This is a genomic window from Streptomyces sp. PL-25, assembly GCF_058344915.1.
Genome location: NZ_CP136997.1, coordinates 741445 through 798072, shown reverse-complemented (window position 1 = coordinate 798072; position 56628 = coordinate 741445). Strand labels below are relative to the sequence as shown.

The window sequence follows — 56628 nt, the reverse complement described above, 5'->3', positions numbered from 1 at the left end:
CGTCGCCCGCTTCGACAGCACCGGTGCCAGTGTCGAGACCGCCTTCGTGCTGGGCGAGTTCTACCGCCGCCAGGGCGCCTGGAAGTTCCGGGCCGTGGGCCAGGGATACAGCAGCGGACTGGAGGGGCTGGCCACGGACTTCGGCATCACCGTCGACGAACCGCAGCACGCCGCGCCGCCGCCCCCGGCGGGCCGTGCTGCGGCACCGCCCGCGTTCCCGCCCCCGGCCCCGGCGACGGCCGCCCCCCTCGCGCCGCCGCCCCCGACCGGCCCCCCGGTGCCCCTGCCGCCGCCCGTCGGCGCCACCGGTGCCGTGCCCCCGCCGCCTCCGCCGCCGGCTCCCGCCGCGGCCCCCGTGCGCCTCACCAAGGTCACGCTCACCAAGGCGGCGCCCTCCGTCTCGCTGGCCAAGCAGGGCGGCACGTCGGGCACCATGCGCGTCAACCTCAACTGGCAGATGCGCAAGCAGTTCTCCGGCTGGACGGGCAAGCGCGGGCGGGCCACCGCCATGCACTCCGACCTCGACCTCGACCTGTGCGCCCTCTACGAACTCAGCGACGGCCGCAAGGGAGTCGTCCAGGCCCTCGGCAACGCCTTCGGGGCACTGCACCGGCCTCCGTACATCCACCTCGACGGCGACGACCGCACGGGCGCCGTGACCGACGGCGAGAACCTCACCCTCAACCTCGACCACACGCACGACTTCCGGCGTGTCCTCGTCTTCGTGACCATCTACGAAGGAGCCCGGTCCTTCGCCGACCTGCACGCCACGGTCACCCTCCAGCCGCAGCACGGCGCCCCGGTCGACTTCTCCCTGGACGAGTGCACGGTCCCCTCGACCGTCTGCGCCCTCGCCCTGATCACCAACACCGGCGGCGACCTCGTCGTCCAGCGCGAGGCCCGCTACCTGGTCCCCGCGCGCGGGGTGAGCCCCCAGCGCACCGTCGACCACGCCTACGGCTGGGGCATGAACTGGACCCCCGGCCGCAAGTGAGCCCGGTCCCTCCCGCAGCCCTCCTCAGCCCTCCTCGGGCACGGCGTCCGGACGCGCGTAGGTGCGGCCCTTCCAGGCCGCACCCCGCCCCCGGTAGTGCTGCACGGCCGAGTCCACCGTCATCAGCAGATAGAGGAACGCCGTGAACGGCAGCAGCGGCGCGAGCCACAGCGGCTGGCGGTAGTACCGCAGCATCGGCGCATACGTCGCCGCCATCACCAGCCACGCCCCGCCCCCGGCCGCGGCCGTCGCCGCGCCGCCCCACCACAGCCCCGCGACCAGCGCCACCGGCGGCACCAGATACACCAGCGCCAGCCCCGCCACCGTGCCGGCCAGCACCAGCGGGTTGTGCCGCAACTGCGCGTACGCGCTGCGCGAGACCATCCGCCACAGATCGCGCAGCCGCGGATACGGGCGCACGCTGTCCACCCGCTCGGCCAGCCCCAGCCAGATGTGCCCGCCGCCGCCCTTCACCGCGCGGGCCAGGGCCACGTCGTCGATCACCGCGTGCCGGATCGCGTCCGGGATCCGCGCCCGCTCGGCCGCCTCGGCGCGCAGCAGCACACAACCGCCCGCTGCCGCCGCCGTCCGCCCGCCCCGCCGCCCGATCCACCGGAACGGATACAGCTGCGCGAAGAAGTAGACGAACGCCGGTACGACCAGCCGCTCCCACAGGCTCTCCACCCGCAGCCGGGCCATCTGCGAGACGACGTCGAAACCCCCGGCGCGCGCGGCGGCCACCAGCCGGCGCAGGCTGTCCGGGGCGTGCGCGATGTCCGCGTCCGTCAGCAGCAGGTACTCCGGCGCACGCGCGCGTGCCAGCGCGATGCCGTGCCGCACGGCCCACAGCTTGCCGGTCCACCCGGCCGGCGGCTCACCCGGCGAGTCCACCGTCAGGGGCAGCCCGCCGCCGCGCCGCGCCAGCTCGCGGGCCAGCTCCCCGGTGCCGTCGGAGCTGCCGTCGTCGATCAGGAACACCTCCGCCCGCCCCGGATAGTCCTGCGCGAGCAGCGACGGCAGGCTCTCGCCCAGCACGGCCGCCTCGTCCCGCGCGGGGACCACCACGCAGACGGCCGGCCAGTCCTCGGGGCCCGGCTCCCGCCCCGCGGGCAGTCTCACGTCCGTACGCCAGAAGAACCCCTGGCCGAGCAGCAGCCACAGCCAGGCGGCGAGGGATCCCAGGGCGGTCCACATGATCACGCTCACCCCCGCAGTCTGCCCCACCCGGACGGCCGGTTCGAGGGGATCGTCTATCGTGGCCGGGTGAAGATCGCGCTCATGGACTCCGGAATCGGGCTGCTGGCGGCCACCGCCGCGGTACGGCGCCTGCGCCCCGACGCGGATCTCGTCCTGTCCCTGGACCCGGCCGGCATGCCCTGGGGCCCGCGCACCCCGCAGGACCTCACCGCACGCGCCGTCGCCGTCGCCGAGGCCGCCGCCGCACACGCTCCGGACGCCCTGATCGTCGGCTGCAACACCGCCACCGTGCACGCGCTCACCGCGCTGCGGGAACTCCTGGAGCCGGACCTCCCGGTCATCGGCACCGTCCCCGCGATCAAGCCGGCCGCGGCCGGCGGCGGACCGGTCGCCATCTGGGCCACACCCGCCACCACCGGCAGCCCCTACCAGCAGGGCCTCATCCGCGACTTCGCCGGCGGTGTGCCGGTCACCGAGGTGCCCTGCTGGGGCCTGGCCGAGGCCGTCGAGCACGCCGACGAGGCGGCGATCGACGAAGCCGTCACCGCCGCCGCCGCACTCACCCCCGACCAGGTGACGACCGTCGTCCTGGGCTGCACCCATTACGAACTGGTCGCCGAGCGCATCCGGCACGCCGTGCAGCGCCCCGGGCACCCCCCGCTGGTCCTGCACGGATCCGCCGGTGCCGTCGCCGCCCAGGCGCTGCGCCGGATCGGCGGCCGCCCCGCGCCCACAGCCCCGGCCGAGGGCACCGTGACGGTGCTGCTCAACGGCTCCGAGGGCGCCCTGCCCGCACCGGCCCTCGCCTACGCCGAAGGGCGCCTCCTGCGGGCCGCCACGCCCGCCCGCTGACGCACCGCCCCATCGCCGCCCGGGGCCGGTCGCGCCCCCGCGCGGCGAGCGCCCGGGACACTCCCCGTGTGCGACGCGCTACCCAGGCGGCGAAACCTGGGTAACCTCGAAGGCATGAGGGACCCTTCCCGTGTCGAGAACGGCCCGCATCCCGAGGTGTGGACAGGGCGGGCCACCAACCGGTTCCAGTGGCTGCTGGCGCTCGTCGGCGCCGCCTGCCTGGCGCTCGGCATCGAGCTCGCCGTCGACTCCGCCTGGAGTTCCGGCGTCCTCGCCCTGGTGATGTCCGTCGTGGGCTGCATCGCGGCCGGACTGCTGGTCCTCTTCGGCACCCTCGCCTTCGTCCACGTCGCCCTCAAGGTCGACAAGGAGTCCCTGGAGGTGCGCTGCGGCCACATCGGCCTGCCGCGCCGCCGCATCCCGCTGGCCCATGTGGCGGGCGCCGATTTCGCCCCCCATGTCACCCCGCGCCACTGGGGCGGCTGGGGATACCGCTGGCGGCCCGAGAAGGGCACCGCGGTGGTCGTACGGCGCGGCGAGGGCGTCGTGCTGCGGCTGTGGGACGGCCACACCTTCACGATCACCGTCGACAACGCCGAGTCGGCGGTCCGGGTGATCAGGGCCCGGCTGCGCCCGCCCGCACCCGGCCCGGCCTGAGTCCGAAGCCCACCACCGCGCGGGCCTCCGGAGCCACGGCCGGGGCGGTCTCCTGGAAGCCCCAGGTCCGGAGCCCGCCATTCCGCGCCCCGCCGCTCCCGTCCACTCTGCGCGCGCCGGTGACGGCCCGGACACCGGTTCACGCCCGTACACCGTGCTGCCAAGGGGCAGGAAAGCCGCCGTACACTCCCGGGGTGACCGTCACCGCAACCTCCGCCGACGAGTCGGACCGGGTGAGCCCGCCCTCCGCCCGCGCACCCTGGCCCGCGCGACTCGTCCGGCTCGTACCCGCCGTCGTGGCGGCACTGTCCGGCCTCCTCCTCTACGTCAGCTTCCCGCCGCGGACCCTGTGGTGGCTGGCCCTGCCGGCCTTCGCCGCCTTCGGCTGGGTACTGCGCGGGCGCACCTGGAAGGCGGCACTCGGCCTGGGCTACCTCTTCGGCCTCGGCTTCCTGCTGCCCCTGCTGGTGTGGACCGGCGTAGAGGTCGGCCCCGGCCCCTGGCTGGCGCTGGCCGCCGTGGAGGCACTCTTCGTCGCCCTGGTGGGCGTCGGTGTCGCGGCGGTCTCCAAGCTGCCCGCCTGGCCGGTGTGGGCGGCGGCCCTGTGGATCACCGGCGAGGCGGCACGCGCGCGCGTACCCTTCCATGGCTTCCCCTGGGGCAAGGTCGCCTTCGGCCAGGCGGACGGCGTGTTCCTGCCGCTGGCCGCGGTCGGCGGCACCCCCGTCCTCGGCTTCGCGGTCGTCCTGTGCGGCTTCGGCCTGTGCGAGGCCGTACGCCTGGCGGTCCAGGGGCGGCGCACCGGGACCCTGCGGCGCCCGGCCGCCGCCGTCGCGCTGCTGAGCGTGGCCGTGCCGGTGGGCGGTGCGCTGGCGGCCCGCACCCTGGTCAGCGACAAGGCCGAGAACGGCACCGCCACCGTCGCGCTGATCCAGGGCAACGTGCCGCGCGCGGGCCTGGAGTTCAACGCCCAGCGACGGGCCGTGCTCGACTACCACGCGCGGGAGACCGAGCGGCTGGCGGCCGAGGTCGAGGAGGGCAAGGCACCCCGGCCCGACGTGGTGCTCTGGCCGGAGAACTCCTCCGACATCGACCCGCTGGAGTTCCCGGACGCGCGCCTGGTCGTCGACCAGGCCGCCAAGGCGATCGGGGCGCCCGTCTCGATCGGCAGCGTCGTGGAGCGCGACGGCAGGCTGTACAACGAACAGATCCTGTGGGACCCGGTCAAGGGCCCCCTCCAGACGTACGACAAGCGGCAGATCCAGCCCTTCGGCGAGTACCTGCCGCTGCGCTCGCTGCTCGGCGCGATCAACGGCGACTGGACCTCCATGGTCCGCCAGGATTTCAGCCGGGGCACCGCGCCGGGCGTGTTCACCGTCGGCGGCACCCGGATCGGCCTGGCCACCTGCTACGAGGCCGCCTTCGACTGGGCCGTGCGCGACACGGTCACCCACGGCGCGCAGATGATCTCCGTGCCGAGCAACAACGCGACCTTCGACCGCAGCGAGATGACCTACCAGCAGCTCGCGATGTCCCGCGTCCGCGCGGTCGAGCACAGCCGCACCGTCACCGTCCCGGTGACCAGCGGCGTCAGCGCGGTCATCATGCCCGACGGGCGCATCACGCAGAAGACCGGCATGTTCGTTGCGGCCCACCTCGTCCAGAAGGTGCCCCTGCGCTCCTCGCGCACGCCCGCCACCGACCTGGGCGCCCTGCCGGAACTCGCCCTCGTGCTGGTCGCCGCTGGCGGCCTGGGCTGGGCGATCGGAGCCGGTGTGCGCGGGCGGCGCGCCCGGGACGTGTGACCGTACGCCGGTCGGACGCGCCCGGCCGCCCCGCGGACCGGGCGGTGACCTGGGACGTCCGCCCGTTAGGGTCGGCCCCATGGCTACTCCTGACTTCATCCGCACGATCCGGGCCTCGGCGGGCAACCAGCTGCTGTGGCTGCCCGGGGTCACCGCCGTGGTCTTCGACGACGAGGGCAGGGTCCTGCTGGGCCGCCGCTCCGACACCGGCAAGTGGTCGGTGATCGGCGGGATCCCCGAGCCCGGGGAGCAGCCCGCCGCCTGCGCCGTGCGCGAGGTGCACGAGGAGACCGCGGTGCACTGCGTCACCGAACGGCTGGTCCTGGTCCAGGCGCTGTCCCCCGTCACCTACGCCAACGGCGACGTCTGCCAGTACATGGACATCACCTTCCGCTGCCGTGCCGTGGGCGGCGAGGCCCGGGTCAACGACGACGAATCACTCGAGGTCGGCTGGTTCACGGTGGACGCGCTGCCCGAGCTCAACGAATTCGCCCTGTTCCGGATCAAGCAGGCCCTGTCCGACGCCCCCACGTGGTTCGACACTACGGACCTTGGCTGAAGTGTGGGCCGCGCCCACATGTAGCGGGGCGGGGGGCCTGCCTAAGGTCGACACATGACCTCGCCCAGCCCGCACCCTGCCCCTCAAGGCCCTCCGCTCGACCTCGACGGCCGCACCGCGCTCGTCACGGGCGCCGCCGGCGGGATCGGCCGCGCCTGCGCGCTCCGGCTGGCCGCCGCGGGAGCAAAGGTCAGAGCCGTCGACCGGGACGCGGAGGGCCTGGCCGCACTCGCCGGACACTCCGCCCACCTCCCGGGCGTCCTCGAGCCCCGCGTCCTCGACCTCACCGACCTCGACGCCGCCGAACACGCGGCGGCGGGCACCGACGTGCTCGTCAACAACGCCGGGATCCAGCTGGTACGGCCCATCGAGGAGTTCCCGCCCGACGTCTTCCACACCGTGCTGACCGTGATGCTCGAAGCACCCTTCCGGCTCATCCGCGGCGCCCTGCCGCACATGTACGGACAGGCATGGGGCCGGATCGTCAACATCTCCTCGGTGCACGGCCTGCGCGCCTCCGCCTACAAATCGGCGTACGTCGCCGCCAAGCACGGCCTGGAGGGCCTGTCCAAGACGGCCGCCCTCGAAGGCGCCCCGCACGGAGTCACCTCCAACTGCGTCAACCCCGCCTATGTGCGCACCCCCCTGGTCGAACGGCAGCTCGCCGACCAGGCCGAGGCCCACGGCGTACCCGAGGACCGAGTCCTCTCCGACGTCCTGCTGAAGGACAGCGCCGTCAAACGCCTGATCGAACCGGAGGAGGTCGCCGAGGCCGTGGCCTACCTGTGCGGCCCGCACGGCTCCTTCGTCACCGGCAGCTCGCTGGTCCTCGACGGCGGCTGGACCGCCCACTGACCTGCACCGTCGTCACCGGGAGCGGAGTTTTCCACAGGGCCCGGCGGACCACGGGCCGATGGGGAATCCTGTGAGCATGTCCAGCGATCACGCGCAGTCCGCCGGGCGCCCCGCCGCCGACGCGGGCCCGCCGACCGGCACCGCCGCCCCGCCCGGCGGCGCCGCACCCCCGCCCGACGGCAGCGCGGGCACCCCGTTCCTCGAACTGCTGGCCCGCGGCGCACCCGCCACCGCCTACGAACAGCCGGTGCTGCTCGCCCGCGCCGAAGGCCGGCCCGCCGAGTGGATCGCCGCCCTCGACCACGCCAAGCTGCTCGCCCTGCGCGTACGCGCCGAACTGGAAGGACGCAGACGCCGCGAGGCCGAACTGTCGGCCCTGTTCGAGACCGCCCACGACCTGGCCGGTCTCAGAGACCTCGACGCGGTGCTCCAGGCCATCGTGCAGCGCGCCCGGTCGCTCCTCGGCACCGACGTCGCCTACCTCACGCTCAACGACCCCGCCCGCAAGGACACCTACATGCGGGTCACCGAGGGCTCGGTGGCGGCACGCTTCCAGCAACTGCGCCTGGGCATGGGGGAGGGACTGGGCGGCCTGGTCGCCCAGACGGCCCGCCCGTACGTCACCGACGACTACTTCAAGGACGCCCGGTTCCAGCACACCGGCACCATCGACGCCGGCGTGCAGGACGAAGGACTGGTCGCCATCCTCGGCGTCCCGCTCATGCTCGGCCCGCACGTCATCGGCGTACTGTTCGCCGCCGACCGCCGGGCCCGGGTCTTCGAACGGGAGCAGATCGCCCTGCTCGGCTCCTTCGCCGCCCTCGCCGCGGCCGCCATCGACAGCGCCAACCTGCTCACCGAGACCCGCGCCGCCCTCGCCGGCCTGGAACGCGCCAACGAGATCATCCGCGACCGCAGCGCCGTCATCGAACGCGCCTCCGACGTCCACGACCGCCTCGCCGAACTGGTCCTGCGCGGCGGCGGAGTCCACGACGTGGCAGCCGCCGTCTCCCAGGTCCTGGAAGACGGCACCGTCGAGTTCAGCGAAGCCGCCGCGGCACCCGCCGACGCCCTGGAAGCGTCCCGGGCCGAAGGACACGCGGTCCGCCACGGCGACGACTGGGTCGCCGCCGTCACCGCGGGCGGCGAACTGCTCGGCGCACTCGTGCTCCGCGGCCACCACGGTCTCGACCCCGTCGACCAGCGCACCCTGGAGCGCGCCGCGATGGTCACCTCCCTGCTCCTGCTCGCCCGCCGCTCCGCCGCCGAGGCCGAGCAGCGCGTCCGCGGCGAACTCCTCGACGATCTCCTGGACGCCCGTGACCGCGACCCCCGCCTGCTGCGCGAGCGCGCCACCCGGCTCCACGCCGACCTGGACGCCACCTACGTCGTCCTCGCCGCCCGCCTCGACACACCCGCCGCCGACGCGGACCAGGAGGCCGACGCCCGCCGCCGGCTGTGGTCGGCCGCCTCCCACCTGGCCGCCACCCGGCACGGCCTCGCCGCCGCCCGCGACGGCGGCACGGTCCTCCTGCTGCCCCTCCAGCGCGGCGCCACCGCGACGGAACTGGCCCGCCGCACCGCCCGCCACCTGGGCACCGCCGTCCACGAGGCGGTCACGGTGGGCGCCTCCGCGCCCGTCGACGACCTGGCCGCCCACCCCGGTACGGCCACGGCCGCCTACGCCGAGGCCCAGCGCAGCCTGGAGGCCCTGCGCCTGCTCGGCCGCACCGGCGACGGCGCCGCCGCCGAGGACTTCGGCTTCCTCGGCCTGCTCCTGGCCGGCGAGCGTGACGTCGCCGGGTTCGTGGACCGCACCATAGGCCGGGTCACCGCCTACGACGACCGCCGGGGCACGGACCTCGTACGCACCCTGGAGGCGTACTTCGCCTGCGGCATGAGCCCCGTCCGCACCAAGGACAAGCTCCACGTCCACGTCAACACCGTCGCCCAGCGCCTGGAACGCGTCGGCCGCCTGCTCGGCGAGGACTGGCAGACACCCGCCCGCGTGCTGGAGATCCAACTCGCCCTGCGGCTGCACCGCCTGTCCTCGCCTGCACGGGGCTGATCGGGGGGAGAGAGGAGGGAAGGGGAGGAGGGGGAGGGGGGAGGGGCCCCGGGGGGAGTGAGAGCGGTGGAATCAGACAGCGCGGGCGGTGTCGGCGTCGCCCGCCGCAGGCTCACCGTCCTCCACGGCACCGGCACCGGCACCGGCACTGGCACTGGCACTGGCACCGTCGCCGACGGCATCGAAGGAGGCGTCGGCGCCTTCGGCAGCGGCGAGATCACGGTGCCGGGTCTCCTTGGCCACGCCCACGGCGATCAGCGTCAGCACCGACGCGGCGATGACGTACAGGGAGATCGGGGTGGAGCTGTCGTAGTCGGAGAGCAGCGCCGTGGCGATCAGCGGGGCGGGCGCGCCCGCGGCGACCGAGGCGAACTGGGCGCCGATGGACGCTCCCGAGTACCGCATCCGCGTCGCGAACATCTCGGAGAAGAAGGCGGCCTGCGGGGCGTACATGGCGCCGTGCAGGACGAGTCCCACGGTCACCGCGAGGATGAGGTTGCCGAAGCCTCCGGTGTCGATCAACGAGAAGAACGGGAACATCCACAGCCCGACACCGGCCGCGCCCAGCAGGTAGACCGGGCGGCGCCCGATCCGGTCCGAGAGGGCGCCCCAGGCGGGGATCACCGCGAAGTGCACGGCGGAGGCGATCAGTACGGCGTTGAGCGCGGTCTGCTTGGACACCCCGGCGGACGTGGTGGCGTAGACGAGGATGAAGGCGGTGATGACGTAGTAGCTGATGTTCTCCGCCATACGGGCGCCCATCGCGATCAGGACGTCACGCCAGTGGTGCCGGAGCACGGAGACGAGCGGCAGCATCTCCGCCTGGGCCCCGGGGGCGTCCGCCCGTGCCGCCTTGCGGGCCTCGGCCTGTGCCAGGGCCTGACGGAACACGGGTGATTCGTCGACGGACAGACGGATCCAGAGACCGACCATGACGAGTACCCCGGACAGCAGGAACGGGATCCGCCAGCCCCAACTTCCGAAGGCGTCGTCGGACAGCAAGGCGGTCAGCAGCGACAGCACACCTGTGGCGAGCAGTTGCCCCGCCGGCGCGCCGGTCTGCGGCCAGGAGGCCCAGAAGCCCCGCCGCCGCGCGTCCCCGTGCTCCGACACCAGCAGCACGGCCCCGCCCCATTCACCGCCGAGCGCGAACCCCTGGACGAGCCGCAAGGTGGTGAGCAGCACCGGAGCCGCTGAGCCCACGCTCGCGTGCGTGGGGAGCAGCCCGATGGCGAACGTCGCCCCGCCCATCATGAGCAGGCTGAGCACCAGCAGCTTCTTGCGTCCCAGCCGGTCGCCGTAGTGCCCGAACACCAGCGCGCCCAACGGCCGCGCCGCGAACCCGACCGCGTACGTCAGGAACGACAGCAGCGTCCCCACCAGCGGATCCGAGTCCGGGAAGAACAGCTTGTTGAACACCAGCGCGGCGGCGGACCCGTACAGGAAGAAGTCGTACCACTCGATGGTGGTCCCGATCAGGCTGGCGGCGACGATGCGCTTGAGGCTGGTGGGGGCTGGTGGAGCGGCTGCGGGCGACGACATCGGCACCACTTCCTGGGGCGTGACGGGGACGTTTGCGTGTCGCCACACCGTAGGAATCCTCAGGTCAAGCGCACATGTGGCGGGGCAACATAGTTCGAGGGTTCGCTATGCGTGCGGCCACTATGACGACTCGTGGAAAGACGGATCGCTCGTTGAGTGGTTACTGCAGGAGTTCCGCCAACTCAGTTGCGCGGGGCGGCATCCGCAACTGGAGATGGTGTCCGGCCCGCCTGGAGAGTACCGCGACGCGGCTTCACCCCGCGCTCTCTGAGCCGATGTGGACGAGCAGCGGTGCGGTGCCGTCCTCTGCGGCGATCCCGCGGGCGAGTTCGGCCGCGCGGCGACGATGCGACGGCTCGGACAGGCAGGTCGTGATCGCGTCGCTGAGGGCCTTTGCGGTGAGCTCCCGGAACGGCACAGGCCGCGAGGCAACTCCCAGCGCGTAGAGCCGAGACGCCCAGAACGGCTGGTCGGCCATGACGGGAACAGGCACTGCGGGCACGCCGGCCCGCAGTCCGGCTGCGGTGGTACCTGCCCCCGCATGGTGGACGACAGCGGCGGTGCGAGGGAACAGCCAGTCGTGCGGGACGTCGCCGATGGCCAGGACGTCGGCGCCGCAGCCGTTCAAATCGGCCCACCCCGCCTGGACCACCGCACGCATGCCTGTCCGCTTCACCGCCGCTGCCACCAGCTCACTGAGCCGTTCCCCCTGCCCCGCCGCCATACTGCCGAAGCCGATGAACACCGGGGGCGGACCAGCCTGGAGGAAGTCGACCAGTTCGGCCGGGGGGTGCCAGCCGTCCGGGCGTGCGGGCCACCAGTAGCCCGCCACTTCGACCCACGACGGCCAGTCCTCGGGGCGCGGCACTACCAGCGGGCTGAAGCCGTGGAAGACCGGCCGGACGTCCACCGGCGCCGAGGACGCGTCTGCGGGCAGGCCGAGGCGAGCACGCAGGCGGGTCACGGCGCCCGTGAAGACCCCTTCCGCGCGCTTCAGCACATCCCGGCCGGCGGCGAGGTTGCCCTCCGGCCCCAGGTCATCGATGCTCCGGGCGTTGGGCAGCGGGAACTGTCCGGTGGCGAAGGACGGTGCGAGATAGGTACCGATGACAGGGACGCCGAATGCTTCGCCGGCCGTCCGGCTGAGCGGCGCCGGTCCGAAAGCAGTGAGCAGTAGATCGGCTCCGCCGGCCACGGCCTCAGCCACCCCATCGGCGAGCCCGTCCGCGTACGCCTTCGTCAGCGCCTGAGCCTCCTTCCGCGACGCCGCCCGGGCCAAGTCCCGGATCAGCCCCTGCGGGTCTCCCGGCACAGGCCGGTGGTCGAGACCGCACCCGCCGACGAGTGCGGCGAAGGACGGGTGAGCGGCCACGGCGACCTGATGGCCCGCACCCAACAGACGCCGCCCCAGTCCCGTGAAGGGCGCGATGTCTCCGCGTGAACCGGCGGTGATGATCAGAATTCGCATGGAGCGATTCTCCTCGGCGAGCGCCGTCCGGCCACCGTCGCCAGCCACCTTGCTACCGCAACCGAGAGTCGATGTGTGCTGTCGATACTGACTTCGGCTCGTCAGGGCGAGCTGTCCCGGATCGCGACGAGCTCGGACGGAAGCTTCGTCCGGGCACGGTGGCGACCGGTTGCCGTCCTCCGTCGCCCTTTCGGGGGCATGTCGGCTTCGGCCTGCCCCCGACTCGGTCGACTACCAGCCCGCGCGCCGGTGGACGGACCGGCCGTCCTGACCCGGCCCGCTCATGCTGCCTACCGGCTACGCGACTTGGAGCGAGGTGGCCACGCGCACGAGGTCGGCCACCGGCCGTGACCGGCACTCCGGCAGCCAGGCGAGTACCGTCGTCACGGGCGGCGCGTCCGTCACCGGCACGGCGACCAGGTCCCGCCGCAGGTCGACAGCGGCCGAGGCGGGCAGGACCACGGTGGCCCGGCCGAGCGCGATCAGCTGGAAGAGCTGGGTCAGGTTCCGCACCGCGACCCCGGGGCCCTCGGGGCAGCTGCCGTCGGGGGCGGGCCAGCGCGCCGGGGGAGGGCCGGGCGCGGCCGTCACCTCGGCCTGCCGCACCGCCGTCCGGCCGGCCAGCATGTGGTCGCCGGGCAGGACCGCCACCTGCCCCTCGGTCAGCAACGCCTCCGTGTCGAGTCCGGTGACGGCGTCGAACGGCAGATGCAGCAGCGCCACGTCCGCCCGCCCCGCGCGCAGCAGCTCCCGCTGTTGGTGCGCCTCGCACAGCAGCAGGTCGACCGGGCACGCGCCGGGATGCGCACCGTACGCGTCGAGCACCTTGGCCAGCAGCTCACCCGCCGTACCGGCCTTGACCGCCAGGGCGATACGCGGCCTTCGCTCGGCCGCTTCCCGGGTGCGGCGCTCGGCGGCCTCCGCTGCCGCGAGGATCGCCCGCGCCTCCGTCAGCAGAACCGCTCCCGCATCGGTCAGTCCGACCCGGCGGCTGGACCGCTCCAGCAGCACCACTCCGAGCCGTCCCTCCAGGCCGGCGAGCGCGCGCGACAGCGCCGGCTGGGCGATCCCCAGCCGCTCGGCCGCTCTGCCGAAGTGCAGTTCCTCCGCGACCGCGACGAAGTACCGCAGCTCACGCATCTCCATGTCGGCACCGTAACCCGTCCGGAGCGCGACCGATGCCGCGAAGGCATCGCTGCCAGACCCGTACGGTGTTGGTCCCCGGCCCTCGGCCGCCGATGCTGGCGGACATGAGCGGACAGACGATCGCGCTGGTCACCGGCGCGAACAAGGGAATCGGATACGAGATCGCGGCGGGCCTGGGCGCGCTCGGCTGGAGCGTGGGTATCGGCACCAGGGACCCGGGGCGCGGTGCCCGGGCCGCAGCGGCACTGTGTGCGAAGGGGATCGACGCCTTCGCCGTCCCGCTCGACGTCACCGACGACGCCGGCGTGAGCGCCGCCGCCCGGCTAGTGGAGGAGCGCGCGGGCCGGCTCGACGTACTCGTCAACAACGCCGGTGCGGCGAGCGGTTGGCCCGACGAGCCGACGTCGCTCGATCCCGCCGCCCTCCTGCGGCTGGTCGACACCAACGTGGTCGGGGTCATCCGGGTCACCAACGCGATGCTGCCCCTGCTGCGCCGCTCCGCGCATCCGCGGATCGTCAACCAGTCCAGCCACGTCGGCTCCCTGACCCTGCAGACCGATCCCGGCACCGACCTCGGGGGCATCAGCGGGGGCTACGCGCCGACGAAGACCTTCCTCAACGCGGTCACCGTCCAGTACGCCGCCGAACTCCGCGGCACCCCGGTCCTCGTCAACAACGCCTGCCCCGGCTATGTGGCCACCGACCTGAACGGCTTCAGCGGCACCCGCACCCCCGAGGAGGGCGCACGGGTCGCGATCAGGCTCGCTACCCTCCCCGACGACGGGCCGACCGGGGGCCTCTTCGACGACGAGGGCCCCGTGCCCTGGTGAACCGGCGCACGGGCCGCCGCACGTTCGGCGGGCCGTCGCACAGGAAGCCGATCGTGCTCAGGACGGGGCGCCGTCACAGCGGCGGGCCGTGCCGTCGGCGCGGGGAGCGGGGCCTCGCCGGGTGATACGGCCGGACCATCCCGTACGCCCGGGGAGGGTGCCCGGACCCGGCCTGCCGGACCGTGCGTTTCGCGCGGTCGGGGCGAACTTCCGGCAGGTCGCCAGCTCGCCGCCCCACCCGGCGAGCAGCGCCTTGACCTCCGGCCCGGACGGTGGAATCCGCAGCGCCGCGTCCTTCGACCCGCGCGGCCGGTCCATCTCGTCGATCGGGCACTCGCTCACCCGACCGGTCACCCGCTCGGCGAAGCCCGCCGCACCTTCCCGAAGCACGCGTCGGCATCGGGCCGCTCCATCTCCCACTGCGGGCGGCCGAACCAGGACCGCATCTGCTCCGGTGCCCGACGTCCCTGCGGATCGTGTCGTCCGCCGGCCCCGCCGAGGCCCGCACCAGCACGAACCCCCGCCATCACGTCGTCGGTCTCGAACTGCTCCAGCTCCTCCGCCGTGACTGGCGGCCGGACATCACGCAGGTCCTGTACGGCAGCCGGCGCCGGCCCGAGCCCCCTCACCTTCAGTCAGTTCGCGTACCGACCGGACACGGTGAGGACGTTTCAGGAATCCCGAAGTCGCGGTCGGTCCGCGAACCCCTGCCCGAGAGAGGACGAACCCCCAGGCCACGAGGTCGAAGTCGCAGAGAGGTTCAGAGCAACCCACGGGATATCGCACAGTCGTCGCGGGGCCGGAAACAGCTGGACGACCGCACCTTGCTCAACGGGACCGTGTGGAGATTCCGTACCGAGACCGTTTGGGGGGACGTAGCGAGCCCTCGCCTCCCGCGACGATCCCCATGACCGACCGGCAGGCGGGCAGGCCTTCCGGTCCGCCGTCCTCGGTGCGGTGGGGGAGCAACGGCTGGCCCCGTGCAGGGCGCGGGTCGGCCGCACGGACCGGCTCCCGAGTTGAGCCGGGGGTCAGCCACAGATGCGGGCGGTCGTTACGGCGCCGCCCGCATTCTCGTCGTCCGTGCCAAGGACCGCGACGCCGGAGCCGGACACGCAGTCCACTGCCTCGACCTTGTGGCCCTTGAACTTCCGCAGCACCTCCGGGGACTTGGCCATCGTGAGCCGCACCCGGCCCGAGCGGTCGAGCGACACCGAGCCCGCGTCGCTCACCGCTGAGTCGAACGGCCCGTCGTCACCCTCGTCCGACGCCGAAGCGATCAGCAGCCGACCCGAGTCCGTGACGGAGAGGTCGGAGACGTGTCGGACGTCCCCCGTGGGATACGGAGCACGGTAGACGGCCTTCGTCACGGCGCCGAACACCGACTCCCCGTACTTGTTGAACGACAGTGGTGCCGCGTAGAGCGTCGCCGCTCGGTCATCGCCCTCGCCCCTGTCGGCCCAGACCGCCACCAGCTTGCCATGGCGCGAAACCAGCGTGAGGCTCTCGAAGTCGTCGCCCTGACCGATCGCCGGGAGCGGCGAGAGGTCGCGGACCTCGGCCGCGGTTCCGTCGTCGGTGACCTCGAGGTGGTAGACGAGTCCCCGGCTCGCCACGGCCAGGTACTCGTCGGAGGTGCCGGGCACCGCTTCGAGCGCCTCCAGGTCGATCGGCTCGGCATCGCCCCTCCAATCGAGCGGCTGCACGGCGGTTGCGCGCCCGGGCCCACCGGGGCGGTAGGTGAGTCGGGCGATGCGGCTCTCTCCGGGCAGCTTGTTGTCCCGGGCGACCAGAGTTCGGTAGGTGCTGCCCGAGCGTGAGACGACGGCGAGCCCGCTGATGCCGCTTCGCATGTCGTGTCCGGCCGGTTCCCATCGGTGGGCCGTGGTCGTCGGCGCGTCACTTGTCCGGGCCGCAGTCACTCCCGTGGTGGCGACCACGGCAACCACCGCACCGAGCAGGGCGATGGTGGGCAGGACAGCCTTACGCATGCTCATGAACTTCTCCTGGTGACGTGACGCGCGTAGACAATCGGGTTGGCCGGGAACGTACTGGCCCGGGCAGTCTCCCGGCAAGAGGCGTGACCACATGACCGGTGGGCGGTCCGGAGAGCCGCCGAGCCTGTCGAGTAACGGATGCGCAAAGAGCCTTGCTGTCACTGGGTGACGCGCGTAGATATAGAGCGACCTGGCGCGCGGGCCGTCTCCCTGCCGCTTGGTCCACCTTGCCCCGGGATCATGCCCACGCTCACCGTATGACAGGCTCTGCGCGCGGCAACCCGCGCACGCTCCAGGCTCTCGCGCATGCTCGCGTGGATCGGCAGCAGATCGTCGCGCAACTGATGGCCCACGGTCGTGAGCCGTACGTCTCGCCCGTTCCCCCGGTCGAAGAGCACGGCGTTCAACTGCCGCTTCTGTTTGGCGATCGCCTGGCTGACCCGTGCCTGCGACACGTACAGCCGCTCGGCGGCCCGCCCGAAGTGCAACTCCTCCGCCAGCACCAATAAGAAGATCTCGATGTCCCGCAGTTCCATCGCCGACGCCCCCGTCGTCATTCTCCCCATGTCGAGCCGGGAGCCCCGTCCCCACCTGGCACCGCCCGTCGCGATCGGCGACGCGCACCGTACACGGGCCCGCCAACAGCGGTGACCTGCGGGCCGGAAGCCGGAAGCCGGAAGCCGAAGGCCGGGGAGGCGGATGTGGCTTGCTGGAGGGTTCTCGCCCGTCGGGACGCGCTCTAGACTTCGACCGCTCCGCAATCCGGCGATCTTCTGGAGGGTGTGCAGGATGGGCCGAACTCTCATGACCGCGTTGGCGGCAGCAGCGCTGGTCGTGTCCGGGGGCGGTGTCGCCTCTGCTTCCGATGCCCCGCCGCGGATCACGCACGGTCCTTGCCAGTACACCCAGACGCCGGACGACCCGGCGGCGCGGCCGGTTCCCCTGCCGCCCGATCCGCGGCGCACCCCGAGTCACGGCACGGTCGAGACGGCTGTCCGGACCACTCGGGGTCCTCTCCCGCTGCGGCTGGACCGCGCGAAGGCGCCGTGCACGGTGCAGAGCTTCGTGCACCTGGCGCGGCACCGGTTCTTCGACCGTACGGTGTGCCATCGGCTGACGGCGTATCCGACGCTGAAGGTCCTGCAGTGCGGCGACCCGACCGGCACCGGTGAGGGCGGGCCGGGGTACAAGTACAAGGACGAGCTGCCGGTGGACCTGCCGCAGGCGCCGAGCGATCCGACCGGCGTCCGCCGCCTCTACGGGCGCGGCTTGTTGGCGATGGCCAACGCCGGTCCGAACACGAACGGTTCGCAGTTCTTCGTCGTCTACGGCGACTCCGTGCTGCGACCGGACTACACGGTGTTCGGCACGGTCGGTGCCGCCGGTCTGAAGACGCTCGACAAGATCGCTGCCGGCGGCATCGAACCGACTGCGGAGGACCCGGTGCCCGTCGACGGCACACCCGTGCTGCGGAGCGAGCTGCTCAGCGTCCGGCCGTCCTGCCGGCCCAGGTAGGGCCGTGCCCGGTCCCGTCCGGCAGCGAATGGAAAACCCGCTCACCGTCTCAGCATGAACGTCCCGTCGCCCCCGTCCTCCAAGGACAGGGGCGACGGCGGCGTACGCACGGCCGTCAGGCCAACTGCTCGGCCGTGCGCGGAGCCGCCTCCCTCGCCTCGCTGACGATCCGCCGCACCAGGTCTCCCGCTGACGCGAGGTCGCTGGCCCCGTCCTCGTTGGCGGAGTCGCGGGCCACCCGGGCCGTGTTGCGCAGCTCGCGGAGAATGAGACGGGTGTCGAGTTCGAAGGCGTCGATGATGCGCTGTTCGACCGAGTCGGCGACGGGCGCCGGTAGTCGTCGTAGGACGGTGGTGTGATCGTCGGCGGGAAGGGCGGGAAGGGCGGGAAGGGCGGGAAGGGCGAGTTGTGCCGGGAGAGGGAGCAGGCCGCGAGGGGTTCGGGAAGCGGCTCGTGGAACTCCTCCGGGACGGGGCGCGTCTTTTCTGTTGTAGATCATGGTCTAGGAGAGGACGCAAGGTGAGTGACCGCGAGCGAGGCCAGGACACCGAGCACGCGGCCGGGGGAGACGCCCCCTGGTGGGCCGGGATCGGGCCGGTCGGCGGTGCGGTCCTCGCCGTGTGCGGGGCGGGGCTGCTGCTGTGGCTGGTGCTGCGCGGAGCCGACGCTGACGACGACTGGTCCCACTACTACGGGGCCGGCAAGATCCTGGCCATCGGTTGTGTGGTCGCCGGGACGACGCTCCTGGCCCGCCGTCGCGGCTGAGGAGCGTTCTGCGGGAGGGGCGGGCGCGCCCGCGATTCCTGCGCGCTCGCCCGACCTGACGGCCCGCGACGTCACCGTTGCCGGAGGGCCCCCTCCGTGCGCTGTCCACCGGCCAGCGCGTTCAACTCCGTGATCTGGTCCGGGTGCAGCCGTACCGCCGCCGCAGCGATGTTCTCCTCCAGATGGCTCAGGGACGCCGTGCCGGGAATCGGCACCATGTTCTCGGCCCGAGCGAGCAGCCAGGCCAGCGCGATCTGAGCCGGTGTGGCGCCGATCCGCGCGGCGAAGCCGCCGAGCGGGCTGTCGGGCTGGGCCAGGGCGCCGATGTCGAGCGGGAACCAGGCGATGAACGGGAGCCCCTCGCGCGCGCAGTGTTCGAGCACGTCCTCGTGCTTGCGTTCCGTGATGCTGTACTGGTTCTGGACGGAGGCGATCTCGACGATCTCCCGGGCGGCGGTGATCTGGTCCACCGTCACCTCGTTGAGCCCGATCGCGCCGATCTTCCCCTCCTCCTTCAGCTTCTTCAGCTCACCGATCTGGTCCTCGAACGGCACCAGGGGGTCGACCTGGTGCAACTGGTAGAGGTCGATGTGGTCGACGCCCAGCCGGCGCATGCTCAGCACACACTCCTGCCGCAGGTACTCCGGACGCCCGAGGACCGCGTAGGAACCCGGACCCGACTGCGTCTGGCCGCCCTTGGTCGTGATCAGCACGTGCTCCGGAAAGGGGTGCAGTGCCTCGCGGATGACCTCCTCGCTGATGTGCGGCCCGTAGACGCTGGCGGTGTCGATGAAGTCGACGCCCAGCTCGACCGCGCGCCGCAGGAGCCGCACCGAGGCGTCACGGCTGGCCGGCTCCCCCCAGACCCCGGGCCCGACCAGGCGCATGGCCCCGAAACCGAGCCTGTGGACGGTCTTTCCGGCGATCTCGATGGTCCCGGACGCGTGGTTGACGCGGTTCCCGAGAGGCTGGTCATCGGCCATGTGCACTCCTTGTCGAGCCTTGCGAATGGCGTGTGAACACTGTACTGACGGCGTGCGGGGGAGGTGTACGAGCGCGGAACCGACGCTCCGGCGCAAGTGGCGCTGTGGCGACAGGAATTGGGGAAGTGACAAGAATTGAGGACGGGAGTGTCAGCCGCCCGAGAGCGACGCGGACCTGACCGCAGCCGCTGCCCGCTTGCGCCGCCCGCGCAGCAGGACGACGACGAGTGCGAAGACCTGGAGCAGCGGGTCCAGGCCCGGCAGGTCGGCGGTCACCTCGGTGTGGAGGTGCCCGGTGCGGCGGATCGTGCCGACGGGCTCACCGTCGCCGTCGAGCATGGTGTGCTCCCGGCCCGCCGCCGCGGTCTGCCGGAACCGGACGACCCGCCCGGAGGACGTGAGGTTCCAGTTGCGGCGCACCCGGTCCGTGGTCGCGAGGGCGGTCCCGTCGGCGTCGAGCAGTTCGTGGACACCGCTGAAACGGTGAACGCGGACGAGGTAGTCGGTCCCGCGCAGAGTGAACCGCGCGCCGATGCGGCCTCCGCGCAACGAGAACGTCGTCAGCGCCCGGCCGTCCTCGGTGAGCTCGTACTGCTGGGCCGGGACGTGGATCCTCTTCGCGTGCAACATGTCTCCACTGCACCACCGGGCCGCCGGTCGCACCCATGCCATCTGTCATGCATGAGCGGGTGACAACCCGGACGGGCGCGCCGGACATGGGCGGTGCACGCTTTCCGCATGACGCACACAGCACTCACCGGGCCGCCGCTCCGGCGCCCCCGCGGCAGCCGGGCGTAGCATGCTCGACGTGGGCGCACGCGATCCGGACGAGTTCTCCGCCGACCGGTGGCCCGACTGGAGTTTCTGGAAGGACCAGCCCGACAGCCCCGAGGCGTACGGCCGGGGCCGGGGCAGGAACCGGGGACGCGTGGTCGTCGCCGCGGCGACGACGCTGGCTTCCCTCACCCTGATCGCTCGGGCCGTGGACATCGCGCACGGCACCGGTCCTGCGCTGCTCACCCGGCTCGCGATCGGCTTCGTCGCCTGCTACGCCCTCGGCTGTCTGCCGGCGTCCTGGTACGGGCCGATGGCGCTGCGGCGGGGGCGTGTCGCCATCGTGGCCGTGATGTTCCTGCTCGGGGCGGCGCCGGCCGTGCTCCTAGCGTCGCCGTACTACCTGACCGACCTGACCTACGCCCTCGCGATCGGGCTCATGCTCCTGCCGCTGCGCCACGCCCTGCTCCTCGGCCTCGGCACGGTGCTGGGGCAGGTCCTCTGGATGCGGCTCGCGCAGGGCGAGGTGGCCTGGGCGCAGGTGGCCATCCTCGTCGGCGTGACCGCGGCACTCGGCACCGTCTTCGCGCTCAACTTCACGATCGGCCATCTGCGGGCCGCGCGCGAGCAGGTCAGGCGGCTGGCCGTGAACGAGGAGCGGGAACGGGTCGCCCGGGACATGCATGACGTCCTCGGTCACAGCCTCTCCACGATGACCGTCAAACTGGGGCTGACCCGGCGCATCCTGGAGTCCACCGGAGACGTGGCCCTCGCCGTCGGCCAGGTCACCGAGCTGGAGACCATGGCGCGCACGGCGCTGTCGGACGTGCGCGCCACCATCTCCGGCTACCGCACCCTGTCGCTGGACAGCGAGCTCGCAGGTGCCCGCCTGGCCCTGCGGGCCGCCGGAGTACGGGCCGATCTGCCCGCCGCGACCGATGCCGTGCGCCCCGAGCTGCGCGAGGTGTTCGGCTACGTCGTGCGGGAGGCGGTGACCAACGTGCTGCGGCACTCCGACGCCGAACTGTGCACGGTCCGCGTGGGACCCGACTGGGTCGAGGTCACCGACAACGGCAGCCCGGCCGGCGATGCGGCCGCCGGGAACGGACTCACCGGACTGACCGAACGCATGGCCGCCGTGTCGGGCACCCTCGGACACGGGCCCGCCCCCGGCGGCGGGTTCCGGGTCGTCGCCCGCGGGCCGGGCCCGGCGCCCCCGCCCGAGCCTCCGCAGTCTCCGCGATCTCCGCAGCCCCTGCGGCCTCCGCAGCCTTCAGAGAAGACCGAGCGGCCAGGAACCGAGCCGACGGGAACCGAGCCGACGGGAAACGACCCGACAGGAACCGACCCGACAGGAAACGAGCCGACATGATCCGCGTCCTGCTGGCCGACGACCAGGCACTCGTACGCGGTGCCCTCGCGGCCGTGCTCCGGCTCGAACCCGACATCGACGTGGTCGCCGAGATCGGCACCGGCACCGAGGTGCTGGCCGCCGCGCAGCGGACCGCGCCCGACATCGCGCTGCTCGACGTGCAGATGCCCGGCCGGGACGGCCTGACCGTCGCCGCCGACCTCCAGCGGGCGCTGCCCGGCTGCCGCACCATCATCTGCACGACCTTCAGCCGCCCCGGCTACCTCGCGCGGGCGATGTCCGCGGGCGCGGCCGGATACGTCGTCAAGGACTCCCCGCCCGAACAACTGGTCGACGCGATCCGCCGGGTCCACGCCGGACTGCGCTTCGTGGATCCGGCCCTCGCCGCGGAAGCGCTGGCCGGTGGCGCGAGCCCGCTGACCGGACGCGAGGCGGACGTGCTGCGCGCCGCCGCCGAGGGCGGCACCGTGGCCGACATCGCCAGGGCGCTCCGGCTGTCCCAGGGCACCGTGCGCAACCACCTGTCGTCGGCGATCGGCAAGACACAGGCCCGCACCCGCGCCGAGGCGGCCCGGCTCGCGGAGGAGAGCGGCTGGCTCTGACCGCCGCCCGCGTGGAGTGACGCGCAGGGATTCTGCCCGGTGGCGCCGTGTGTACGGCCGTCCCTAACCTGCGATGTTCAAACGTCTGATGTTTGTGTACGGTGTCCCCATGAAACGCATCAGCGCACCGCGGCGGACGGCCAGCCTCTCCGCTCAGCTCGTGGACAGCCTCCGCTCGCACATCGAGTCGGGCGGCTGGCCGGTGGGGACGCGGATCCCGCCGGAGCAGGCCCTCATCGAGGAGCTCGGGGTCGGACGCAGCACGCTGCGGGAGGCGATCGGTGCACTGGTGCACCTGGGCCTGCTGGAGCCGCGGGCCGGCGACGGCACCTATGTCCGCTCCTCCAGCGAACTCCAGTCGGTCATGGTGCGGCGGGCGAGTTCCGCGCAGCGGGACAACGTACTGGAGCTGCGCACCGTCCTGGAGGAGTACGCCTCGGGGACCGCGGCCCTGCGCCGCAGCGAGAGCCAGTTGCGGCAGTTGCGCGAGCTGCTGGCCGACGCCGACGCGGCCTGCGCGGGAGAGGACACCTCCGCGGCCACGAGCGTCGACGCGCTCTTCCACCGGGCCGTGGTCCGGGCGAGCGGGAACGACCTGCTGATCGAGGTGTACGACTACCTCGGCACGGCGCTCACCTCGTCCCTGGGGGGTCTGCCCTGGGACGCCGCGCACGCCGAGGAGCACGCCCGTCTGCACCGGCGGCTCGTCGATGCGATCGAGGCCCAAGACCAGGGCGGCGCCCGCGACGCGGCGGCCGCGATCGTCCGGCTCACCCATGACCACGAGACCAGCACGACACGAGCAGCGGAGGACCAGTGAGCACGCGGCCGGCATCGATGTCCCGTCAGCATCCCGCCCCTGGATCGTCCGCCCCTGGATCGTCCGCCCCCTGGATCGTCCGCCTCCGGATCGTCCGCCTCCGGATCGTCCGCCTCCGGACCATCGGCCTCCGGTCCCGCCCGGCCCGCCGTGTCGGTCGGGCTTCTCGTCGCCATCTGTCTCGTGGCGGCGAACCTGCGCACCACCCTCACCGGCGTCGGCGCGCTGCCGGAGATCGAGCACGGCAGCGGCCTGACGGCGAGCTGGGGCGGCCTGCTGAGCACCCTCCCGCTGCTGACGTTCGCCGCCACGTCGCCCCTGGTCGCCCGCGCGTCCCACCGGTTCGGCAGCGCGCGCCTGCTGGTGGCGGCGCTCGGTGTGCTGGCCGTCGGGACGGTGGTCCGCTCCCTTCCCTCCGTCGTCTGCCTGTTCGCCGGAACGGTGATCCTCTCCGCGGCCATCGCGTTCGGCAACGTACTGCTGCCCGCTCTGATCAGGCGGAGCGTGCCCGCGCACCGTATCCAGGGCGTCAGCGCGCTCTATGTGACCGTCATGGGCCTCATGGCCGCGGTGTCCTCCGGTGTCTCCGCGCCGCTGGCCCACAGCGTGCCGGGGTCCTGGCGCACCGCGCTGGCCTGGGGCGTCGCCTTCACCGTCGCGGCGTTCCTCGCCTGGCTGCCCCGGATCCGGGGTGACAAGCCGCAGGAGTCCGGGGGCGCGGCCCACAGCCCGGTGCCGTGGCGGTCGCGGCTGGCCTGGCAGGTCACCTTCTTCATGGGCCTGCAGTCCCTGGCCTTCTACACCGCCGTCGCCTGGCTGCCCAGCATCCTGATCGACCGCGGCATGAGCAGCACCACGGCCGGATGGATGCTCTTCTCCTACCAGGTGGTGTCCCTGGCGGCCAGCAGCCTCCTGCCCCTGCTCACCCGTGGCCGCCACGACCAGCGCTGGACCGCGGCCGGGGCCTCGGTCCTCGTGGCGGGCGGCTTCACCGTACTGGCCGCCGCCCCCGCGCTGTCCGTCCTGGCGTGCACCCTGCTCGGACTCGGCGGCGGAGCGTGCCTCGTCCTCGCGCTGACCTTCCAGAGCCAGCGCGCCGGCAGCTCCGGCGAGGCCGCCGCGCTGGCGGGCATGGCACAGTCCATCGGCTACCTCGTGGCGGCGGCCGGGCCCCTTCTCCTCGGCATCCTGCACGACACCACGCACAGCTGGACGCTTCCGCTCGTCGTCCTGGCCGTCCTCGGCGTCGCCACGGCGGTCGCCGGACACGGTGCGGGACAGGACCGGCACCTGCATCAGCCCTCCCACTGAGACGGCCGGTCCGCGCCGGAGGGGAGGCGGACCGGTCCGCTCGGCGGGCCCCGGCCCGTACCATCCGGTGCGGACCTCGCTCTGGACCTTTGACGGGGAGCCGTCGATAGTGGACCGGATGCCGTCAGGGGCGGAGGGAGGCACGCGATGGCGAGCGGTTCGCCCTCGGTTCCCGCCGGTCGGCCGACGGACAGCGACCGTACGGGTTACCCGCCGGGCCCCGGTCCGGCCGGTCCGGCCGGTCCGCCCGTGCTCGCGTACCCGGTCGCTCCCGGGGACCGGCCGATCGACCGTGAGCTGCGGCGGCTCCTGCGGGACGGCACGTTCGCCCAGGTGCTCGACTACGCGCTCAACCACCGCGGTCTGAGTCTGGAACGGGTGCAGCACCACCTCGCCGCGCAGGGCGTCCGGGTCAGCCGCGCCGCACTCAGCTACTGGCGGCACGGCCGCAGCCGTCCCGAGCGCGCCGAGTCGCTGCGCGCCGTCCGCGGGCTGGAGGCGGTACTCGGCCTGCCCGCCGCTTCGCTGGTGTCGCGGCTCGGTCCGCCCCGGCCGCGCGGACGGTGCCGCAAGGCCGAACCGGACGCGATCGACCGGCGCCGGCTCTGGCCCGCCCACCGGCCGCTGCTCGCCGCGATGGGCGCGCTGCCCGACGACCGGATCAGGAAGCTCGATGTGCACGAGCACGTGCTGGTGGGGGAGGACCACCGGCTGTCGAGCCTGCGCACCCGGATGGTGTTCGAGGCGTCGGCCGACCGCGTCGACCGCTGTGTGGTCCTGCTCTGGGCCGAGGACTCGGCCGCCGCCGTCCCGTCCGACGTCAAGTACTGCCGGGTGGGCCGGATACGGGCCGACGACGCGACCGGCGCCACGGTGTGCGAACTGCTCCTGGAACAGCGCCTCGCCGCCGGTGAGCGGAGCGTCGTGGAGTTCACCTCGCACTTTCCTCCCGGACCCGAACTCACCTTCTACCACCACCGGTTCACCCGGCCGATCCGGCAGTACGTCCTGCAGACCGAGTTCTCCGGACGGCTCCCGGTGAGCTGCGTGCCGTTCCGGCAGGCCGGTGTGCACGCGCCCCGGCACATCGGCGCCCCGCTGTGGATCGGGCCGTCGGGCACCGCGCACCTGGTGATCACCGACAGCGGCCCCGGCATCGTCGGCATGTCCTGGGAATGGGACTGACCGGCGGTTCGGTGAACCACCGGTCAGCCCCTCACGCCACGAGGAGGCCAGGGCAGCCCCCGGTACCCCTCAGTAGACGAACCAGCTGAACCCCGCCTTCCCGCTCCGGCCGCCGCTGTCGGTGGCCGTCACCGTCACGTCGAAGATCTTCGACGCCTGCGACGCGGTGCCGCTGACCACACCGGTCCGGCTGTCGACCGAGAGCCCCGGCGGCAGACCCGTCGCCGACCAGGTGTACGTCCCGCTCCCGCCGCTCGCGCGCAGTTGCAGACCGACCGGAGTTCCGTGCTGGGTGAACTGGAAGCCGGGGTCGTGCACCGTGACCGCTGTCGGTGTTCCGCCCTGGACCGTCAGCGTGAACGCGGCGTCATGGCCGGCCGTCGCGTTCTTGCCGCTGACCGTCAGCTTGTACGTCCCCGCGGGCGTCGACGCGCTCGTGGCGACCGTCAGCGTGGACGAGCCGCCCGCGCTCACCGACGACGGGTCGAAGCTCGCGGTCGCGCCCGAGGGCAGGCCGCTCACCGACAGTGCGATGTCACCCGCGGGCGGGGTGCTGCCCGGCAGATGGGCCTTGATCTCGTCGGCGTACGTCGTCACGCGCGTGTACACGCCGTATGTGTCGCAGTTGTTGGACATCCAGGAGAAGAACCCGACGATCTGGTTGCCTTCAAGGAACGGGCTTCCGCTGTCGCCGACGCACACCCCCGCGTGGCCGTCCGCGTAGCCGGTGCACAGCATCGACCCGTCGCCCTTCCAGTTCGACGACAGTACCGGCTGCTGCGCGCACGCCGAATCCGCGGCCACCGGCAGGTCGACCGTGCGGAGCACGTCGGAGTACGTGGTGGCGCCGGTCCTGCCCCAGCCGATGCCCTTGCCCATCGTGCCGGGGGTGTTGACCGAGGTGTCCGTCGCGATCGTCGGGTAGATCATGCCGGACGGCACCGGGACGTCCTGCGCCAGGGTGAAGACGGCGACGTCGTGGCCGGTCTGCCAGCCCTGGTAGTCCGGGTCGGTCCACACGCTCTTGATGTCGGCGCGGAACCCGGTGTCGTTCAGGTCGGTCGCCCCGTACACGAACCACTTGTCACCGGAGTTCTCCAGCCAGCAGTGCGCCGCGCCGACGACCGTGTGCGGACCGGTGAGCGCCATGCTGCACGACTGCTGCCCGGGGAAGGAACTGCCGTTCCTGCGCATCGAGATCATGAAGGGGTACTTGTCGACCGTGGTCGGGCTGCCGCCCACGACCGCCGGGCCGACGCCGTGGGTCGCCGTGGTGCCGTCGCTCGTTCCGGCCGCCGGGTGACGGACCCCCTGCGGCGCGGCCGCGGTGCTCACGGTCGCGGTCGCCGACTGCCCGGCGGTCACCGTCGCCGAACCCGGGTTCACGCCGATGGAGAAGTCGTCCTGCCCGGAGCCGTTGACGGTCAGCGACACCGGGGTGCCGTGGGTCGTGTCGGCGCTCTTGCCGGTCACGGTGACGTCGCTCCGTCCCGGCGACGCCGAGGACGCCGCGGTCAGCGTCAGCGTGGAGGAGCCGCCCGCCGTCACCGACGCCGGGTCGAAGCCGGCGGTCACACCCGCGGGCAGCCCGGACGCCGACAGCGCCACGGTCCGCGCGCTGCCCTTGACGACCTCGGTGCTGATCGTGGTGGTCACCGACTTGCCCGGGTCGACGCTCACCGACTGCGGACCGGCGCTGATCGAGAAGTCGTCGGCCGCGGGCGGGGTCGCGCCGTCGATCAGCGGGTCGGCGAGGTTGTCGCCCTGCATCGAGCCCCAGCCGGTGCACAGGTCGTAGCCGGTGCCCGCCTGGTACGTGCCGTTGTCGCCCGTGGTGACGTCGTGGAACGCCGAGCCGTACCGGGACGACTGTGCGACGGCGTAGATCGTCGGGTTCATCGCGCCGAGGTTGCCCTTGCCCGCGGCCCCGGCCTTCTGGTTCACCATGGCGATGTAGCCGGCCCACAGCGGCGCCGAGGCGCTGGTCCCGCCGACGTCCTGCCAGCCGCCGTTCATGTAGACCGACACGGCGCCGGCGCCGTAGTCTGCGTCGAGCGCCACATCGGGCACCGACCGGTACTTGTTGGTCCCGGGCTGCCAGTCGGGCCTGGCGAAGATCTGCGAATACCCGCCGCCGGAACGGGTGTTGCCGGAGCCGCCCTGGTTCCAGCAGGATTCCGACTGGTATGTGCCGGCGCTGTCGCTCGTCCGCAGCTGCGTGCCGCCGACCCCGGTGAACAGCGGGTCGCTCGGCGGATAGTCGGCCTGCACCGTGGAGTTGTCGCCCTGGTAGCCGCAGCCGGTCGCCCCCCAGTCACCGGAGGCCGACAGCAGGGTGACCCCCTGCGCGACCATCTGGGTGTACGAGTCGTGCGACGCCTGGATGGGCGCCGACTCGCACTTCTCGCCGTTGAGCCATGAGCCGGACAGCACGGTGATCTGGTTGTCGCTCGCGATCTTCGCCATCTCGTCGACCCAGGCGTTGTCCGAGTTGGGCGCCTCGTACACGATCTGGGCGGCGTTCGGCGCGGTCGCGGCCACCGACTCCACGTCCAGGGTGACTTCGAGCTGGTCGTTCCCCGGGCTGCGGACACCGCCGTTCACCGGGACCACCCGTGCGTTCACCGACGGCTGGCCGAAGTACTTCGTCCACGCGTCGATGTCGGACTGCTTGAACGCGTCGAACTCGATCAGTCCGACGGTCTGCCCCGAGCCGTTGTACGACGCGGACAGGTTCTTCATGCCGTAGGCGGTGCGGAACTGGGCCGGCGTGTACCCGCCGGCGGGGCCGGACGGACCGGCGGGACCGCTCGCGGGCCTGCCGCCCGGTGTCCTGCCGCTGTGCCCGGCCGGTCCGCCGCCCGCCCGGTGCGCCACCGGCCGGTCGGTCAGACCGGTCACCGCCCGCACGGTGGACGCGAGCGCGGACGGCACGGAGGGCGCCTTGTCGCTCGCGTAGAAGTGCCTGCCCGCGGCGTCGGTGTAGTCGCCGATCGACGTGCCGAACGCGGTCTGCACCTGCTCGGCGGTGCCGGTCGCGTCGATGACCTGCCGGTTGCCCGAAACCTTCGTGACACGCAGCCCGTTGGACTTCAGGAAGGCGCTCGCCTCGGCGACGTCGGACGCCCGGGGCGCGTACCGCTCGTTGTACTGCGCGCTGGTGAGGTAGTGGCGGTAGTGCGGTGACGCCGGGTCGCTGACCGACGCGACGAACGCGTCGAGCCCGGCCTCGTCGTGCGGTCTGAGCGACAGCGCGACGTCGATCGTGCGGCCGGCCGCCGTCACACCGAGCCGGTGCGCGCCCGCCGGAGCCGACCCGCCGGCTCCCAGGGACGTCCTGGGATGTGGGTCGGCCGCCGCGGGAACGGCCGCGGCCAGCGCGGCCACCGTGGCCAGACAGGCCGCCGCGGCGGCCGTCCGCGCCACTATCGGCAATCGTGACACGATGCCTCCAAGATGGGGGATGGGAAACACCGCGCCAAGCTAGTGACCCGCGGGCCGAACAGGACCTCCTCAGTGGACGTTCCACGACGTTCACAGAATGCGCCGCGTCGCATCGCGAACGCGCAGGCGGGAGCGGGGGTGGTGGGCCGGTTGTCAACAGAGGTGTGCGGGGCGTCAGTTCACACGGTTCACACCGCTCGACTCGACGGGACCGGCGGCGCCGGCACCGCTCAGTCCTCGCACCCCTCGATGTCGTCCTCGCATCCGCTCACGTCACCGGGGTCCACGGCGTTGAACCGCCACAGCACCAGCCCCTGGGCGTCCGGTCCCATCGGCGGGACGCGCGCAGCGAAGCGGACACCGGAGGGGATGTTGAACTGGTCCGCCTCAAGGTCTCCGCACGTCACCTCCCACTCGCTCCTCGCGGTGCCCCGGTCCAGGGTCAGCGTGATCGAGCGGGGGCCCGGAGCCTGACAGGCGATGTCGAAGGTGTGGGGCCGTCCCTCGGCGGCGAAGGTCCTGTCCAGCCCCTGCGGCAGGCTCACCATCCCCTCGTCGACACGTGCGGAGTCCTCGATCTCCGAGGCGTTCAGAGCCTGTTCGGCGCTCCGGAGCGCGTCCTCCTGCTCCGCCTTGCCCTCCCAGGTGGGGACCGCCGCCGAGGCGGGAGGGGGCCCCTTCCGGTCCGAGCAGCCGCCTGCCGGCACGACGGCGAACGCGACGAGGACGACGGCGAGACTGCGGCGGGCGGGCATGCGGCTCCAGTCGATGACTGCCTCCGCACCCGTCGGCCGGGTGCGGAGGCAGGTCCTACAGGTCTTCGGATCGTTCGGCCGCCCCATCATCTCGCAAGGGCGCCGGCTCCCGGTCGGCGCGTCGTCCCAGGACGCAGCCCGTCGACCGGGCGGCGTAGGGTGGTACGCCGTCACGTACAAGGCATATGACGAGATCGGGAGCTGGTCCTCGTTGAAGGAGCCCTGTTGGCGGCCGTGTTGGTGGCGGCTGCTGTTCCGCGCGGACGGGGAGCCGGGATGGACGGTGCTGGGTCCCGGGGAATTCCGACGGGTTCCGAACCAGGCGTTGAAGAACGCGACCGTCGACGTATGGGCCGATGCTCTGCTGGAGGGTTCGCCCGACGAACTCGACGACCTGCGGGGCGAACTGCTTCTGGAGTGCTACACCGAGCCCGCTCCCGCGGACGGCACTTTGCCGGTGTATTCACGCCGTGTACGGCTGCCGGGTCACGCCCTGCCACCGTTCCCCCGGAGGCGAGACGTCTGACCGCCACGGCCGAAGACCGGCACCACGGCTCACGAGCTGTCCGGCGCGGACGCCTTCACCTCAGCGTTTGAACTCCGTCTCCTCGATACGTGTCTGCACCGTGCGGCCGCTTTCCCACGCGTTGGCGCCCGGCGCGACCTCCGGCGTGGGGATGTCCTCGCGGTTGCGCCGCTTGCGGGAGGTCGAGATGCCGAGCCTGTCGTCCCGGGCCTGGATCATCTCGTCCGCGGCCTGGCCGTCCTGGGTGAAGCCCATCATCAGCTGCGGGATGCCGTAGGGGAAGTCGTCGCGGTCGTACTGCCAGGTGTGGAACGTCTTCCCGTAGGTGGTGACGAGATCCTCGAAGTAGGCGTGTTCGGCCAGGTCGGGGATGCCGGGGGCGGTGAGGCTGCCGGACTTCACCTCGTAGTGGTGGCTGTGCCACAGCCGCTTCTCGTCCTCGGGCAGGCCGCGGAAGCGTTCCTCGCTGATGATGTACTCGATGCCGATCAGCCGGGCGTCCGGTGCGTTGCGGTCGAAGATCACGCACTGGTGCAGGTCGGGGCGGAGGTGGATGCAGAAGTGTGTGGCCTCGACCTGCCGCCCCATGTCGTCGGCGTACAGGTGGAAGCCGTTGAGATACGTGCTCATCGCGTCGAGCGGGTATTTCGGCTGTATCGCTCCGGCCGCGAGGTCCAGTGCGCGGTGCTTGAGCGGGTGTCCCTTGCCGAGCCTGCCGATCGTGGCCGCTTTCCTGCCGAGCAGGAGACCGGCCGCGGCCACCGCGCCCGCCGCCACACCGACACCCGCACCGATGCCGAGAGCCGCGGCCGTCCCCGGACCGTGACCGCGCGTGCGCTGTATGCCTTGTGTGCTCCGTACGAGTGCCATGACCGGCGAGTGCCCTGTGCCCGGCGGCCGTAACGGGCCACCGGCAGCACGGAGTCACCCGCGCTGTACATCGGCACCCCGGCGCTCGCGCTGGCGCTGGCCATGCCGTTCCACCGCGCCCTGCCGGCCCGGACGCGGTTCGGCTGGCCGGCCGCGATCTGCCTCGTGGCGCTCTCGCTGCACCGGCGGCCCACCCACCTGCTCTGGCACGCGGGCGCCGAGCCCAACGGCGTCCCGACCGCCAGGACCTTCGTGCTGTGCGGCCTGCTGCTGATCGCGGCCTGGCTGTCCACCGCGGACGGCCTGCCCCGGCCGGCCGCGCTCGCCGCGGTCCTGGCGGTCCTGGCCGCCCTCGCCCTGGCGGCGCGGAGGCCCGGGTCCTGCCGGTGGTGGCCGTCGCCCTCCTGGTGACCGCCCAGGCGGGCGAGACGGCCGTGGCCGGGATGCGGGTCGCGCAACCGGAACCGCGGCACAGATCCTGGTCGCCGCGGCTGGGCGGGCAGGAACGGGCCGTGGCGGACGCCGTCGCCGCCGCCGACGACTGGCCGCGCTCGCGCACCGATCCCGGCGAGGACCCCGGGCGCAACGACTAGATGGTCGTCGGCGGCCGGAGCGGCGGCTACTACAGCAGCCTGACCGCGCAGGTCACCCAGGACACGCTGACCTCGCTGGGCTACGGCTACTTCGCCAAGGGCCGGCGCCTGGTGAGCCTGGACAACCCCGTGACCGATGCCCTGTTCTCCGTCGGTACGCGCATCCGCCTGGTCCAGGATCCGGCGGGAGGGCCCGGCAAGGTGCCGCGGGCCGCCACCACCGCCGTAACGCCGCTGGTCACCGTCCGTCCCCGGCTGCGCCTGCCGGACGGCACGACACGCTTCGGCGCTTCGGCACCTCCGTCTTCGCCAACCAGGAGATGCTGCTCGGCGCCCGTGTCTACGATCCGCCGGCGCCGATCACCAGGACCCGCGGCGGAAGGGGACCGGTCACCCTCACCACCACCTGTACGCCGGGCAGCCGGGCGTACCTCTCGGCGCTGACGTTCAACGGCTCCGCGACCATGAACGGCGGCCGGCCGGTGGCGTTCGCCGGGAAGCTGCCCGCCGTCCGGCCCCCGCTCCGGAGCATCGGCGTCGTACCGGCCTCCGGGAAGGTCCGGGTCGAGCTGCGCCACACCGGATGGCTGGACCTGCCGGAGCAGCCGATCGGCTGTCTCGTCCCCGGCCGGCTGGAGCGGGCCGTGCAGCAGTCGAGCGCCACCGGTGCCACCCAGATCCAGGTGGGCGGACACTCCGTCATCGCCCGGATACCCGCCGGCAGCACCGGCACGGCGATCCTCGCGATTGCGCGGATCAAGGGCTGGAGGTGCTCGGCCGGTGACGGCCCCGCGCGCCCCGCCGCCGCCTACCTCGGCCTGATCGAGGTGCCCCTGGACGGCACGGCCGATTCCGTCAGCCGCGGCTTCCGGCCGCCCGGCCTGCTGAAGGGCGGAGCGGTCGGAGCGGCCGTCCTGGCCGGTCTCGCGGCGACCGCGCTCTGGTACCGGCGCACCCGCCGCGGGCAGGAGCCGGTCGCCGCGCCACCGGCGGCGTGACACCACCGGGCAGTTCGTCAGCGGGACCGTGTCAGCGGGACCTTGTCAGTGGGGTGTTGTCAGTGGGGTGTGCCAGAGTCTGTGCATGCTCGAGATCGTGGTGAAGACGGAGAACCAGGAGCGGCACCTCCGTGTGTCCGCCGGGGAACTGGCCGCGCTGGTGCGGCGCATCGGCGGCGACGGCGACCGGTTCCTGGTCGTCCAGCGGATACCCGACCTGCCCGACGTCTTCGTCCAGGTCTGGCACGAGGCCGGTGGCGACTACACGCTGGAACACCGCGACGGCGCCCCCGACCGGCATTTCCAGGTCCTGGCGGACCGGCCCGAAGCCGTGTCGGCGGCGATGGCCGGCTGGGCCCGCCAGGAGACCGGCTGGGACGCGGGACTGGAGTGGCGCCTGCTCGACATGGGGCCCGCGCGGGACGTGCCGCCGCCCGCCCTCGGCGCGGACGAGCGCGCCGAACTGGAGGGGCGGGTACGGGAGGTGCTGGTCGGCGGCTACGCCTCGCGCGCGGAACTGGCCGAGCTGGCCGAGGATTACCTGGTCACCGAGGACCGCCGTCCCCTCTCGCGGGAGCAGGCGCAGGCGCTGGCCGACCGGATGTGGCTGGAGCGCGTCGAGGAGCAGGCCGGGTGGGAGGGTGAGACCGACCCCGAGCGGCTCACCCGTGCCTTCACCGCGCTGGAGGCCGCCGGTATCACCGCCCGGGAGAACTTCACCTGCTGCCGCTCCTGCGGCAACGCGGAGATCGGCGCCGAGGCGGCGCCCGGCGCCCGCGGCTTCGTCTACTTCCACACCCAGTGCACCGACTCCGCCGCCGTGGGCCGCGGACTGATGCTTCTGTACGGCGGCTTCGACGGCTCGGAGGAGACCACCGCGGCGGTCGGGCGCGAGGTGGCGGCCGCGCTCGAAGCCGTCGGACTGACCACCGCCTGGGACGGCGATCCGGGCCGGGCCATCCACCTCACCGCGCTCGACTGGCGCCGACGGCTGGTGGGCTGACGGCGCCGGTCGCCCGGCGCCGGACGGCGTCGGAACCACCCCGCCGGAGCCGAGGGAGGCCGGGAGCCGCGCGCCGGGATCCTGGCCGGAGCGAGCGTCAGCCCGAGTGCCGGGCGTCGTGCGGCGTCCGCCGGGCTCCGCGCGGCCGCGTCGGATCGGTACGGACCAGGGCCGCCGCCATGTCCAGCCGACGGCCCTGCTCGTACGCCTCGGCGAAGCGCTCGTCGCCGAGCGCGGCCCGGCCGTGCTCGCTCAGCGCGCGGACCTGCGGGTCGGTGCGGTCGTGGGCGCCGCGCAGCCGGGACGCCGCGCCGAGCAGGACGGCGACCTCGCGGTGGTCCCCGTGCAGCGCGGCGAGGCCGGCCACGGCCACGGCGACCGACGCCACCAGCGGCATGTCCCCGCTGCGGGCCGCGGCGGCGTGTGCCCGGACCAACGCGTCCTCCGTGCCCGCCGCGTCACCGAGTCCGAGGCAGAGTGCGCCCCGCGCCGTGCTGACGAGGGCCTGACCCTGGTCGCCGTCGAACAGGTGGTGTGCGGACAGCCCAGCCTCGACCGACTCGACCAGTTCGCGCGCCCGGACCAGCTCGCCGGTCCGCGTCCGCAGGGCGGCTTCCTGCACATCGAGCAGGACCGCCGTCTCGGGCGTCGACGAGCGCAGCGCGCGCTCCCGTGCCACGGCGATCGTCTCGGCGGCCCGCGCGGTCTCACCGAGCCGTACCCGCAGATCGACCAGGCGGAGATCGACGAAGATCTCGTCGCTGAGGCCGAGCGAACCGAACTCGCGGGCCAGCCGCTTGGCATCGGTCACGTCGGCCAGCGCGCCGTCGAGATCGCCGTCGTACTGCCGTACCAGCGCGCGCATCGGCAGTGCCCTGGCCAGGCCCCAGCGGTCGCCCGCCCGGGTGAAGCACTCCAGCGCGACGCGCAGATCGTCACGGGCCCGGTCCAGACAGCCGTCGTTCTCGGCGAGTTGGGCCCGGACTAGGCACGCCATACCGGCCGCCCACACATCGGGCCCCTCGACGAGTCGCTGGAGGACGCCCGGCGGCACCTCGGCGCCGGTGAGGGAGGCCAGCCAGACCGCGGTCAGCACCCCGCTCGGGCCCGGCAGCCGGGGATGGTCGAGCAACCGGCGGTTGAGCGCCCGCAGTCCGTCGCGCCGCTCCTCGAACCAGTCGTCGGCCGACGCGCCCCGGGTGGCGGAGACGTTGAGCGCGAGCAGCCCCTCGGCGATGTCGCGGGTCAGGCTCGGCCCTCCGGCGGGCAGCGCGACCGCCTCGCCCAGCCAGTGGGCGGCGTCGCGGTGCCGGCCGAGCATCTGCCAGTACCAGATCAGGTCCACCGCGAGGGAGAGCGCGCCGGTGTCGGCGGTGTCGCAGAGGTGGCGCAGGGCGGCGAGCACGTTGTCGTACTCGGTGTGCAGCGCGTGCAGCGCGGGGAGTTGGCCGGGGCCGCGCAGCAATGGGTCGTGGTGGGCGACCAGTTCGGCGAAGTGGCGGGCGGCCCGGTCCCGTACGCCGGGCAGCGCGCCCTGCTCGGCCAGGCGCTCCAGACCGTACTCGCGGATGGTCTCCAGCATCCGGTAGCGGCCGGTGTCCGGTGCGAGGTGCAGCAGCGACCGGTCGACCAGGTCCGCGAGCAGCTCCGGGACATCGGCGGCGGGCACCGCGGTGCCGTCGCGGAGCGCGGTGGCCGAGGCCACCGTGACGCCGCCGGGCAGGACGGAGATCCGCTCCGCGACCGTGCGGGCGTCCGGGTCGAGCAGGTCCCAGCTCCAGGCGATGACCGCGCGCAGGGTGCGGTGCCGGGGGAGCGCGGTCCGGCTGCCGGTGGTGAGCAGGCGGAACCGGTCCGACAGCCCGGCGGCCAGGCCGGTCAGCGAGAGCGTGCGCAGGCGGGCCGCGGCCAGTTCGAGGGCGAGCGGCATGCCGTCCAGACCGCGCACGACGCGCAGCACCTCGGTGAGGTTGTGCTCGTCGACACCGAATCCGGGCCGTACGGCCGCCGCCCGCTCGGTGAACAGGCGCACCGACGCCGTACGGCGGGCCGGCGCGAGCTCCGCGTCCGGCTCCGGCAGGGCGAGCGGGCCGAGCGGGACCAGCGCCTCGCCGTCGACCGCCAGCGGCTCCCGGCTCGTGGCGAGCACCCGCAGCGCGGCGCAGCGGGCCAGCAGGGCCGCGATCAGATGCGCCACGGCGTCGACCAGGTGCTCGCAGTTGTCCACCACGAGCAGCGCTTCGTGTCCGCCCAACTGGTCGGCCAGGGCGTCCACTTCGTCGGCCGGTGCGCCGCGCAGCCCGGCCGGGGCGTCGAAGAGCGCCGAGCCGCGCAGCCCGATCGCGGCCAGCAGCGCCGCACCGGCCTTGGCGGGCTCGGTGACGGAGGCGAGGTCGACCATCCAGACGCCGTCGCGGTACGCGTCCCGGTGGCGGCGGGCCGCCTCGACGGCCAGGCGCGTCTTGCCCGCCCCGCCGGGACCGAGCACCGTCACCAGGCGTCCGGCGGTGAGCAGCTCCTCGATCCGGGCGAGGTCGTCGTCCCGGCCGAGGAAGCTGGTCAGCGGCGCGGGCAGGTTGTCCCGCCGGATCCGCGGGGCGCCGGGGGCGGGCCGCTCGGCGCGCAGCAGGTTCAGATGACGTTCGCCCAGGGCGGCGCCGGGGTCGGTGCCGAGGGTGTCGGCCAACTGCTCGCGGACCCGCTCGTACAGGGCGAGGGCCTCGGCCTGGCGGCCCTGGGCGGCGAGCGCGTCCATGAGCAGCGCGGCCGCGCGCTCGTGGACGGGGTGTTCGGCCAGCAGCGGGGCGAGCCGGGCGGCGGCCATGTCGGCGCGGCCGAGGGCCAGTTCGGCATCCGCCAGGTCGGTGACGGCCTCGGCCGAGGCGTGGGCCAGCCGGGCCGCGAGGGCGGGTGCCACCGCCGAGACGGCCGGGGGTTCGGTGCCGGGGCGGTCGTCCCACAGCGCCACCGCCTCGCCGAGCACCGCCGCCGCGGACCGCGGATCGGCGGCGCGCAGCCGGTCACGGCCCTCGGCGGCGAGCCGCTCGAACCGCAGCGCGTCCACGTCGGCGGCGTCCACGGCCAGCCGGTAGCCGCCCGCGTGCTGTGTGACGGCGTCGGCGGAGGCGAGGGTCCGGCGCAGCCGGGAGACGAGGGCCTGGAGGGCGTGGGGCGGGTCGGTGGGCGGTTCTTCGGCCCAGATCGCCTCGATGAGGCCGTTCGGTCCGACCGGGTGGCCGCCGGCGAGTGCCAGCCGTACGACCAGGGCCCGCAACCGGGCGCCCGGTACGGGCAGGACGGCGCCGTCGCGGGACACCTGGCAGGCGCCGAGCAGTGTGACCCGAAGCCGTGTACCCCCGTCCATTCCACGATCCTCGCACACGGCTGACCGGGCCCGCCCACCGAGCGGGGGCGCCGTCTGCCCGCGTGTCAGCGGCGTGTGCGTCCCGTGTGAGCGGCCCGCCCCAGTCTTGCCGGGACGCAGGAAGGCCGCGGACGGACCGCGGCCCGGTCGTGCGGAAGCCGTGCGGTAAACGGCTTCGGAGAGGTGGTTGTCGTGCATGACGTGGTGATCGTGGGCGGTGGTCCGGTCGGGCTGTTCCTCGCCGGCGAACTCGGTCTCGCGGGCTGCTCGGTCCTGGTCCTGGAGCGGGAGCCGGCGCCCGGCTCCCCGTGGCGGGCCGATCCGCTCGGGATGCGGGGCCTGTCCGCCGGATCCGTCGAGGCGTTCTACCGCCGGGGGATGCTGCCCGTGCTCCGTGCGGCAGCGACGGGCACGGAGGACGGCCCCGGACCCGACACCGACCCGAGCACGGACACCGACCCGAGCACGGACACCGACCCGAGCACGGGCACAAACACGGACACGGACACGGACACGGACACGGACGAGCCGTCCCCTCCCCGCGCGGTGGGCCACTTCGCGGGCATCGTGCTCGATCCGGCGCGGGTCGACCTCGCCGCCCTGCCGTTCCGGCTGCCCGGCCCGGCCGGGGACGGCGTCATGACCTGTCTCGAAGCGGTCGAGGCGCTGCTGTCCGAGCGGGCGGCCCTGCTAGGCGTGGAGATCCGGCGCGGCGTCACGGTGACCGGCGTCGAACAGGACGACGAACACGTGGTCGCGCGAGCCGGCGGACAGGCGTACCCGGCGCGCTGGCTCGTCGGCTGCGACGGCGGACGCAGCACGGTGCGCGGACTCGCGGGCTTCGAATTCACCGGCTCAGGACCGCGGTTCACCGGTTACGTCATGCTCGCCGACGTCGCCGAGCCCGATCTGCTGCGCCCCGGGTTCCACCACACACCGCACGGCATGTACCTCCGGATGCCCGCCGAGGGTCACCTCGGCGTGATGGACTTCGACGGCGGTGTCTTCGACCGCTCGCGGCCCCCGGCCCTGGGCCACCTCCAGTCCGTGCTGCGCCGCGTGTCCGGCACGGAGGTGACGCTGAACGGCGTCTCGCTCGTGTCGACCTACACCGACCGGGCGATGCAGACGACGACCTACCGGCTCGGGCGCGTTCTGCTCGCCGGTGACGCGGCGCACATCCACTCACCCCTCGGCGGCCAGGGGCTCAACCTCGGCATCGGTGACGCCATGAACCTCGGGTGGAAACTCGCGGCGACCGTGCGCGGACACGCGCCCGACGGGCTCCTCGACACCTACACCCGCGAACGGCACCCCGTGGGAGCCGACGTGCTCGACCGCTCGCGCGTCCAGGTGGCGGCGATGCGGCCGGACGAGCACGGCCGCGCGCTGCGCGGGATGCTGGGCGACCTGCTCGCGACCCGCGACGGGACGACCCACATGTTCGGGAGGCTGTCCGGGACGTCGATCCGCTACGACCTCGGCGGCGACCACCCGCTGACCGGACGCACCGCCCCCGACCTCCGCCTCGACGACGGCACCCGCCTCGGCGAGTTGCTGCGGGACGGCCGAGGGGTCCTGCTCGACCTCAGTGCCGACCGGCGCCTGCGCGACACGGCCACCGGCCGGGCGAGCCGACTGCGCTACGCGGCCGGCACGGCGAAGAACGACCTCGGCCTGGGCGCCGTCCTCGTCCGCCCGGACGGCTTCGTCGCCTGCGCGGCCGGCCGCGACGTCGACCCGCGACCGTTCGAGCGGGCCGCCGAGCGGTGGTTCGGCCGCTAGGAGAGGCCGCTAGGTGAGACGGTGGCCGCCCTGCGACGGCCCCCTGCGAAGACCTTCCCCTCCCACCCATTCACATCTCAAGGAGCACATATGACGATCACCCTGCGCCCGGGAACCACCGTGATGTTCACCGGCGACTCGATCACCGACAGCGGGCGGTCGGCGAGCGAGGTCGGCCTCGGGTCCGGCTACCCGCTGCACATCGCGGGGGAGTGGGGCCTGCGGCACCCGGACCGGCCCGTGACCTGGCTGAACTCCGGGGTCGGCGGCCACAAGGTCATGGACCTGGAGGCCCGTTGGCAGACCGATGTGCTCGACGCCCGTCCGGACGTGGTGTCGATCCTCGTCGGCATCAACGACGTCGGCTGGCACACCCTCGACCCGGACGGCTACATGATCCCCGTGGAGGACTTCGCGGCCGGCTACGACCGCCTGCTCGCGCCGCTGGCCGAGCGCGGCACCGGACTGATCCTCGTCGAGCCCTTCCTTCTGCCGTACAGCGACAGCCTGGACATCGACGACGACCACCACATCGGCCCGGACGACTGGAAGCAGTGGCGCGCCGACCTGGACCCCAAGATCCAGGCCGTCCGCGACCTCGCCCACCGGTACGGCGCCCGGCTGCTCGCCGCCGACGGCATGTTCGCCCAGCTCGCCGCGGCGACCGGCCCGGCGCACTGGGCCGCCGACGGCATCCACCCGACCCCGGCGGGCCACGCCGCCCTCAGGGAGGCGTGGCTGAGGCTGGTCGCCTGACCGTCCCCCTTTCGAAAGACATGTTTCGAGCGTAGAGTATCGAAACATGTCTTTCGAAGAAGGCGTCGCTCCCCGTGAACCCCGCGACCTCACCGAACCGAAGGCCATGCGTGCCCTCGCCCATCCCACACGCCTGGCCTTGCTCGAAGCGCTCGGCCGCCGCGAGCCGCTGACCGCGACCGAGGCCGCCCGGATGGTGGGCGAGTCCCCGACCAACTGCGCCTTCCATCTGCGCACGCTGGCGAAGTACGGCTTCGTGGAGGAGGCAGGAGGCGGTGCGGGGCGCAGCCGCCCCTGGCGGCGTACCCACATCGGCTTCCGCCTCGAGGACGCGGCCGACGCCGGCGACACCGAGACCACGACCGCCGCCGCCGCGCTCGGCGCGGTGCTCTGGGAGGTGTGGCTGGAGCGGATCCGCAAGGTCGGCGCGATGCGGGCAGGGTTCTCCGGGGACTGGAGCAGGATCACCAGCTCCGCAGACGCGGTCTTCCACCTCACCCCGGAGGAAGCCGAGTCCCTCCTGGGGGAGATGACCGCGCTTCTCCACCGCTACCGCGAGCGGCTCGACGATCCCTCGCTGCGCCCCGAGGGCGCCGTCCCGATGGAGCTGATCCAGTTCACGTTCCCCGCCGACGCCCTGCGCCCGCTGGATGACTGATCGTGCGAGCCCTGCTCGTCCGCCGTGACATCCTGCTGCTCGTGCTGGCCCAGCTGATCGACATGGCGGGGAGCAACGCCTTGTGGATCGCTCTCGGCGTCCGCGTCAAGGAGCTCACCGGCAGTGACTCGGCCGCCGGTCTGACCTTCTTCGCCTTCGTTCTAGGCACCCTGGGCGCACCTCTGTGCGGTGCTGTGGTGGACCGGTTGCGCCGCGCGCCGCTGCTGATCGCTCTGAACCTGTTCTCGATGGTGCTGGTGCTGCCGTTGCTGCTGGTGCACGATCGCCACGGCATCTGGATCTGCTACGCCGTCATGGTCTTGTACGGACTGGCCAACGGCACCTCCGGCTCGGCCATGACCGCGCTCACTCAGACGTTGATACCGCCCGAGCACCTGGGCGATGCCAATGGCCTTCTCCAGACGCTGCTCCAGGGAGTGCGACTGGTCGCGCCGCTCCTGGGCGCGGGTGTGCTGTCCACCTTCGATCTGGCGCCGCTGGTGGTGGGCGACGCCGCGACCTTCGCCCTCGCGGCCCTGCTGGTCGCTCTGATCCGCCTACGGGAGAACGGGCCGCGACACCCTGGGCCGGAGGAGGAACGGCAGGCAGCCGGGGCCCGTCTCACCGCCGGTTTCCGGCACATTGCGGGGACTCCTGCTCTGCGCCAGTTCACCGTCGCCACGATGATCGCGGTCATCGCCTTCGGGTTCTCGCAGTCGGTGCTCTTCGCGGTGGTCGACTCCGGACTGCACCGCCCGCCAGCCTTCGTCGGGGTGCTGGGGGCGTCGCAGGCCGCAGGTGCCGTGGTGGCCGGGGCAGGTGCCGCGGTGCTCATGCGGCGTGCGGGGGAAGCCCAGACGGTGGTGTTCGGGCTGGTCCTCTCTGCTGCGGGGTTCCTCCTGACCGCCGTCCCGGCTCTGCCTGCGGTCGTGCCCGGCACCGTGCTCATGGGGACGGGTCTGCCCTGGATCATCGCGGGCGGCACCACCCTCCTCCAACGGCGCACGCCCGCCCGCCTGATGGGGCGGGCCGACGCGGCGCTGGGTGTGCTGATCGGTGTGCCGCAGACCGCGGCGATCGCCGTCGGAGCCGCACTGGTCGCGCTCGTTGACTACCGCGTCATGCTCGTCCTGATGGCGGTGCTCACATCGGTCGCGGCGTGCTACCTGGCCACCCGTACCGCTCAGCCGGCGACGGGAACACCACCTAACGGCCCCGTGACGACGAGTGCCTGACGGGGTCTCACCAGCGTGCGCGCATCACCTCGGCAGTCGTCCGAGCAACTCGGGGCCGCGCGCCCGCGAGCGCTGTGCCGCCGTCCCCCCGGGAGTGCCGGACCCGGTCACCGTGCTCCGTCGGCCGGATCACGACCTGCGGCAGCCCTCCTGGGCGAGCAGCCAGGCGCGGGCCGCGTGCAGGGGGTCGTCACGGTCGCGGGCCGCCGGGCGGGGGTCCTTGACGACCTCCTCGTCCGGCGGGATCGGCCCGTCGTAGACGCGGCCGGTCCGGTCAGCTTCCCGGGCGCCGGTGAGGAGGAGCAGCGCGCCGTCGGGGAGGGGGTACGACGCGTTCCCCGTCGGGAGGCCCTGGGTCGGTTCGCCGAAGAAGCGGGTGTGCGGGCGCCCGTGGAAGGCGATCACGACCGCCTCGCCCGCGCTGCGCGTCGCCCCTCCGGTCAGTACCGCGACCGGCGGCGTGGCCTGGGCGAGGGGCTTCGCGGCGCCCCAGCCGGCCGATGTGCCGTCCTGGTAGGGGGTGCCGTCCTTGACCGACCACACGGACTTCTTCCCGTCGGCGTCCACGAAGGCGCCCACCGTGCCGTCGCCCAGGACCGGCCCGGCGACCGCGAGGACCGGCCACATCCCGCCGCCGGTCGACCCTCTCAGATCCACCACCCAGCCGCAGGCTCCCGCCCGGTCCGTCCTCGCCACGGCGTCGCGGCCCTGTCGCACATATGTGTCGTACGTCTTCTGGGCGCCGTCCACGCCGGGCAGGGCGAGGTAGCCGACGCTGTGCCCGAGCGAACGGCTCCGGGGTGGCTCGGCGGGCGTCGCGGAGGGGTCCAGCTGGGCCTTGGCCTGCGCCGGATCCCAGAACTGGCTGTGCCGGTCGCCCAGACGGCTCAACGCCACCTCGATCGCCTCGTAGGTGTCCGCCGGTCCGCGCGCGCCGTGTGCCTGCGCGAATGTGCTGCGGCGCAGGGCGGTCCAGTCGACCTGGCGACGGCGGAGCGAGTGCTCCTCCATGATGTCCAGCGCCTTCGACAGGTAGGTCCGCGCCGCGGGCGCCATGTCGCCGTCGGCCGAGTCCCGCGCACCGCCGCCGGTGCACGCCGTCGCCGCCATGACGACCACGAGCAGCCCGGCGCACACCGGTACGCGCGGTGAACGTCCTCGCCTCATTCCGTCCCCCAGATGCCCCGACGACCACATGACCCGATGCCCGGACGCACAGGCCCCGTCCCTGGAAGGCACCCTAACGCCGGTGATCGTCCGCCGTTCCGGCCTGTGGAAAACCGGCGTCCGGCGGCGGAAGCACCGGCCGGAAGGCGGTGAGACTCCGGAAGCCGCACAAAGGGGAAACCGCTACCGTCATGGCGTATGAGCAGACGGTTTCCGCTCTTCTTCTCCGCGATCCCGCGTCTCGTCTGCGCGGTGGTCGCCGGAGTGCTGATCGGGGCGGCGGTCGCCATGCCGACGGACGCACCGCTCGGTGTCCTGGCGGGAATCACCGCGACGGAGACGCTCTTCGTGGTGACCGGGTGGATCGTGCTGTGGCCCATGGACGCCGAGGAGACCCATGTGCACGCACGGCGCGAGGATCTGCGTCCGGTCGCCGAGGAACTCGTCGTGGTCGCGGCGGCCGTGTGCGGTCTGGCGGGTATCGCGGTGCTTCTGCTCGGCAATTCCGATCCCGTGCACGCCGCGACGGCGCTCGGCGGTGTGTTCATGGCCTGGGCCGCGCTGCACCTCATGTACGCCACCCGTTACGCGTTCCTCTATTATCCCGAGTCCACCCGGGGGATCGACTTCAATTCCCCGGAGCCACCGGCGTACCGGGATTTCTTCTATTTCAGCTACAACCTCGGCATGACCTACCAGGTCTCCGACACCGGAGTGTCGAGTCCGGCGATCCGGGCCATGGTGCTGCGCCACTGCCTGCTGTCGTACGTCTTCGGCACCAGCATTCTCGCCACGGCGATCAACCTCGTCGCGGGCATCGTCACCCGCTGACCCCGCCGGAGGGGGCGGGACAGGTCGGCTGTCCGTCACGGACCCGCGCGTGCTCGTTCAGCGTGTCTCGTCGATGCGCGGTCCTTCCCCTTGATGCGCGGTCCTTCCCCTTGTTGAGGAAACACCCACGCGCCCCGGGGGACCCGGAAGGGCTGCGGGAATTGCCGCAACTGCTTCACCAGGTCGTCGAACTCCCGTGTCGAGTGCCCGATCGTGAGGACGCGGTTCATCGCCCTACAGCCTGGTCAGCGCCCCTCCCTTGTGCATCGCCGTGTGCTCGGTCCTGTCGCTCTTGATCTCGTACTGGGGATCGTCCTTCGAGCAGTGGCGTGTACGGCCCTTGAATTCGACGTCGTGGGTGTGCTTCTTCACGATGACACCCTCCACGTATCCGGCCTCAGAATTCCACCGCACATGGTCCCCGACCGTGAATTCCTTTGCCATCACCGCACCCCTTCCTCGCATTTCCCGCCTGCCGGAAGACCGTGCACGAGTACCCCGGCCGAGCCCGCGCCACCCGTCGGCCCCGGTGGCGGCGGCCTCCCGCACGGCGCCCCGGCTCCCCGCTCGCGGCCGTGCCGTCCGGCTGGGACCATGGCCGTGAACAGGAGGCGGACGCGGAGGCGGGCGGTGGCGGAGGCGGGGGCGCCGACGCACCCGCGCCGCGCCGACCACCGGCGGCCCCGACGACGACGCTGTGATCGACCACGACGAGAACGCTGTGACGAAGGCGCTGTGATGCTGAGATGCAGGCGCTGAGCTGGGCCTACGACGGCTACGAACCGGAGCACGAGCGCCTGAGGGAGGCGCTGTGCACCCTCGGCAACGGCTGCTTCGCCACCCGCGGGGCGCTCCCGGAGTGCGCCGCGGACGCCGTGCACTACCCGGGCACCTATGTGGCCGGGTGCTACAACCGGCTCGTCTCCAGGGTGGCGGGCCGCGAGGCCGAGCACGTCGAGCACATCGGGCACATCGAGAACGAGGACATGGTCAACGTTCCCAACTGGCTGCCGCTGCGCTTCCGCCTCGCGGGCGGCTCCTGGCTGACCCCGGACACCGCGACGGTCCTCGACCACCGGCAGGTCCTCCGTCTCGACGCCGGACTACTCGAACGCCGTACCCGGTACGGGCTCGGCCCCGCGCGCTCGCTGACCGTGCGCCAGCAGCGCATCGTGCACATGGGGGACCCGCATCTCGCCGCGCTGCGCACCGAGTTCACCGCCGAGGGGTTCACGGCGGACGTCGAGACCGAGGCGGCGATCGACGGCGGCGTCATCAACGCGGGCGTACCCCGCTACCGGGACCTGGCCGGGCGGCACCTCACCCATGTGCACACCGGCACGGCGGCGCCTGACACCGTCTGGCTGCGCTGCCGCACCCGTACCTCCGACATCCGTATCGGCCTGGCGACCCGGCTGGCCTGCGACGGGCCCGCCGCTCCGGTGCCCGGCCGGCACGAGCACCTGCGCGCGGTGCAGGAACTGCGGCTGCGGCTGGCGCCCGGCCGGACCGTCACCGTCGACAAGACCGCCGCGCTGCACACCTCCCGTGACCCGGCCATCGGCGACCCGGTGCACGCCGCCGTCGACCGGGTGCGCGCGGCGCCCGGCTTCGCCGCGCTGCTGGAGGAACACCGTAAGGTCTGGGAGCAGTTGTGGCGGCGCGCCGACATCGACGTGCCCGCAGAGGCCGGACGCATCCTGCGCCTGCACCTCTTCCACGTCCTGCAGACCCTCTCCCCGCACACCGCCGACCTGGACGTCGGTGTGCCCGCCCGGGGGCTGCACGGCGAGGCCTACCGCGGCCATGTCTTCTGGGACGAACTGTTCGTGCTGCCCTTCCTGAACCTGCACTTCCCCGAGGTCTCCCGGGGTCTGCTGCGCTACCGCCACCGGCGGCTCGGACCGGCCTGCGCGGCGGCGCGCGCGGTGGGCCGCCGCGGGGCGATGTACCCGTGGCAGAGCGGCAGCGACGGCCGGGAGGAGACCCAGCGCCTGCACCTCAACCCGCGTTCGGGGCGCTGGCTGCCCGACCACTCGCACCTCCAGCGGCATGTCGGCTCCGCCGTCGCCTACAACGTGTGGCAGTACGTCCAGGCCACCGGGGACACCGACTTCCTGCACACCGAGGGCGCCGAGATGCTGCTCCAGATCGCCCGGTTCTGGGCGGACTCGGCCACCTGGGACGCCCGGCTGGGACGGCACCGCATCCTCGGCGTGATGGGCCCCGACGAGTACCACGACGCCTACCCGGACGCGGACCGGCCGGGCCTCGACGACAACGCCTACACCAATGTCACCGCCGCCTGGGTCCTCGCCCGCGCCCTGGACACCCTGCGCACCCTGCCCGAACCGCGCCGCCGCGAACTCCTCGCGCGTCTACGGGTGGAGGACGGCGAGCCCGAGCGGTGGGAGGAGGTGTCCCGCACCCTGCACGTGCCCTTCCACGACGGCGTCGTCAGCCAGTTCGAGGGGTACGCGGACCTCGCCGAACTCGACTGGGCCGGCTACCGCCGCCGCTACGGCGACATCCGCCGCCTGGACCGGATCCTGGAGGCCGAGGGCGACACCGTCAACCGCTACAAGGCGTCCAAGCAGGCCGACGCGCTGATGCTCGGCTACCTCTTCGCCCCCGCCGAACTGCGGTCCCTGTTCGGCCGGCTGGGACACCGGCTCGACGAGGACCTGTGGACCCGCACCGTCGACCACTACCTCGCCCGCACCAGCCACGGATCCACCCTCAGCGGTCTGGTGCACGGCTGGATCCTGGCCCGCGCCCGCCGCGCCGACGCCTGGGGGTTCGTCCGCGAGGCGCTGCGCGGCGACATCGCCGATGTGCAGGGCGGCACCACCGGCGAGGGTATCCACCTGGGCGCCATGGCGGGCACCCTGGACCTCGTGCAGCGCGGACTGACCGGTCTGGAGACCCGCGAGGACGCGCTGTGGCTCGATCCGGTCCCGCTGCCCGAGCTGTCCTCCTACGGCGTCACCCTGCGCTACCGGGGCCACTGGGGCGTACGGCTGCGGATGGAGCACGGCCGCATGGAGATCGCCGTGCCCCGCTCCGTCTGCGCCCCGATCGACGTACGCCTGCCCGGCCGCGCCCTCGGCATCGAACCGGGCGAGACCTGCCGCATCCTCCTGACCGACGACGACCACTGAGACGGGCCCGCGCGGCCGGACCGCCGGGGCCCCTCAGCAACAAGTAGCAGGGCCCCTCAGGAACAGCCGAAGGCGGCACAAGCTGACGAGGTCAGGCCCAGATCGCCTGGGCGAGCGCCGCGCCGGTGAAGGCCGCGCCGAGACCGCCGACGATGCTCGCGACCGCGTTGGCCGCGGCGAAGAAGCGCGCGCCCTCCTCCGCCAGCCGCAGGGTCTCGTACGACAGGGTCGAATAGGTGGTGAGCGCCCCGCACAGCCCGGTGCCCAGCAGGAGCTGGACCTGGGAGGAGGCACCGCCCGCGAGGACCGCGCCGGTGATCAGGCCGAGGGTGAGGCAGCCGACCATGTTGACGGTGAAGGTGCCCCAGGGGAACACGGTGTCGTGCCGGGACTGCACCGCGCGGTCGGTCAGATAGCGCATCGGGGCGCCGACCACGGCGCCGAGCACCACGAGAAGCCAGTTCACGCGTTCTCCCCCTCGGAGCGGACGGCGGCCGCAGTGACGTCCCGGACGTTCATCGCGTCCTCCACTCGATCACCCGGCGGGTCAGGTTCGCCGTGGTCCACACCGACGCCAGCGCCGCCAGCATGGTCACGGCCAGGTAGACGAGACCCGTGGCGGCGCGGCCCTGGTCGACGAGGCGCTGGATGTCGACCGCGTAGGTGGAGAAGGTGGTGAAGCCGCCCAGCACACCGGTGCCGAAGAACGGCCGGACGAGCCGGTGCGCGGACCACACATCGGTGATCAGCACCATGAAGACGCCGATGACACCGCAGCCGATCACATTGACCAGGAACGTCGTCAGGGGAAACGCGCCGTCGGCCGTGGGCCACAGGAGCCCGGCGCCGTAACGGGCCGTCGCGCCGATCGCGCCGCCCGCCGCGACCACCGCCACGAAGGGCCCCTGCCCGGCGAACGGCTCGCGCCGCGGGGTGGGCCCGTGCAGTTCGACATCGGGGTCGATGGGTTCGCCGAGCACCTGAGGTCGGGCCTCTTCCATACGCGGGTTCTCCTACTCGCACAGCGCCCGGCACGTCCCCGGGCACACTGAAGTCGCAAGCAGGGACCGTTGGCGGCGCCGTCGCCGCGGTTGGGTGCGGCGGGCCCCACCGCCGCGCGACGCACTCGGGGTGCGCCGCACGGCCAGCCTACCGTGTGCCCGGAGGGGCCGTGCGCGGGTCCGGGGCCAGGTCGAGCGTCCAGTTCTGCCCGACGAGGTCCCGGCCGAAGCTGTGATGGGGCTCCTCGTCGGCGAGCGTGAAACCGTACCCCTGGTAGATCCGGCGCGCGGACTCCAGCACGTCGTTGGTCCACAGCGTGACCCGCCGGTAGCCGGCCTCGCGGGCGAACTCCAGACAGGTCCCGACCAGGCGGCCGCCCGCGCCCAGCCCCCGGGCCGCCTCGGTGACGAGCAGGATGCGCAGCCGCGCCACCTCCGGTGTGTCACCGGCGACCAGGAAGACGCAGCCCACGCGCTCCCCGCCGGCCTCGGCGATCCAGCCCGCCTCCCGGGCCGGGTCGTGCCCCGCCGCGTACGCGGCGACGATCCCGGCGACCAGGGCCTCGAAGTCGGTGTTCCAGCCGAACTGCCGGGCGTAGACCTCGCCGTGGGCCATCACCGTCCAGCCCAGGTCGCCGGGACGGTCGGCGCGCCGCACGGTGATCCGCGGCCGGTCCTCGGGCCGCGCGATCACGGCCTCTCCCCGCTGCTCCGACATGGCGTGTCCCTCCGCTGGCTCCGTCGTCCGCGCCCGGCGGCAGGGCGTACCACCGCTTCCGCACCGGGCACTGACACGACTGTTTCAGTACCGCTAGGCTAGCTCCATGTCCCCGTCAGCGGCAGCCCCCTCCGCACGCCAGACCGAACTGCTGGAGGCCGCCTACCGGTACGTCCTCGCGCACGGTCTGACCGACCTGTCGCTGCGCCCGCTGGCCACGGCCGTCGGTTCCAGCCCCCGGGTCCTGCTGTTCCTCTTCGGCAGCAAGGACGGTCTCGTACGGGCCCTGCTGGCGCGTGCCCGCGCGGACGAACTGGCGATCCTGGACCCTCTGCGCGGCCCCGGCGAGCCCATCGGCCTGCCCGCGGCCACCGAGCGGGTCTGGGCCTGGCTCGCCGCCGCCGGGCACCGCCCGCTGCTGCGGCTGTGGGCCGAGGCGTACGCCCGCTCCCTGGTCGAGCCGGACGGGCCGTGGGCCGGGTTCGCCCGCGCCACCGTCGAGGACTGGCTCGCGGTGCTCGCCGCCTGCCAGCCGCCCGCCGAGCGGGACACCGGGCCCGGCACCACCCGCAGGACCCTGGCGCTCGCGGTGCTCCGCGGCGCCCTGCTCGACCTCCTCGCCACCGACGACGAGCCCCGTGCGAGCGCCGCCGTCCGCCACCACCTGGCCCTGCTCGACGGCTGACGCGCCACCGGGCCGGGGCACGCCCGCCGGGTGGACCGGGGCTCCTGCTGCCCGGCACGCGGTTTACCTCCGCGCACACGGGCTACGCGGCCCGGGACGGATCCACCACGAGCCCCGCGGATCCACCACGAGCCCCGCGGACCCACCGCGACGCGACCGCGAACCGGCCGTGAGCGCACCGTAGCGCTGGCGGCGGCCGGGGCGGAGGAGACAGGTGTCATGAGCCAGAACGACCCGGAACGCAGGAGGGAGCCGGTCCCGCGGTCGCGCTCCGGCGCGTTCGGCCGCAGATACCCCCGGACCGGCACCGAGCCGATGACCGCCCAGAGCCCCCTGGGACTGCGGCTGCTCCTGTCGGGGGTCTTCCTGCCGCTGTTCGCCGGGGCCGCCGCCTTCTTCGCCGTGTGGGCGGCGCAGGCCGTGCCGGGCGAGAACCCGGGCCGCGGCCCCCTCGTCATCGCCGCCGCCGTCTGCGCGGTGCTCGCGCTGCTGGCCGCGGCCGACGTGGCGGTCGTCGTCCGGCGGCTGCGGCGCGAGCGGGGCGCGGTGCCGTCCGGGCGCTGAGGCGGCTCCCGGGCGCGCCCGGGAGCCGGGTCCCGGCACCCGGAGGACGGCATACCCGCGCGCGACGGCGCGGACCCGGCGCGTGACGGCGGTCCCGCACCGGCAACGCGCCTACAGGTACTGCTTCAGCTCCCGCCGCGCCAGCGAGCGCTGGTGCACCTCGTCGGGGCCGTCGGCGAGCATCAGGGTGCGCGCGCCCGCGTACAGCTCGGCCAGCGGGAAGTCCTGGCTGACCCCGCCCGCGCCGTAGAGCTGGATCGCCCGGTCCAGGATGCCGACCACCGCGCGCGGGGTGGCGATCTTGATGGCCTGGATCTCGGTGTGGGCGCCCTTGTTGCCGACCGTGTCCATCAGCCAGGCCGTCTTCAGCACCAGCAGCCGCAACTGCTCGACCTGGACACGGGCGTCCGCGATCCAGTTCTGCACCACGCCCTGCTGGGCCAGCGCCTTGCCGAACGCCGTACGGGAGACCGCCCGGCGGCACATCAGCTCGATGGCGCGCTCAGCCATGCCGATCAGCCGCATGCAGTGGTGGATCCGGCCCGGACCCAGCCGGGCCTGGGCGATGGCGAAGCCGCCGCCCTCCTCGCCGATGAGGTTCGACACCGGGACGCGCGCGTGGTCGAAGACCACCTCGGCGTGCCCGCCGTGGTAGTGGTCCTCGTACCCGAAGACCCGCATGGCCCGCCGCACGGTGACGCCCGGTGTGTCGCGCGGCACCAGCACCATGGACTGCTGGCGGCGCACGTCCGCGCCATCCGGGTCCGTCTTGCCCATCACGATGAAGATCTTGCAGTCGGGGTGCATCGCCCCGGAGATGTACCACTTGCGGCCGGTGATCACGTACTCGTCCGAGCCGTCGTCCGCCCGCTCGATGTGCGTGGTGATGTTGGTGGCGTCCGAGGAGGCCACCTCCGGCTCGGTCATCGCGAACGCCGAGCGGATCTCGCCCGCCAGCAGCGGCTGGAGCCACTGCTTCCGCTGCCGTTCGTCGCCGAACTGCGCGAGCACCTCCATGTTGCCCGTGTCCGGCGCGGCGCAGTTGGTCGCGGTGGGCGCCAGCTGCGGGGAGCGGCCGGTGATCTCGGCCAGCGGGGCGTACTGGAGGTTGGTCAGACCGGCGCCGTGCTCGGCGTCCGGCAGGAACAGGTTCCACAGGCCCTGCCGCCGTGCCTCGGCCTTCAGCTCCTCCACCACCGGGGGGTTCTCCCAGGGCGAGGCGAGGCGGGCGCGCTGCTCGTGCGCGGTCTCCTCGGCCGGGTACACGTACTCGTCCATGAAGGCGAGGAGCCGGGCGCGCAGTTCCTCGGTGCGCGCGTCGAACGCGAAGTCCATGGGGATCAGCCCTCCTGGAGGCCCTGGGGGCCGTCGTGCAACGTGGTCAGGCCGTGCTGGATGAAGACGGGGACGAGGTCGCCGATACGGTCGAAGCCGCCGCCGACCGTCCGCCCGAGCGTGTACCGGTAGTGGATGCCCTCCAGGATCACCGCGAGCTTGAACCAGGCGAACGCGGTGTACCAGGAGACGGCGGACACATCGCGCCCCGAGCGCGCGGCGTACCGCTCGATCAGTTCGGCGGGCGAGGGGTGGCCCGGCGCCTCGGCGGTGGTGGACACGGGCGAGTCCGGCATGCCCAGCGGAGTGCAGTACATGACCAGCAGGCCCAGGTCGGTGAGCGGGTCGCCGAGCGTGGACATCTCCCAGTCGAGCACGGCCCGGATCCGGTCGTCCGGCCCGATCAGCGCGTTGTCCAGGCGGTAGTCGCCGTGCACCACGGCGGGCGCGGGGGAGACGGGCAGCTCGCGCCCGAGGGCGGCGTGCAGCTCGTCGATGCCGGGCAGGTCGCGGTCGCGGGAGGCGTCGAGCTGCTTGCCCCAGCGGCGCAGCTGCCGGTCGAGGAAGCCCTCCGGCCGGCCGAAGTCGGCGAGGCCCACCTCGGCGGGGTCGACCGCGTGCAGGGCGACGAGCGTGTCGACCAGGGACAGCACCGCGCCACGGGTGCGCTCCGGGCCGAGCGGGGCGAGCTGGCCGGCCGTGCGGTACGGGGTGCCCTCGACGAACTCCATCACATAGAACGGCGCGCCCAGCACCTCCTCGTCCTCGCACAGCAGCACGGTGCCCGGCACGGGTACGTCCGTCGGCCGCAGCGCGCTGATCACCCGGTGCTCGCGCCTCATGTCGTGCGCGGTGGCCAGCACATGCCCGAGCGGCGGCCGCCGTACGACCCAGCGGCCGGTGCCGTCGGAGACGGCGTACGTCAGGTTGGACCGGCCGCCCTCGATCAGCCGGCCGGTCAGGGGGCCCCGCACCAGGCCGGGGCGCTCGCGGTCGAGCAGGTCGCGCAGCCGGTCGAGATCGAGTCCGGGCGGGTGGTCGGGGCTCATCCAGCGCTCCTGGGGGCGGGGTCGGCATCGGATCCCGACCATCATGCTGACTAGTCGGTATGTAGTCCAGACCACATCCGGGGAAAGTGATCGGCGTCTCGGGGCGGGGACCGCGGAAGCCGACGAGGGCCGCCGCCGCTGGGCAGCGGCGGCGGTCCTGGGCGGGCGGCGCGTCGGTCAGTTCGTGCCGATGTGGTCGTACGGGCCGGGTGCGGGGTCCTGGCCCGGGACCCCGGGCCGGTGGCCGAACGGCTGCCCCGCCCCCGGACCGGGGCGCTCGTCGGGCTCGTACGGGGAGGACGGCCGCGGCCGTGCGGCGCGGCGCGGGCGGACGGGCCACCACAGGGAGCGGCCGAGCAGCGCGGCGAGGGCCGGGACCAGCGCGATCGACAGGACGAACGCCGACAGCAGGATGCCCAGGGCCGTCGCGAAGCCGATCTGCTGGGTGCTCGCGTCCGGGTTCACCGCGAGGCTGCCGAAGGAACCGGCCAGCACCAGCCCCGCGGTGGCCACGGCCGGAGCCGTGTGCCGCACGGCGCGGGCCACCGCCGCACGGGCCGGTCCGGGCCGCTCCATCTCCTCCCGTACGCGGTCGCTGATGAGGATGTTGTAGTCGGTGCCCAGCGCCACCACGAACAGGAAGAGCACCAGCGGCAGGGTGAAGGCGACACCGGGCTCGCCGCGCAGATGCTGGAACACCAGCGTCGAGGCGCCGAGCGTGGCGGCGAAGCCGAGCCCGACGGAGATCATCAGCACCGCGGGCGCCAGCACGCTGCGCAGCAGGACGAGCAGGATCAGCGCGATGAGCGCGGCGGCCACGGGGAAGACCAGTTCGAGGTCCTCGGAGACGGCGGTGGAGATGTCCGCGAAGATCGCCGCGGTGCCGCCGACATGGGCCTCGGCGCCCGCGGGCGTGTGCGCGGCGACGGCCGCCCGCACCGGACCGGACACCAGGTCGCGCGCCTTCTGGCTCTGCGGGTCGGCGGTCAGGTAGAGGCTGATCCGGGCCGCGTCGCCCGCCTTGTCGTAGACGGCGGGGCTCACCTGGCCCACCCCCTCGGTGCGGCCGAGCGCCGTGGCCAGGGCGTCCACGCCGCGCCGGTCGAGGGCGCCGCCGTCCCTGGTGACGTAGACGTCGGTCGGGTCGGACACGCCCGCGGGCAGTGCGCGGGAGATCTCGGCAGCGGTGGCGGCGGCCGGGGTGTCACCGCCGCCGCTGCCGGTGCCGTAGTCCATCTTCATGCCGATCGTCCCGGCGGCCAGTGCGCCCAGCAGGACGACGGCACCGGCGGCGACGGCCAGCGGGCGGCGGGCGACGGCGGCGCCGAAGCTCCCGGCCGTGCCCTCGCGCGGCGCGCGCTTCAGGGCGCGCGAGGGCCAGAACATCTTCCGGCCGGTGACCGCCAACAGGGCGGGCATGAAGGTCAGGCTGGCCAGCAGCATCACCAGGACGGAGATCGCGATGGCCGGGCCCAGCACCCGGAACTGGCCGAAGCTCGCGATGCCCAGGGTGGCGAAGGCGGCCACGATGGTCAGCGCGGCCGAGGTGATCGCGGAACCCACCCGGCCCGTGACCTCGCCCGCGATCTCGCGCGGCGCACGGTCCGGCTGGGCGCGCAGCCGTTCACGGAAGCGGAACAGCAGGAACAGGAAGTAGTCGATGCCGATGCCCAGCAGCACCACGCTGATCAGCTGTGGTGTGCTCGGGTCCAGCCGGATCCCGCTGAGCAGGGCCGCGCCGACCACGGCACCCGAGGCGGCCCCGCCGACGATGGCGACCGCCAGCAGCGGCAGCAGCGCCGCGAAGACACTGCGGAACACCAGGACGTTCAGCAGCACGATCAGCGCGACGGTGAGCACGCCGGCCACCGTGCTCGTCGTCTTCTCCGCGTCCTGGCTGTCGACGGTGTCGGCCAGTCCGCCGGTGAATCCGGTGCGCAGCCCGTCCTGCGCGTACCGGCCGGAAGCGCTCTTCCGGAATTCCTTGAAGACATTCTGAAGGCCCGGGTCGGTCGAATTTCCGGAGAGTCCGACCGAGAAGAGCACGAAAGTACGGTGCGGTGCGACCGTACCCGGGGCGATCTTCGGCGTCTGCGAATAGTCCTTCGCCAGGAAAGGCGGCGCGTCCTCCGATTCCGGCATGGCCACCCTCTGCTTGCCGAGCGCCGCGGCCACCGACTCGGCGTGCCGCTGGTCGGCCGCCTTGAGCGGCTTGCCGTCGTCCCGCTTGACCAGCATGATCACGGAGTTGGCGTCCGGTTTGATCCCGAACTTGTCCTCGGCGATGTGCAGGGCCGCCGCCGAGTCGTACTTGTCGGGCAGGAAGTCACCCAGCTGACTCTCGGTGACGCGGTACATCAGGGCCTGACCCACCATGGTCAGTCCTATTCCCAGCAGTACCCATAGGGTGATGACTTTCCATGGATTTCTCGTGGAGAATCCGGTCAGGGCGCGAATCACGGGGGCTCCCGTTCGGGACGTTCTCGGACAGTGCCCTTCCAGCGAATCACCGGAATGCGCGGAGATCGTCCGAGCGCGGGATGAGAAGCGGCAGGGGGCCCCGGGACCGCCCGGGTGCCGGACCAGGACCCTGGTCCCGGTCCGGTCTCGGCCGCAGGTCGGAGCCCGGCGGCGCGGCCCGCTGCGACAATGGGCGAGCGGGGGACAGCAGACACCGGTGCCCGCGGGCACCGGGCGACCACGGCGCGGAGCAGCGCGGAGAGGACCACCATGGCGACGCGCCGCAGCACCGCGCCGAACCGTCGCGGCCTGCGCGGACGCCTGTTCCCGCCGGGCACCGACGCCCTGCCGTGGACCCGCAACGACGCGCTGCTGACCGTCGGCGCGGCCGCCGTCGACATCGTCGGATACACCGCGTTCCCGCAGCTCACGGGCATACCGGTATCGGGTGTCGGCGTCCTGCTGCTGACGCTGTCCGCGCTGCCGCTGCTGGTGCGGCGGCTGTTCCCGCTGACGGTCATGACGGCCGTCCTGGTCCTCGGCGCGGCGCTGAACCTGTCGGTGCCGATGGAGCAGCACTTCGGCGCCACCCTGGCGGTCGCCCTCTACACGGCCGCCCGCACCGGCCGTCCCTGGGCGACGGCCGCCGCGGCCGCCGGGGCCGTCGGCATCACCCTGCTCACCCCCGGCATCGCCGCCCCGGGCGGCGTCCTGAACCTGACCAGTGCCTGTGTGGCCGCCGTGCTCATCGTCGGCGCCGCTCTGGTGGTCAACCGCTGGCAGCGCGAGACGGAGGCCAACCGGCGCCTGCTCGCCGACCGGGCGGTGGCCGAGGAACGCCGCCGTATCGCCCGGGAGCTGCACGACATCGTCGCCCACCGCATCACCACCATGCAGCTGATGGCGGGCGGCGCCCGCGCCAACCTCGACCACGACGCCGGTGTCGTCCGCGAGGCCCTCGTCACCCTGGAGGAGTCGGGACGGCTCGCGCTGCGCGAGATGCGCCAGCTCCTGGACGTGCTGCGGGCCGACGAGGACACCACGACCGGTCCCGACGGCACCCCGGAGGCGCCGCAGCCCGGCCTCGACGACCTGGACCGCCTGATCAAGGAGTCCCGGCAGGCCGGGCAGCCCGCCGTGCTGACCGTGGACGGCGATCCGGCGCCGCTGCCCCAGGTGGTCGGCCTCACCCTCTACCGGATCGTCCAGGAGGCGCTGACCAACGCCCGCAAGCACGCCGGGCCCTCCGTACCGGTGGAGGTCCGCCTGACCTGCCTGCCCGGGAGCGTGCGGGTGACCGTCACCGACCGGGCCGAGGCGGAGTCCGCCGAGCCCGCCCCGGCGCCCGGCCCCGGCAGCGGATACGGTCTGATCGGCATGCGTGAACGGGTCGCCCTGCACGGCGGCACACTGGAGTCCGGCCCGCTGCCCGAGGGCGGCTTCCGGGTCGCGGCGAGCCTGCCGCTGGAGGCGCCGGCGGGCGCGGACGAGGAGAGCTGACGGGTGAGCGAGACCGACGCCGTGGACGGGGCCGTGGGCGGCACCGCCGAGGACGCCGCGCGGGACGCGGGGGAGCGGGCGGTGCGGGTGCTGATCGCCGACGACCAGCCGCTGGTGCGCCGCGGTCTCGCGCTGATCCTCGGGCCCGCCCCGGACATCACCGTGGTCGCCGAGGCCGAGAACGGCGAGCAGGCGCTCGTGCTGGCCGGGAAGCACCGCCCCGACGTCGTGGTCATGGACATCCGGATGCCCGTCCTCGACGGGGTGGCCGCCACCGAGCGGCTCGTCCGGGACCTGCCCGAGTGCCGGGTGCTCGCCCTCAGCACCTTCGACATGGACGAGTACGTGGTCGCCGCCCTGCGCGCCGGCGCGTACGGCTTCCTGCCCAAGGACAGCTCACCCGAGGAACTGGTGGCCGCGATCCGCACCGTCCGCACGGGTGAGGCCGTCGTCGCGCCCCGGCTGCTGACCCGGCTCATCCGCGCCTACGTCAGGACCGGGCGGGCGGCGCCGCAGGGCCGCGAGCGGCCCGCCGCCGAGGGCACCGCGGCGCTCACCCCGCGCGAGGTGGAGGTCTGGCGGCTGCTGGCCACCGGCCTGGACAACACCGAGATCGCGCAGACCCTGGAGATCAGCGTCTCCACCGTCAAGAACTACATCACCAGCATCTTCGACAAACTCGCCGTCCGGGACCGGGCGCAGGCGGTCATCGCCGCCTACGAGTCGGGCCTGGTCGCGGCCGGGCAGCAGGCGGGACGGGACTGACAGGACTGGCAGGACTGGCTGGACTGGCAGAACCGACTGGACTGGCAGAACCGACGGGACCGACAAGGACGGAACGGACGGCCCACGCGGGCCCGGCACAGTCGTCCG

At 73.2% G+C, this 56628-nt stretch carries 50 protein-coding genes (1 of these 50 only partly in view); 29 read left to right on the top strand and 21 right to left on the bottom strand.

What is annotated here, in order from left to right; all coding sequences use genetic code 11:
• Positions 1–994, top strand: partial view of a TerD family protein gene (locus R4Z62_RS03445; RefSeq protein WP_491521832.1) — the 3' portion only. 359 nt of this gene lie to the left of the window's left edge; 994 of the gene's 1353 nt are visible here — the last part of the coding sequence; the start codon falls outside the window, past its left edge; the stop codon is at positions 992–994.
• 24 nt (positions 995–1018) lie between these two features.
• Here R4Z62_RS03445 and R4Z62_RS03440 read toward each other — a convergent pair whose 3' ends face one another.
• Entirely contained in the window at positions 1019–2188 is a 1170-nt protein-coding gene (locus tag R4Z62_RS03440) for a glycosyltransferase (protein WP_385491844.1), read from the bottom strand.
• A gap of 69 nt (positions 2189–2257) precedes the next feature.
• On the opposite strand from R4Z62_RS03440, the gene R4Z62_RS03435 reads away from it, so the two are divergent.
• The 6 genes from R4Z62_RS03435 (at position 2258) to R4Z62_RS03410 (ending at position 8987) form a co-directional block, all read left to right on the top strand.
• Complete coding sequence (locus R4Z62_RS03435; RefSeq protein WP_382844310.1) at positions 2258–3043, top strand: glutamate racemase; 786 nt, start codon at positions 2258–2260, stop codon at positions 3041–3043.
• A gap of 114 nt (positions 3044–3157) precedes the next feature.
• Positions 3158–3700 carry a hypothetical protein gene (locus R4Z62_RS03430; RefSeq protein WP_064531335.1) on the top strand — a complete coding sequence of 181 codons (543 nt, stop codon included), beginning with the start codon at positions 3158–3160 and terminating at the stop codon, positions 3698–3700.
• Positions 3701–3894: 194 nt separating this feature from the next.
• On the top strand, positions 3895–5505 hold the full coding sequence (gene lnt, locus R4Z62_RS03425; RefSeq protein ID WP_064531334.1) for an apolipoprotein N-acyltransferase: 1611 nt from the start codon (positions 3895–3897) through the stop codon (positions 5503–5505).
• A gap of 79 nt (positions 5506–5584) precedes the next feature.
• Positions 5585–6064 (top strand): NUDIX hydrolase, encoded by a 480-nt coding sequence (locus R4Z62_RS03420; protein WP_064531333.1) that lies wholly within the window; start codon positions 5585–5587, stop codon positions 6062–6064.
• Positions 6065–6118: 54 nt separating this feature from the next.
• Positions 6119–6919, top strand: coding sequence for a 3-hydroxybutyrate dehydrogenase (locus R4Z62_RS03415; protein ID WP_491519088.1), 801 nt, complete (start codon positions 6119–6121; stop codon positions 6917–6919).
• Positions 6920–6995: 76 nt separating this feature from the next.
• Positions 6996–8987, top strand: coding sequence for a helix-turn-helix domain-containing protein (locus tag R4Z62_RS03410; protein WP_491519087.1), 1992 nt, complete (start codon positions 6996–6998; stop codon positions 8985–8987).
• Positions 8988–9059: 72 nt separating this feature from the next.
• On the opposite strand, the gene R4Z62_RS03405 is transcribed toward R4Z62_RS03410, so the two are convergent.
• The 3 genes from R4Z62_RS03405 to R4Z62_RS03395 all read right to left on the bottom strand — a co-directional run bounded on the left by R4Z62_RS03405 (position 9060) and on the right by R4Z62_RS03395 (position 13143).
• Positions 9060–10529 (bottom strand): MFS transporter, encoded by a 1470-nt coding sequence (locus R4Z62_RS03405; protein WP_491519086.1) that lies wholly within the window; start codon positions 10527–10529, stop codon positions 9060–9062.
• Between the two features lie 253 nt (positions 10530–10782).
• Positions 10783–11997, bottom strand: coding sequence for a glycosyltransferase (locus R4Z62_RS03400; RefSeq protein ID WP_491519085.1), 1215 nt, complete (start codon positions 11995–11997; stop codon positions 10783–10785).
• Between the two features lie 297 nt (positions 11998–12294).
• A complete protein-coding gene (locus tag R4Z62_RS03395) occupies positions 12295–13143 on the bottom strand; it encodes a LysR family transcriptional regulator (RefSeq protein ID WP_491519084.1) in 849 nt (282 codons plus the stop codon).
• Between the two features lie 92 nt (positions 13144–13235).
• On the opposite strand from R4Z62_RS03395, the gene R4Z62_RS03390 reads away from it, so the two are divergent.
• Positions 13236–13973, top strand: coding sequence for an SDR family NAD(P)-dependent oxidoreductase (locus R4Z62_RS03390; RefSeq protein WP_491519083.1), 738 nt, complete (start codon positions 13236–13238; stop codon positions 13971–13973).
• Positions 13974–15004: 1031 nt separating this feature from the next.
• Here R4Z62_RS03390 and R4Z62_RS03385 read toward each other — a convergent pair.
• Positions 15005–15970 carry a hypothetical protein gene (locus R4Z62_RS03385; protein ID WP_491519082.1) on the bottom strand — a complete coding sequence of 322 codons (966 nt, stop codon included), beginning with the start codon at positions 15968–15970 and terminating at the stop codon, positions 15005–15007.
• 158 nt (positions 15971–16128) lie between these two features.
• Entirely contained in the window at positions 16129–16506 is a 378-nt protein-coding gene (locus tag R4Z62_RS03380; protein WP_491519081.1) for a LysR family transcriptional regulator, read from the bottom strand.
• A 406-nt stretch (positions 16507–16912) separates the two neighbouring features.
• Here R4Z62_RS03380 and R4Z62_RS03375 point away from each other — a divergent pair, with 406 nt between their 5' ends.
• Positions 16913–17485, top strand: coding sequence for a peptidylprolyl isomerase (locus tag R4Z62_RS03375; RefSeq protein WP_491521831.1), 573 nt, complete (start codon positions 16913–16915; stop codon positions 17483–17485).
• Positions 17486–17600: 115 nt separating this feature from the next.
• Here the strand turns inward: R4Z62_RS03375 and R4Z62_RS03370 are convergent, their stop codons facing one another.
• On the bottom strand, positions 17601–17984 hold the full coding sequence (locus R4Z62_RS03370) for a hypothetical protein (RefSeq protein WP_491519080.1): 384 nt from the start codon (positions 17982–17984) through the stop codon (positions 17601–17603).
• 20 nt (positions 17985–18004) lie between these two features.
• Here R4Z62_RS03370 and R4Z62_RS03365 point away from each other — a divergent pair, with 20 nt between their 5' ends.
• On the top strand, positions 18005–18250 hold the full coding sequence (locus tag R4Z62_RS03365; protein WP_064531328.1) for a hypothetical protein: 246 nt from the start codon (positions 18005–18007) through the stop codon (positions 18248–18250).
• 71 nt (positions 18251–18321) lie between these two features.
• Here the strand turns inward: R4Z62_RS03365 and R4Z62_RS03360 are convergent, their stop codons facing one another.
• Positions 18322–19233, bottom strand: a complete 912-nt coding sequence (locus R4Z62_RS03360) for an aldo/keto reductase (RefSeq protein WP_491519079.1) — start codon at positions 19231–19233, stop codon at positions 18322–18324.
• Between the two features lie 150 nt (positions 19234–19383).
• Positions 19384–19863, bottom strand: coding sequence for a hypothetical protein (locus R4Z62_RS03355; RefSeq protein ID WP_064531326.1), 480 nt, complete (start codon positions 19861–19863; stop codon positions 19384–19386).
• 169 nt (positions 19864–20032) lie between these two features.
• Here R4Z62_RS03355 and R4Z62_RS03350 point away from each other — a divergent pair, with 169 nt between their 5' ends.
• The 5 genes from R4Z62_RS03350 to R4Z62_RS03330 all read left to right on the top strand — a co-directional run bounded on the left by R4Z62_RS03350 (position 20033) and on the right by R4Z62_RS03330 (position 25297).
• On the top strand, positions 20033–21379 hold the full coding sequence (locus R4Z62_RS03350; RefSeq protein WP_491519078.1) for a sensor histidine kinase: 1347 nt from the start codon (positions 20033–20035) through the stop codon (positions 21377–21379).
• The gene (locus tag R4Z62_RS03345; RefSeq protein WP_064531325.1) at positions 21376–21981 is read left to right on the top strand and encodes a response regulator transcription factor; all 606 of its coding nucleotides are present in this window, start codon (positions 21376–21378) and stop codon (positions 21979–21981) included. The genes R4Z62_RS03350 and R4Z62_RS03345 overlap by 4 nt, the downstream gene beginning before the upstream one ends.
• A 109-nt stretch (positions 21982–22090) precedes the next feature.
• Positions 22091–22801: a FadR/GntR family transcriptional regulator gene (locus R4Z62_RS03340; protein WP_355475724.1), complete on the top strand. Its 711-nt coding sequence runs from the start codon at positions 22091–22093 to the stop codon at positions 22799–22801.
• A 183-nt stretch (positions 22802–22984) separates the two neighbouring features.
• Positions 22985–24112, top strand: coding sequence for a CynX/NimT family MFS transporter (locus tag R4Z62_RS03335; protein WP_491519077.1), 1128 nt, complete (start codon positions 22985–22987; stop codon positions 24110–24112).
• Between the two features lie 249 nt (positions 24113–24361).
• Positions 24362–25297: an XRE family transcriptional regulator gene (locus tag R4Z62_RS03330; protein ID WP_159393068.1), complete on the top strand. Its 936-nt coding sequence runs from the start codon at positions 24362–24364 to the stop codon at positions 25295–25297.
• 69 nt (positions 25298–25366) lie between these two features.
• Here R4Z62_RS03330 and R4Z62_RS03325 read toward each other — a convergent pair whose 3' ends face one another.
• The 3 genes from R4Z62_RS03325 to R4Z62_RS03315 all read right to left on the bottom strand — a co-directional run bounded on the left by R4Z62_RS03325 (position 25367) and on the right by R4Z62_RS03315 (position 30892).
• Positions 25367–28723, bottom strand: coding sequence for a trypsin-like serine protease (locus R4Z62_RS03325; protein ID WP_491519076.1), 3357 nt, complete (start codon positions 28721–28723; stop codon positions 25367–25369).
• Between the two features lie 248 nt (positions 28724–28971).
• The gene (locus R4Z62_RS03320; protein WP_491519075.1) at positions 28972–29496 is read right to left on the bottom strand and encodes a hypothetical protein; all 525 of its coding nucleotides are present in this window, start codon (positions 29494–29496) and stop codon (positions 28972–28974) included.
• A gap of 586 nt (positions 29497–30082) precedes the next feature.
• The gene (locus R4Z62_RS03315) at positions 30083–30892 is read right to left on the bottom strand and encodes an OBAP family protein (protein WP_355475717.1); all 810 of its coding nucleotides are present in this window, start codon (positions 30890–30892) and stop codon (positions 30083–30085) included.
• 102 nt (positions 30893–30994) lie between these two features.
• On the opposite strand from R4Z62_RS03315, the gene R4Z62_RS03310 reads away from it, so the two are divergent.
• The 4 genes from R4Z62_RS03310 to R4Z62_RS03295 all read left to right on the top strand — a co-directional run bounded on the left by R4Z62_RS03310 (position 30995) and on the right by R4Z62_RS03295 (position 33486).
• Complete coding sequence (locus R4Z62_RS03310) at positions 30995–31303, top strand: hypothetical protein (protein ID WP_491519074.1); 309 nt, start codon at positions 30995–30997, stop codon at positions 31301–31303.
• Positions 31282–31485 carry a hypothetical protein gene (locus tag R4Z62_RS03305; RefSeq protein WP_237305293.1) on the top strand — a complete coding sequence of 68 codons (204 nt, stop codon included), beginning with the start codon at positions 31282–31284 and terminating at the stop codon, positions 31483–31485. The genes R4Z62_RS03310 and R4Z62_RS03305 overlap by 22 nt, the downstream gene beginning before the upstream one ends.
• A 320-nt stretch (positions 31486–31805) precedes the next feature.
• The gene (locus R4Z62_RS03300; protein ID WP_382844344.1) at positions 31806–32483 is read left to right on the top strand and encodes a hypothetical protein; all 678 of its coding nucleotides are present in this window, start codon (positions 31806–31808) and stop codon (positions 32481–32483) included.
• A gap of 85 nt (positions 32484–32568) precedes the next feature.
• Positions 32569–33486, top strand: coding sequence for a DUF6891 domain-containing protein (locus R4Z62_RS03295; protein WP_355475703.1), 918 nt, complete (start codon positions 32569–32571; stop codon positions 33484–33486).
• Between the two features lie 97 nt (positions 33487–33583).
• On the opposite strand, the gene R4Z62_RS03290 is transcribed toward R4Z62_RS03295, so the two are convergent.
• Positions 33584–36850, bottom strand: a complete 3267-nt coding sequence (locus tag R4Z62_RS03290; protein ID WP_491519073.1) for an ATP-binding protein — start codon at positions 36848–36850, stop codon at positions 33584–33586.
• A gap of 192 nt (positions 36851–37042) precedes the next feature.
• Here R4Z62_RS03290 and R4Z62_RS03285 point away from each other — a divergent pair, with 192 nt between their 5' ends.
• The 4 genes from R4Z62_RS03285 (at position 37043) to R4Z62_RS03270 (ending at position 41284) form a co-directional block, all read left to right on the top strand.
• On the top strand, positions 37043–38635 hold the full coding sequence (locus tag R4Z62_RS03285) for an FAD-dependent monooxygenase (protein ID WP_491519072.1): 1593 nt from the start codon (positions 37043–37045) through the stop codon (positions 38633–38635).
• A gap of 90 nt (positions 38636–38725) precedes the next feature.
• A complete protein-coding gene (locus R4Z62_RS03280; protein ID WP_491519071.1) occupies positions 38726–39391 on the top strand; it encodes an SGNH/GDSL hydrolase family protein in 666 nt (221 codons plus the stop codon).
• A gap of 46 nt (positions 39392–39437) precedes the next feature.
• A complete protein-coding gene (locus tag R4Z62_RS03275) occupies positions 39438–40049 on the top strand; it encodes a winged helix-turn-helix domain-containing protein (protein ID WP_491519070.1) in 612 nt (203 codons plus the stop codon).
• A 2-nt stretch (positions 40050–40051) separates the two neighbouring features.
• A complete protein-coding gene (locus R4Z62_RS03270) occupies positions 40052–41284 on the top strand; it encodes an MFS transporter (RefSeq protein ID WP_491519069.1) in 1233 nt (410 codons plus the stop codon).
• Positions 41285–41413: 129 nt separating this feature from the next.
• Here the strand turns inward: R4Z62_RS03270 and R4Z62_RS03265 are convergent, their stop codons facing one another.
• Positions 41414–42451: a S41 family peptidase gene (locus tag R4Z62_RS03265; RefSeq protein ID WP_491519068.1), complete on the bottom strand. Its 1038-nt coding sequence runs from the start codon at positions 42449–42451 to the stop codon at positions 41414–41416.
• A 198-nt stretch (positions 42452–42649) separates the two neighbouring features.
• On the opposite strand from R4Z62_RS03265, the gene R4Z62_RS03260 reads away from it, so the two are divergent.
• Positions 42650–43282 carry a DUF1345 domain-containing protein gene (locus R4Z62_RS03260; RefSeq protein ID WP_355475689.1) on the top strand — a complete coding sequence of 211 codons (633 nt, stop codon included), beginning with the start codon at positions 42650–42652 and terminating at the stop codon, positions 43280–43282.
• Between the two features lie 234 nt (positions 43283–43516).
• Here the strand turns inward: R4Z62_RS03260 and R4Z62_RS03255 are convergent, their stop codons facing one another.
• The gene (locus R4Z62_RS03255; protein ID WP_385491336.1) at positions 43517–43726 is read right to left on the bottom strand and encodes a hypervirulence associated TUDOR domain-containing protein; all 210 of its coding nucleotides are present in this window, start codon (positions 43724–43726) and stop codon (positions 43517–43519) included.
• A 302-nt stretch (positions 43727–44028) separates the two neighbouring features.
• On the opposite strand from R4Z62_RS03255, the gene R4Z62_RS03250 reads away from it, so the two are divergent.
• Positions 44029–46443: a glycoside hydrolase family 65 protein gene (locus R4Z62_RS03250; RefSeq protein WP_491519067.1), complete on the top strand. Its 2415-nt coding sequence runs from the start codon at positions 44029–44031 to the stop codon at positions 46441–46443.
• Positions 46444–46534: 91 nt separating this feature from the next.
• On the opposite strand, the gene crcB (R4Z62_RS03245) is transcribed toward R4Z62_RS03250, so the two are convergent.
• From crcB (R4Z62_RS03245) to R4Z62_RS03235, 3 genes are all read right to left on the bottom strand, one after another.
• Complete coding sequence (gene crcB / locus R4Z62_RS03245) at positions 46535–46909, bottom strand: fluoride efflux transporter CrcB (protein ID WP_018570888.1); 375 nt, start codon at positions 46907–46909, stop codon at positions 46535–46537.
• A 49-nt stretch (positions 46910–46958) separates the two neighbouring features.
• Positions 46959–47444: a fluoride efflux transporter CrcB gene (gene crcB, locus R4Z62_RS03240; protein WP_064531306.1), complete on the bottom strand. Its 486-nt coding sequence runs from the start codon at positions 47442–47444 to the stop codon at positions 46959–46961.
• A 148-nt stretch (positions 47445–47592) separates the two neighbouring features.
• Positions 47593–48162: a GNAT family N-acetyltransferase gene (locus tag R4Z62_RS03235; RefSeq protein WP_385491330.1), complete on the bottom strand. Its 570-nt coding sequence runs from the start codon at positions 48160–48162 to the stop codon at positions 47593–47595.
• Positions 48163–48268: 106 nt separating this feature from the next.
• On the opposite strand from R4Z62_RS03235, the gene R4Z62_RS03230 reads away from it, so the two are divergent.
• Both R4Z62_RS03230 and R4Z62_RS03225 read left to right on the top strand, forming a co-directional pair.
• Entirely contained in the window at positions 48269–48847 is a 579-nt protein-coding gene (locus tag R4Z62_RS03230; RefSeq protein ID WP_491519066.1) for a TetR/AcrR family transcriptional regulator, read from the top strand.
• A 219-nt stretch (positions 48848–49066) separates the two neighbouring features.
• Positions 49067–49411 (top strand): DUF6343 family protein, encoded by a 345-nt coding sequence (locus R4Z62_RS03225; protein WP_079158816.1) that lies wholly within the window; start codon positions 49067–49069, stop codon positions 49409–49411.
• A gap of 111 nt (positions 49412–49522) precedes the next feature.
• On the opposite strand, the gene R4Z62_RS03220 is transcribed toward R4Z62_RS03225, so the two are convergent.
• The 3 genes from R4Z62_RS03220 to R4Z62_RS03210 form a co-directional block, all read right to left on the bottom strand.
• Positions 49523–50746 carry an acyl-CoA dehydrogenase family protein gene (locus R4Z62_RS03220; protein WP_064531303.1) on the bottom strand — a complete coding sequence of 408 codons (1224 nt, stop codon included), beginning with the start codon at positions 50744–50746 and terminating at the stop codon, positions 49523–49525.
• Positions 50747–50751: 5 nt separating this feature from the next.
• On the bottom strand, positions 50752–51795 hold the full coding sequence (locus R4Z62_RS03215; protein ID WP_491519065.1) for a phosphotransferase family protein: 1044 nt from the start codon (positions 51793–51795) through the stop codon (positions 50752–50754).
• 177 nt (positions 51796–51972) lie between these two features.
• A complete protein-coding gene (locus R4Z62_RS03210) occupies positions 51973–54171 on the bottom strand; it encodes an MMPL family transporter (RefSeq protein ID WP_491519064.1) in 2199 nt (732 codons plus the stop codon).
• Positions 54172–54525: 354 nt separating this feature from the next.
• Here R4Z62_RS03210 and R4Z62_RS03205 point away from each other — a divergent pair, with 354 nt between their 5' ends.
• Both R4Z62_RS03205 and R4Z62_RS03200 read left to right on the top strand, forming a co-directional pair.
• Positions 54526–55755: a sensor histidine kinase gene (locus R4Z62_RS03205; RefSeq protein WP_355484885.1), complete on the top strand. Its 1230-nt coding sequence runs from the start codon at positions 54526–54528 to the stop codon at positions 55753–55755.
• A 3-nt stretch (positions 55756–55758) separates the two neighbouring features.
• Entirely contained in the window at positions 55759–56520 is a 762-nt protein-coding gene (locus R4Z62_RS03200) for a response regulator (protein ID WP_491519063.1), read from the top strand.
• Positions 56521–56628 lie beyond the last annotated feature (108 nt).

Excerpts from the sequence above, each read along its gene's own strand:
- R4Z62_RS03440 (WP_385491844.1), bottom strand. The coding sequence starts at position 2,188 with ATGTGGACCGCCCTGGGATCCCTCGCCGCCTGGCTGTGGCTGCTGCTC.
- R4Z62_RS03430 (WP_064531335.1), top strand. The coding sequence starts at position 3,158 with ATGAGGGACCCTTCCCGTGTCGAGAACGGCCCGCATCCCGAGGTGTGG.
- R4Z62_RS03420 (WP_064531333.1), top strand. The coding sequence starts at position 5,585 with ATGGCTACTCCTGACTTCATCCGCACGATCCGGGCCTCGGCGGGCAAC.
- R4Z62_RS03415 (WP_491519088.1), top strand. The coding sequence starts at position 6,119 with ATGACCTCGCCCAGCCCGCACCCTGCCCCTCAAGGCCCTCCGCTCGAC.
- R4Z62_RS03410 (WP_491519087.1), top strand. The coding sequence starts at position 6,996 with ATGTCCAGCGATCACGCGCAGTCCGCCGGGCGCCCCGCCGCCGACGCG.
- R4Z62_RS03405 (WP_491519086.1), bottom strand. The coding sequence starts at position 10,529 with ATGTCGTCGCCCGCAGCCGCTCCACCAGCCCCCACCAGCCTCAAGCGC.
- R4Z62_RS03400 (WP_491519085.1), bottom strand. The coding sequence starts at position 11,997 with ATGCGAATTCTGATCATCACCGCCGGTTCACGCGGAGACATCGCGCCC.
- R4Z62_RS03395 (WP_491519084.1), bottom strand. The coding sequence starts at position 13,143 with ATGGAGATGCGTGAGCTGCGGTACTTCGTCGCGGTCGCGGAGGAACTG.
- R4Z62_RS03390 (WP_491519083.1), top strand. The coding sequence starts at position 13,236 with ATGCTGGCGGACATGAGCGGACAGACGATCGCGCTGGTCACCGGCGCG.
- R4Z62_RS03385 (WP_491519082.1), bottom strand. The coding sequence starts at position 15,970 with ATGAGCATGCGTAAGGCTGTCCTGCCCACCATCGCCCTGCTCGGTGCG.
- R4Z62_RS03380 (WP_491519081.1), bottom strand. The coding sequence starts at position 16,506 with ATGGAACTGCGGGACATCGAGATCTTCTTATTGGTGCTGGCGGAGGAG.
- R4Z62_RS03370 (WP_491519080.1), bottom strand. The coding sequence starts at position 17,984 with ATGATCTACAACAGAAAAGACGCGCCCCGTCCCGGAGGAGTTCCACGA.
- R4Z62_RS03360 (WP_491519079.1), bottom strand. The coding sequence starts at position 19,233 with ATGGCCGATGACCAGCCTCTCGGGAACCGCGTCAACCACGCGTCCGGG.
- R4Z62_RS03355 (WP_064531326.1), bottom strand. The coding sequence starts at position 19,863 with ATGTTGCACGCGAAGAGGATCCACGTCCCGGCCCAGCAGTACGAGCTC.
- R4Z62_RS03350 (WP_491519078.1), top strand. The coding sequence starts at position 20,033 with ATGCTCGACGTGGGCGCACGCGATCCGGACGAGTTCTCCGCCGACCGG.
- R4Z62_RS03345 (WP_064531325.1), top strand. The coding sequence starts at position 21,376 with ATGATCCGCGTCCTGCTGGCCGACGACCAGGCACTCGTACGCGGTGCC.
- R4Z62_RS03340 (WP_355475724.1), top strand. The coding sequence starts at position 22,091 with ATGAAACGCATCAGCGCACCGCGGCGGACGGCCAGCCTCTCCGCTCAG.
- R4Z62_RS03320 (WP_491519075.1), bottom strand. The coding sequence starts at position 29,496 with ATGCCCGCCCGCCGCAGTCTCGCCGTCGTCCTCGTCGCGTTCGCCGTC.
- R4Z62_RS03315 (WP_355475717.1), bottom strand. The coding sequence starts at position 30,892 with ATGGCACTCGTACGGAGCACACAAGGCATACAGCGCACGCGCGGTCAC.
- R4Z62_RS03310 (WP_491519074.1), top strand. The coding sequence starts at position 30,995 with ATGCCGTTCCACCGCGCCCTGCCGGCCCGGACGCGGTTCGGCTGGCCG.
- R4Z62_RS03300 (WP_382844344.1), top strand. The coding sequence starts at position 31,806 with ATGCTGCTCGGCGCCCGTGTCTACGATCCGCCGGCGCCGATCACCAGG.
- R4Z62_RS03295 (WP_355475703.1), top strand. The coding sequence starts at position 32,569 with ATGCTCGAGATCGTGGTGAAGACGGAGAACCAGGAGCGGCACCTCCGT.
- R4Z62_RS03290 (WP_491519073.1), bottom strand. The coding sequence starts at position 36,850 with ATGGACGGGGGTACACGGCTTCGGGTCACACTGCTCGGCGCCTGCCAG.
- R4Z62_RS03280 (WP_491519071.1), top strand. The coding sequence starts at position 38,726 with ATGACGATCACCCTGCGCCCGGGAACCACCGTGATGTTCACCGGCGAC.
- R4Z62_RS03275 (WP_491519070.1), top strand. The coding sequence starts at position 39,438 with ATGTCTTTCGAAGAAGGCGTCGCTCCCCGTGAACCCCGCGACCTCACC.
- R4Z62_RS03265 (WP_491519068.1), bottom strand. The coding sequence starts at position 42,451 with ATGAGGCGAGGACGTTCACCGCGCGTACCGGTGTGCGCCGGGCTGCTC.
- R4Z62_RS03260 (WP_355475689.1), top strand. The coding sequence starts at position 42,650 with ATGAGCAGACGGTTTCCGCTCTTCTTCTCCGCGATCCCGCGTCTCGTC.
- R4Z62_RS03255 (WP_385491336.1), bottom strand. The coding sequence starts at position 43,726 with ATGGCAAAGGAATTCACGGTCGGGGACCATGTGCGGTGGAATTCTGAG.
- R4Z62_RS03250 (WP_491519067.1), top strand. The coding sequence starts at position 44,029 with ATGCAGGCGCTGAGCTGGGCCTACGACGGCTACGAACCGGAGCACGAG.
- crcB (WP_064531306.1), bottom strand. The coding sequence starts at position 47,444 with ATGGAAGAGGCCCGACCTCAGGTGCTCGGCGAACCCATCGACCCCGAT.
- R4Z62_RS03235 (WP_385491330.1), bottom strand. The coding sequence starts at position 48,162 with ATGTCGGAGCAGCGGGGAGAGGCCGTGATCGCGCGGCCCGAGGACCGG.
- R4Z62_RS03230 (WP_491519066.1), top strand. The coding sequence starts at position 48,269 with ATGTCCCCGTCAGCGGCAGCCCCCTCCGCACGCCAGACCGAACTGCTG.
- R4Z62_RS03225 (WP_079158816.1), top strand. The coding sequence starts at position 49,067 with ATGAGCCAGAACGACCCGGAACGCAGGAGGGAGCCGGTCCCGCGGTCG.
- R4Z62_RS03220 (WP_064531303.1), bottom strand. The coding sequence starts at position 50,746 with ATGGACTTCGCGTTCGACGCGCGCACCGAGGAACTGCGCGCCCGGCTC.
- R4Z62_RS03215 (WP_491519065.1), bottom strand. The coding sequence starts at position 51,795 with ATGAGCCCCGACCACCCGCCCGGACTCGATCTCGACCGGCTGCGCGAC.
- R4Z62_RS03210 (WP_491519064.1), bottom strand. The coding sequence starts at position 54,171 with ATGGTGGGTCAGGCCCTGATGTACCGCGTCACCGAGAGTCAGCTGGGT.
- R4Z62_RS03205 (WP_355484885.1), top strand. The coding sequence starts at position 54,526 with ATGGCGACGCGCCGCAGCACCGCGCCGAACCGTCGCGGCCTGCGCGGA.